Raw genomic sequence first — 49306 nt, forward strand, 5'->3', positions numbered from 1 at the left:
AGCCAAAGAAATTTATTTCTGGGCGGGCGTGGAAGTCAACAAGCGATTTCTAGCTGAAGTTGACACCAATGAGCTTTTTCTGTGGCTCTACCGCGTGGTCTATTTACCTGAAAATAGCTTTTGTCTGGTAATAATACCTCTTTTTGACAAGCCTGATTATCTCTATATATTTATTTAGTTACACTAATAATTAGGTATACATATTCTCAGAAAGACTGTATAATTTTTAAAATACGGTAAACTAACCGATAAACAGTAATATGTCATGTAAGTGACGTAGATACCTACCAGTCAATTATTTAACTGGAGTAATCAACACATCTGTCTTATTGCTTGAGTTGGAGTTGTGCAATCTCAAATAGTCTGCATTCACGATAATTACAAGGAAAAGATTTCATGAGCAACATACAACTGTACTTCGCCAAAGCCTCTACCTTCTCTCAACGGACTCGTGTAGTCTTACTGGAAAAAGGCATTGACTTCACCCCGATAGAAATTGACTTACAAAATAAACCAGATGGGTACACGCAGATTTCGCGCTATGGCAAAGTTCCAGCTATCAAACATGGAGATGTTGAAATTTATGAGTCCGCCATTATCAATGAATATCTAGATGAGGTTTTTCCAGAACCACCATTGTTACCCCGCGATCCCGCAGCTAAAGCGATCGCTCGTATCTGGATAGACTACGCCAATACTCGGTTTGTCCCAGCTTTTAACAAATTTCTGCGCGGTAAAGATAGCCAAGAACAAGAACAAGGACGAAAAGAGTTCACAGAAGCACTTCTATATATTGAACAAGAAGGATTAGGCAAAGGTGATTACTTATTAGGAGATCAGTTTAGCCTAGTTGATATCAGCTTCTATCCTTGGTTTGAACGTTTACCAGTCTTAGAACACTTCCGCAAATTCACACTACCAGCAGAAACACCTCGTTTGCAGACATGGTGGAATCTGGTACGCGATCGCTCCTCAATTCAAGCAGTAGAAAATCCTGTAGACTTCTATTTGCAAAGATTCGCCAAAGTTCTCGGTGAACCGATTCCCGTTGGTGCAGCAGAAAAATAGGACACAGGGCTGTGGTGATGGGAGTGAATCATTAACTGTTGAGTATTGACCAAAAATTAACCAAAATCCAAAATGGGATAACTTATGAGCTTAAATAACCAAGTTCTAGATAGACCGATTTCCCAAGAACTGCCATACGTAGAGGCTAACCTCAGTTACCTGATTCCAATGGCAGAAAAACCCGTTAACTATACCTACGAACCGCCAGCCGGGATTCCTCGCACTAATGCAACTTATCAGACGTACAAACTACCCATCTACAACGCTCGTTCGATCTCAGAGAACATCTCGTTAGATAAAGAAGGTTTTGCGTTTACTGGACATCGTACTAATGTGCGCGACTTTTATAACGAAGACGAAGTTCGCCGCCTCTACTACCCAGAAGCCGAGCAATTATTAAAAGAGGTGACAGGTGCAACTAAGGTAGTAATATTCGATCACACCCTGCGTAACGCTGGTAAGTCCAGTCCAGGTGAGAATAATATTAAAGAACCTGCCAAGCGTGTACATAACGACTTCACTGCCAAATCTGGCTATACTCGCGCCCGTTTGGAACTAGCAGCGCAAGGCATAGATAATGATGAAATTGATACACTATTGCAACAGCGATTTGCCATCATTAATGTTTGGCGATCGATCGCAACACCAATTCAAGAGTCACCATTAGCAGTGTGTGACGCGCAAAGTATCGCACCCACAGACATTGTAGCTGGCGATCTTGTGTACCGCGATCGCATCGGTGAAACTTATGGAGTCACGTATAACTCCAAACATAAATGGTTCTACTTCCCACAAATGCACAGAGATGAGGCACTATTTATCAAGTGTTTCGACTCCGCAGAAGACGGACACGCACGTTTTGCAGCCCATACAGCCTTTGAAGACCCGACCAGCCCAGCCAACGCTCCCCCACGAGAAAGCATCGAACTACGAACATTCGTCTTTTACCCCGCATAGATAGCAAAAGCTTCCTCTTACTCTCTGCGTGAGACAAATCCACAATCTTATTTAACTTGGAGTAACTACCATGACTTCCCAACACTTTGACATCAAATCAATTGCCGGATGTATCGGTGCAAAAATCATCGGTGTTGACTTGAGCAGTAACCTCAGCAACGAAATCATCAGCGATATCCGTAAAGCTTTAGTTAAACACAAAGTTATCTTCTTCCGAGAGCAGAACCTTGATGCTCAAGGACAAGTAGCCTTTGCCCGTCGCTTTGGGGAAGTCACTACAGCCCATCCCACTGTTCCCTCATTGCCAGAAAACCCCGAAGTTCTTGACCTGAATTATGGCAAGACTGTGAGTCGCGCCAATAACTGGCACACTGATGTCACATTTGTAGACCGTCCCCCCCTTGGTTCCGTTTTACGGGCGTTGGTCATCCCACCATCAGGAGGTGATACTATTTGGGCAAACTCCGTGACTGCTTACGAAGATTTACCAACTCACCTACGTAATCTTGCTGACCAACTTTGGGCAGTACACAGCAACGCTTACGATTATGCAGCAGCTACAATTGACTTACCAAAAGAAGTTTTAGAGCATCGGGCTGTTTTTACCTCCACTGTATACGAAACCCTGCATCCAGTTGTCCGCGTCCATCCTGAATCCGGTGAACGTGGGTTATTTATTGGTGGGTTCGTGCGCCGCCTGCGTGGTTTATCCCAGAATGAATCCGATGAAATCGTGAAATTGTTCCAAGCTTACATTACACGTCCTGAGAACACAGTCCGGTGGCGCTGGAAAGTTGGCGATGTTGCTTTCTGGGATAATCGTGCTACTCAACATTATGCGATCGCAGACTACGGCAATCAACCTCGCCACGTTCAACGAGTAACTATTGTTGGTGATATTCCCGTTGGTATTGATGGTAAACAAAGTGAAGCCATCAAGGGAGACTCCTCTGCATATAACCGACGTGAGGCAGTAACTGCGTAATAGGGACTCGCGTAAAAATAAAATACCAGGTAGACAATCTCTATGAAGTAGAAGATTCCAAACTTTCATTGGTAGTAAACTGCAAGTTCCATACTTGGTCATGGGAGCGATACATGGGTGATACACGTGCTACTGTTTTGGAAACAATAGCGGATACTTTAATGGAGCGTGCTGAGGCTCTGCCTTCTCGTGTTCTGCAAGTAGCGGTGACAGGCATTACTGCAAGTGGGAAATCTACTTTGGCACAGGAGCTAGCGCAGATATTAACCAGACGTGGAAGAAGTTCTGTTCACATTGCAGTGGATGATTTCCATAACCCAAGTCACCTGCGCCATCGCCGAGGTCGTGAGTCGGCTAAAGGCTACTATTTTGATGCCTACAACTATCCGCTCCTTAAAAAGCTTGTGCTTGAACCACTCGCGCCTGGGGGTAATTTAATCTATCAGGCACGTGGGTTCGACTTGGAAACAGATGCTCCAGTGGAAGAGACACCTAATAAAGCCAATCCTGGAGATATTTTTCTTTTTGCTGCCAGTTTTCTGCTACGACCAGAGATTGTCTCTTACTTTGACTATCGTATCTATATAGATACAGATTTTGAGGTGGCCGAACAGCGTGGGGTAGAGAGGGATGCAGCACGGCTTGGGTCTTACGAAAACGCAGTTCGTCTATATCGTCAGCGATACCATGCTGCACAACGAATCTACTTTGCAGAATCTAATCCTGTGCAGTATGCCAATGCTTTATTGAAAAACAATAATTTGGCAGAACCGATTCTCTTCTTTAGAGCAAATCATCCTAATTCGTAATGGGCTACGCTCCGCTTCTCTACGAGAGGCTGCATGCGCCAACTGGACGCTACACGAACAAACGAACGTAATTAAGACACACTGTAAATAGGAGAATGAGTAGCAGAAAGGCAGATGAGGGACTAGGCGGTATAGATTTCCTGTACGAACCGTATGACACCGAGGCGGATTGGGCGATTAGTAAGGACTTTAATCCTTACTAAGAACTTATTTATCCATCCATTTGAACTTGACAAACTAGTAGATGCTACTAAAATATCTTTCAAATATTTTCTAATTGATTTACCAGATTTTTTCAAATGTTAAAACGATAAACATTTGAACCCAATATCTAATGACGATCGCACTTTTTTATGAAACTCTTCTATACACCTAACTCACCGTATGCACGCATAGCAAGAATAGCTTCACTAGAACTGAATCTCAGTGAGCAGATCGAAATGCAAAAAGTCACTGTACGAGATCCGAATAGTGAGCTACTGAATTACAACCCCACAGGTAAAGTCCCAACACTAGCAACTGATGACGGATTTATTTTGAGTGAAACACGCATAATATGCGTTTATTTAAATCAATTCAATCCCAAAATCAAATTAGTTGCTGATGTTTCTGATGGCTTTTTACAGCAACTTGAAGGTATAGCTAGTGGGTTCATAGATGGTATTGCTGTCTGGGTACGGGAGTTACGGCGTTCTTCAACTGAGCAATCATCAGGAATAATCGAATTAGAGCGATCGCGTGCTTTAAGAATCTTGGACTACTTTGAGAAGATTTCTGAGAAATTCGACCAAACTCCTAAACTTGCTCATATCACCCTCGCATCAGCGCTGGGGCTAGAGAGCCGTCTGCCTGAACTGCAATGGCGATTAAGCTACCCCAAACTTGCACAATGGTATGATGAGTTTTCTGGGCAACCTTCCCTGCAAGCGACGAAACCAGACTCCTAAAGATAATTAGTAATTCGTAGTTAAGATTTAAATTACGAGTTATTTGTTCTTTGGATAATAATTAAAAATTAACAATTATTTTCAAAACGTTACTGTGCGAGTTTTGTTTTCAGATGCACAATATTTATTTTTTATCTCACGCAGAAACGCAGAGGTGCAGAGAGTAATTAAGAGTGTTATTAATTACGAATTACGAATTACGAATTATGTCCGCCTCAACTATTCTGTTTGATTTAGATGGGACTTTGACAGATCCCAAGCCTGGCATTACTCGCTGCATTCAGTTTGCTTTATCTGAACTCGGTCATAGACCACCCGATGCTGATGAATTACATTGGTGTATTGGCCCTCCAATCAAAGACCGTTTTTCGCTGATCGGATACATTACTGTTCATTGGCTACCTTGCCCATTTCGTCCCAAACTTCAAGGTTATATTTCGGAGTTATTCATCCAAAAAACTGCTCGTGGTCAAGGTATCGGCAAAACTCTGCTAGCAACCGTCATATCAGAGGCAAAAATCCGAGAATGTTCAGGACTCATGTTGCTAAACCACAAAGAGCGAGAATCTTATCAACGGGAATTTTACCGTAAGCAAGGCTGGCTCGAACGTGAAACAGTTGCCAATTTTATCTATCCATTGATTTAAATTTGGATAATACAGAACAAATCGATGTGTTGCTGTTGCCTTTACAAAAAATTATAGAATTAATTGAAAGCGGTACTTTATTGCAAGCATTACATATTAACTCATTATTTTTAACCTTAAAAAAGCTTGGCAAATTACAATTTAATTAATAGCTGCTAATTATATTTACTAATCCAACTATCCAAAAAAGAGAAAAATATGACTGTGGCAGCTTTAGGAAGTTGTGTATTGAGGAGGTAGAGTTACAAAATGCCAGATAAATGGAATCCAGAATTATATGAACGGTTTCAATCCCAAAGAAGTCGCCCATTTTACGATTTGGTAGACATGGTGCATCGGCAAGAAAACTTACGAGTTCTGGATTTAGGATCTGGAACGGGAAAGTTAACGAAATATCTGCACGATACACTAGCAGCACAAGAAACTCTGGGAATAGATGCTTCTGAAAATATGCTGCAAAAAGCACGTCAATATGAAGGTAACGGTCTACGATTTGAGCAAGGAAAAATAGAGGATAACCCAGGAGAAGGAGAGTTTGATTTAGTTTTTTCTAATGCCGCTTTGCAATGGTTAACAGGACACGAAGCTTTATTTGAAAAATTACGCCGCAAGTTACGTCCGGGTGGACAACTGGCTATACAAATCCCAACGATGGACGATGAACCAGTACATCAGTTAGCACTTGAAACAGCCAAGGATTTTAGTCAAGAATTGGGGGAATATGTGCGGCGATTGGAGGTACTTACCCCAGTAAATTATGCAAAACTGCTGTATAAACTGGGGTTTATGAAGCAGGAAGTAAAACTTCAGATTTATGGTCATGTTCTACCGTCACGAGAATCTGTAGTTGAGTGGTATCGTGGCACGCTATTAACGGCATACGAGTCGCGGTTAGATATCCAGACTTATGAACGATTTGTAGAACGGTATAGGAAAAAGTTATTTGAGAAGTTGGAAGATGAGCAACCTTTCTTTTTCCCTTACAAACGCATTTTAATGTGGGGACGCGTTTAATTAATTCGTAATTTGTAATTGGGATAATGATGAACCGCGATTTCTAAGAGACTGGTATATTTGCAAAGGTAAGATGCTCCTCAGAAGGATAACTCAGCAGATGGGGACTTGACGCAGGAATGTTAATATACTAAAAGTCGATAGATTTATCATTGTTTGTCAAAATATCTTTGCTAGCAATAATTCTCTATGTCTGAAAAATATCGCTTTGAAACATTGCAAGTCCATGCAGGACAAGAACCAGCTGTAGGAACTAATGCCCGCGCTGTACCGATTTATCAAACAACGTCATACGTTTTTGACGATGCGGATCATGGGGCGCGGTTGTTTGCCCTGCAAGAGTTTGGCAATATCTACACGCGGATCATGAATCCGACAACGGATGTATTTGAAAAGCGAATTGCTGCTTTAGAGGGGGGTGTAGCAGCCTTAGCTACCTCTAGTGGTCAGGCGGCGCAGTTCTTGGCTTTAACTACGATCGCTCAAGCTGGGGATAATATTGTTTCCACCAGTTTTTTATATGGGGGAACCTATAACCAATTTAAAGTTGCTCTACCACGTTTAGGTATAAATGTCAAATTTGTCGAAGGAGACGAGGTAGAAAATTTTCGTCAGGCGATCGACGATCGCACAAAAGCATTGTATGTGGAAACTATTGGCAATCCCCAATACAATATTCCCGACTTTGTTGCCTTAGCCCAAATTGCTCATGAAAATGGAATTCCCCTGATTGTTGATAATACCTTTGGGGCTGGCGGATATCTGGCTCGACCAATTGAACACGGTGCAGATATTGTAGTCGAATCTGCAACTAAGTGGATTGGTGGTCACGGCACTTCTATCGGTGGCGTAATTGTCGATTCTGGGAAATTTGACTGGGGTAATGGCAAATTTCCCGTCTTTACTGAACCATCCCCCGGTTATCATGGGCTGAATTTTCAAGAAGTATTTGGTGTAGGTAGTCAATTTGGTAATATTGCCTTCATTATCCGTGCCAGAGTAGAAGGGTTAAGGGATTTTGGCCCCTCATTGAGTCCATTTAATGCCTTTCTGTTATTACAGGGATTAGAGACTCTTTCTCTGCGTGTAGACCGCCATGTGAGCAACGCTTTAGAATTAGCCCAGTGGTTAGAAAAGCAACCACAAGTAGCATGGGTAAATTATCCAGGACTTCCCCATCACCCTGCTCATGAGCGAGCCAAAAAATATCTCAGACACGGATTTGGCGGAGTCTTAAATTTTGGGATCAAGGGCGGACTAGAAGCGGGTAAAACCTTTATTAATCATGTCAAATTGGCAAGTCATTTAGCAAACGTTGGGGATGCTAAAACCCTGGTTATTCATCCTGCTTCCACAACCCATCAACAACTAAGTGATACAGAACAACTTTCCGCCGGTGTGACACCTGATTTAGTGCGTGTATCAGTGGGAATTGAACACATTGACGATATCAAAGAAGATTTTGAGCAAGCATTTCAATAGGTTAGTCATTAGTCATTAGTCATTGGTCATTAGTCATTGGTCATTGGTCATTGGTCACTTGTACTGAGCAAACGCGAACAGCGTCTTGTAGAGAAGTCGTTGGCGCAGCCTAAGAAGAGAAGTATTGGTCATTGGTCTCTCCCTCATGTTCCCCAAATCTAAAATTTTGAATTTTGAATTTATTGTCTCCTCAGTTAGTATTAGATGAATTATCAGCACTTCATTTCACCACAAACTCAGTATTATCATTTGCCGATACCATTTGAGTTAGAAGGAGAGGAAGTTTTAACTGGGGTTCAGGTCGCTTATCGAACTTGGGGAAAGTTAAACTTGGAAGGCGATAATGGAGTGCTAATTTGTCATGCTTTAACTGGTTCGGCTGATGCAGATGACTGGTGGGAAGGTTTGTTAGGTTCAAAAAAAGCACTGGATAGTGATCGCAATTTTATTGTATGCAGCAATATTTTGGGCAGTTGTTACGGCACTACGGGAGCAACTAGCATCAATCCCCAAACAGGAATCCGTTATGGCGGATCATTTCCAGCGATTACGATTCGGGATATGGTTCACTTACAAGCTGCACTGATTAAATATCTGGGAATTAAATCTTTACAGCTAGTAATTGGTGGGTCACTTGGTGGGATGCAGGTATTAGAGTGGGCGTTATTATATCCAGAAATCGTGCAAACGATCGCACCCATTGCCACTTCCGGTAGACATTCAGCTTGGTGTATTGGGTTGAGTGAAGCCCAAAGACAGGCTATCTATGCCGATCCCAATTGGCTTGGGGGTGACTACACACCAGAACAGCCACCAAACCAAGGATTAGCTGTAGCGCGGATGATGGCGATGAGTGCTTACCGTTCTTGGCAGACCTTTACAGAACGTTTTGGACGACAATATGATGCTTCTGCTGACCAATTTGCGATCGCTAGCTACTTACAACATCATGGTCAAAAGCTAGTACAGAAATTTGATGCCAATACTTACATCACTCTCACCCAAGCAATGGATAGTCATGATATTGCTCAAGGTCAAGACTATAAATCTGTTTTGCAAAGCATTAAACAACCGGCTTTAGTTGTTGCTATTGATTCTGATATTCTTTATCCGCCGATAGAACAACAAGAACTAGCAGATTTAATTCCTCATGCTCAACTAGGTTTGCTGAAATCAATTTACGGTCACGATGGCTTTTTGATTGATACAGAAGCTTTAAATGAGTTAGTAATTAACTTTCAACAATCTTCAGGTATTATGTAGAACTACATTGAGCTTTTGTAATTTTGTGTTAACCGAACCCCATATTCTTAAATGATTAAGTCGAGCCTATATCCGAGCAGTCGCAGGTAAAGCAGGCTTAAATCTTTCTATCCGCGAATATGATTATGGAGTAGATGGTAACTTTGATGAAATTACTATCCGTAACAATCGACGGGTAGAATCAGGTTTTTCGCTCAGTTTTCAACTAAAAGCTTCAACCCAATGGCAGCGAGATAATAACACTATTACCTACGATTTGGAAGCCAAAACTTACAATGATTTAGTCATTCGCCGCAATTTTCGGATGGCTGTACCTTGTATCCTCATCCTATTTGCCTTAGCTCCAGATTCATCCCAATGGTTAACATACGATGAGGATGAAATGCGTCTGCGTGGAAGTTGTTATTGGGAATACATAAGCGGCAAACCAACCACCAATCGCCAAAGTGTTAGAATCAAAATCCCTCGACAACAACGCTTAACTCCAGAATAGTTGCTAGATTTAATAGAGAAGGTCAAAACAGGAGAGTGGTGATGGTACAAAAAATTTCAACAGAGGAATCACAAACCCATCCTCTCCACATAACTGATGTCGTCAGCTACCTCCAGCAACAAGGATGGCAAGCAGTAAATCATCCTAATCCACGTTTGTTGGTATTTCAAGGTGACAAAGATGACGCAGGTGATCCCATCCAGCTTGTGTTACCGAGTCAAAACACCTTTGAAGATAGCGATCGCCTACTCAAAAAAGCTATAAATTTATTAGCGACGATTGAAGACAAATCCCCGCAAGAAATTATCGACATAATTACTCAAACACCTGCCAAATCAAATTAATTGAGTATTTAGTAGTGACATTCTGGGTTAATTTATCAAAATTACTAATGATATGAGTCACATTTGCGGAATGTGGGTTGTAAAATTTGGATGGCAGTTTGCAGGCATGATGAAAGGAAAAACACTTTCATAAGCTTTAGCTGCTTGCAAGACTAGTAAATCTTGATATTTTGCAGCAACAATTTGTATACCAACAGGCAAACCTTTTTTGGTGAAGCCACAAGGTAAAGATGCAGCAGGTTGTTGTGTAAGGTTGAAAGGATATGTAAAAGGTGTCCAATCTCGGTGCTGATGATCAATAAATGATTGAGGTCGATTTTGTCCAACGGGAAAAGCAGCTATCGGTAAGGTGGGAGTAAGTAATAAATCATAGTTTTGATGAAATCTTTGCATTTGCCGTCCCAATGCTTCACGGGCATCTTGGGCGTTGAGATATTCTACTAAGCTGAGGCGATCGCCTTCTTTGGCTGTAGCTTGCAAACCTTCTTCAATTACAGCTTGTTGTTCTGGACTAAAGCCACGCAATAACTTAGCTGCGCCAGCTTGCCAAAAGGTTTGAAAAATGGGGCGAGGATTTACAAAACCTGGATCAAATTCTTCGACAATCGCACCGAGTTTAGCAAAAACATCAACTGCGGCTTTAACTAAAGCAGCTACTTCTGAATCAACCTCAGCGTAGCCAAAGTTGGGACTGTAAGCAATTTTCAATCCGGCTACACCCCTGTCTAAATCAGATGTATAGTCTTGTTTGTCATCTGGTAAAGCATACCAATCACGCACATCAGAATGGGCGATGACATTTAATGTGAGTGCGGCATCAGTGACGGTGCGAACCAAAACGCCAATATGAAACAATGAGCCAGTATGGGCTGATGGATAGCCAGAAACACGTCCAAAAGTCGGTTTGAAACCAAACACACCTGTTAACGCCGCCGGTGTTCTTGATGATCCACCACCATCTGTACCAAGATGCAGTGTTCCCATGCCCAATGCAGCAGCGACAGCAGCACCTCCGCTACTTCCTCCAGGAGTCAAATCTGTATTCCAAGGATTGCGGGTGATACCAGTAAGTGGACTGTCGGTGACACCCTTCCAACCAAATTCAGAGGTTGTGGTTTTTCCTAATAAAACTGCTCCCTGTTCTCGCAGACGAGACACCGCAGGTGCATTTTCTTCCCAAGGTTGATGGGAGATTATCGCTTTACTCCCTCGGCGCGTTGGTAAACCCTTGGTTAATAGTAAATCCTTGACGGTAAAAGGTATACCATCCACTAAGCCACAGGGATTTCCATTTAGCCAACGGACTTCTGAGGCTTGGGCTTCAGCCAGAGCAGTCTTTTCATCTACGATCGCAAAGGCGTTAACTGAGCTATTGTAAGTATTGATCCGTTCTAGGGCAGCTTTAGTTGCTGCAACTGGTGATAACTGGCGATCGCTATATAGCGATAACAGTTGAGAAGCAGAAAAATCAGCAATGTTTGACATATTTCGGTTTGAATAGATTTACTGAAACTATGGCTTAGTTAATCAGTTTGGAATACGGGCGTTGCATATTTGCGGGATGATTTTGCTAGTTTTGTGGGATGGGCATCTTGCCCGTCCCTTGTATTTTGGGGCGGGCAAGATGCCCACCCCACAAGAATCATCCCTTGATTCAGCAACACCGGAATACGTTGCTAATTGTCAGACGTAACAAGTGCGATCGCAAAACCGTCATACCCTTTGTTGCCTACAGTCTGGATTGCAGTTGCACTCACACGCGGTTCATGTGCGAGTAACTCATTAAAACGACGTACTCCTTGAACACTAGGATCATCGCTGTTCGCCTCAATTACAGATCCATTGCGTACAACGTTATCAGCGATAATCAGGCTACCCCGCCGGGAAAGCTTTAACGCCCACGCAAAATATTCTGGGTTGCTTGGCTTGTCTGCGTCAATAAAAATTAGGTCAAATGGATTGTATCCCTCCTTAGCCAGTTGCGGCAGTGTCTCTATTGCCCGCCCAACACGCACCTCGACAAGATGAGCCAGACCAGCGCGGTTTATATTCTCGCGGGCAACTTGGGCGTGCTTGGGATTTGACTCTAGGGTGATCAAATGACCGTCAGATGGCAATGCTCTGGCTAACCAAATTGTGCTGTAGCCGCCTAAGGTACCAATTTCCAGAATAGTCCGCGTCTTATGGATTAAAGCTAATAGCATGAGCAGTTTACCTTGGTTCGGCGAAACATTATGTGGTGGTAAACCAGCTGCATCACTAGCCTGAAGAGCAGCATCTAACACAGGGTCAGAAGGTATTAGCAAATCAGTGATGTAACGATCAACTTCTGTCCATAGTTCTTGAGTCATAATTCTTCTTTCAGTAACAGTAACAGCACTTTTTACATGACCTAAATATTAATTAGGAAAATCACTCCGCTTGAGCAGAGAAAACAGTGTGATCCCTTCAGCTAAAAGTTTATCAACAGCACTTTCTTCTCTATCAATTACACAAATAGCGTAATCAATTTGAGCGCCAAGTTGACGCAGTTGATTGGCTGAGATAATAATTTGACCACCAGAAGTTACTACATCTTCTACAATTAGCACCTTCCGATGATTAATCTCTACACCTTCAGCTAATCGGGAAGTTCCATATTTTTTCGCTTCTTTTCTCACGAACGCAGTAGGTAAACCAGAGTACTGTGATAAGAGTGTCACTATCGAAATGCCACCAAGTTCGAGACCTGCAAGTACTTCAATATCACTTGGAATGAGAGTAATCATTTGCCTAACAACAGCATTAAGTAAAATTGGATCTGCCTCAAACTGATACTTATCAAAGTATTCGTTTGATATTCGTCCAGAGCGAAGTTGAAACGACCCAACTAGATGTGAAACTGCATAAATTTGCTTTGCTATTTCGCTTTTCACTATTTCGGTTTCAGAGCATTTTATAAAACCTTCCATCAATTTAACCTTGCTTAAAAAAATTTGCTTTGTCCAATTCAATAACGTGATATTTAACGTTTGAAAATTTGTATTAATTAAACTCGAAGTAGCAACAATCCACTCATTAAAGCTTCATTCCAAAGAGGTGATTTTTGTATTTCTGCTAGAGAAACAGGTGGATTTACAGATTGTGTGGTAATGTCGCCATCAGTCAAGAAAGATGACTCTGGTTGTAAAGATAATTGCCACAAACCTATATCATGCCACTGACCAAATTTATAGCCAACTCGACGCAAGACACCCATAGGTGAAAAACCAACAGCCTCATGTACAGCTACACTGGGTTGATTGGGTAAAGCGATCGCAGCAACAACGTTATAAAATCCTTGGAGGCGCAGCAATTTCAACAGAGAAGTATACAAAGCTTTAGCAATTCCTTTTCTGCGATAATTAGCACTGACGTACACAGAGGATTCCACAGACCATTGGTAAGCAGCACGGGTATGGTAGGGTCTAGCATAGGCGTAGCCTACAACCTCTTGATTAATTTCGCAAACTAGCCAAGGCATCTGCTGTTGATAGCTCTTGATACGCTGTTGAAACTCTGTTTCACTGGGTGGTTCTACTTCAAAAGAAATTGCAGTTTCCCAGACAATTGGCGCATAAATTGCCAGCATTTGTAGAGCATCATTTTGATTACCTAGTCTGATTACTGCCTTCACTGCAATACTTGCCTCCTCCCAAACCAACTAAATAATAAAGCTGTTCCCACTCCCCAAGCACCATTGACTATTAAATAGCTTGCTTTCTGGGAATGATGTATGGTAAGTTGCTAGTTAGAGCAGTTACGGCAACTCTATCAATTTACCGTAGTTTATCTCATAACTCAATCACCAAAATCAGCGTATTAGTCAAAAGCTGAATACAGGTAACAATCAAGCTTTCCATGCAAATCCAAACTGTTGGTATTTTAAGTCCGGGTGACATGGGACAGGCGATCGCAGCCGTTCTCAATCAAAATGGATTGAAAACCATTGCCGCCCTAGACGATCGCAGTCCTAGAACTCGGCAATTAGCCGCCGCAGGTAACATCCAAGATGTAGGTTCTCTCACACAACTGGTAATTGAATCTGATGTAGTGCTATCAGTTCTAGTCCCCGCCGCCGCAACAGAAGCAGCAAAGCAAGTAGCTGAGGTTATAGCCAATGTGAGGAAACAAATTCTCTACGTTGATTGCAATGCAGTTGCACCCCAAAAAGTAAAACGTATTGCCCAACTGATTGAATCATCTGGGGCAACTTTTGTAGATGCTTCAATTATTGGCCCACCGCCGAGAGTTCCCGGCCGCACACGCATTTATGCTTCAGGAAAACAGACCGATGAATTCCAACAACTGCGGGATTATGGGTTAGATATACGAGTGATTGGCGATGAAATTGGTCAAGCTTCTGGGTTAAAAATGTCTTACGCTGCCCTCACCAAAGGACTAACGGCGATTAGTACAGAATTACTGATTGCTGCCCATCGTTTAGGTTTGGATGAGCCACTATGGGAGGAAGTATCTAGTAGCCAACCAGAACTTGCTGCGATTCTCACCCGTTCCATTCCATCCATGACACCAAAAGCACATCGTTGGATAGGAGAAATGGAAGAAATTGCTGAAACCTTTCAAGAGTTAGGTCTGACTGAGCGGATTTTTTACGGAGCCGCCGACGTTTACCGCTTGGTGAAAGATACATCTTTGGGTAAGGAAACACCAGAAGAGTGCGATCGCGATCGCCCCCTGAGAGAAATTATTAATGCTCTTTCCGACGAAACTGCATCAAACTAAAGCAACTGGTGTGGAAACCCCTAAAACCGCGCTGGCTCACTTTTTACTTTTGCCTTATTTGGTCAAAACATGGCAATTGATTGAAGTTCCTGAAGCTACTAAGCTTGGTCAAGCTGCGTAGTTTGATTGTGTAACGTAAAAGTAGTATTTAAAGAAGTAGCTATTTGTGTAAAAATCTCTTTTGCTGGTGAAGTATACTCGCTTATCGCAATCGGATTTCCAGTATCACTAGCGCTACAAATGCCGGGATCAATGGGAATTTGTCCCAACAGAGGCGCTTGTAATTCTGCGGCCAGTTGTTCGCCGCCACCACTACCAAAAATCGGTGTGCGTGAACCACAATCACCGCAAATTAAATAACTCATATTTTCAATGATGCCAAGGACAGGAACACTGACTTGGCGAAACATATATATATTACGTCGTACATCTGCAACAGCCACTTGTTGAGGAGTTGTCACTAAAATGACTCCACAAATTGGGCTTTCTTGGATAATTGTAATTTGAGCATCACCTGTACCGGGAGGTAAATCTATCAATAAATAATCTAATTCACCCCATTCCACATCTTGCAAAAATTGCGTAATAATTTTATGCAATACAGGCCCTCGCCATGCCAAAGGACGATTTGCTTCTGCAAGTAAACCCACCGACATTAGTTTTATTCCCTGAGCTTCTAGGGGCAAAAACTTATCACCTGTGGGAGTATTAATCACTTGAATCTCAGCTTGTCCCAAACCTAACATTTGGGGAACATTGGGGCCATAGACATCAGCATCTAATAGTCCTACTTTTGCACCTTGTAATTTTAAAGCTGCGGCTATATTGACGGCTGTTGTGGATTTGCCCACACCACCTTTACCACTAGAAACTCCAAGAGTTGTTTTAACACCGGGAATTGTACAAATTTGAATATAAGTTTTTTTACACCAAGATAGAGATGATAATTTAGATTGAATTTCTGGCTGTAATTGGTGCTGATGAGAACCAATATATAACCGTAAGTAAATATAGTCATCAACTATGCGTAAGTTTCGGATCATTCCCAAACTAACGATGTCATTTTTTAAGGTAGGTTCAATGATTTGTTTGAGTAGTTGGATGACTTCTTGCTGATGGTCTGTAGTCATATCTTTTGGATATTAAAAGGGAAATTATTGGTTAGATATTAGTCATCAGCGATCGCTACAATCAAACGATTGTGAACTTGATGCCAAAGTTCAGGCTGTTCCAAATACGGATTCATTCCAGGAAATGGATTGTCCATTACGCTTTCCCTTATTTATTTACTGCTCCCTTGATACTATTCTATCTGTTTGAATCTTCTGAATTGCCCGTTGCGCTTGGATGGACACTTCTTTGTCAGGATCATCTAAGGCTTGTTGTAGGGGGTTAATAACGTCGGGGTGAGCTAAATTTCCAAGTGCGATCGCGGCTTCTTTGCGGACATCTGCATATTCATCTGTTAATGCTTGAATTAATCTTGGCATAACTTGAATATCTGGAATTTTTTGCAAAGCTTGTGCTGCTGATTTCCGCACTTGCCAATGTTGATCATTTAAAGCTATTTCTAACGCTGAAATTGCTTGATTATTTGCATGAATAGCCAGAGATTTAGCTGCATTCCGGCGAACTTGCCAGTCACTATCATTTGTGAGTGCTTGACAAAGTATTGTAATCACCTCTGCATCTTGTAAATGTTCTAAAGTTAAAGCAGTAGCACGACGTACACTTGCCTCTTGATCAAAGATTAAATTTAAAGCTTGTGGACATTTTTCGAGTTGATTGATATATCGCAGTGTCGTAACGGCTGCTTCTCTTAACTCAGGATTTTTTGATTCTAAAAATGGTAAAATGTCGGGTAAAAATTGAATGTCATGTATTTTCCGCAAAAGCACTAAAATATTTAATTGAAGATTTACATCATTACTTTGTAGTTTATCTAGTAAAAGTAATAATTCCTCTTGTGTGATTAACTCGTTTAATGCTGATGCGGCTTCAGTGCGAATATCTGCATCTGTTGAACTGAGGCATTCAATTAAAGCCGGGATTGCAACAGGATTGGCAATTTCCCAAATGGCAGCGATCGCTATTTTTTGAACCGTAGTATTTTCATCTTTTAAAGCGATGATTAAAGCATCGATTGTTTCTTCATCGCCTAGATGCTGTAAGGTTTTCACAGCTACTATCCGGTCATCTATATCATGCGATCGCAACATTTCTAGCCAATGCTTGAGGTCATCATTCATTAATTTTTATCACAGATAGTTAACGTAACAAAAAGGGAATTTGTACTGTAATTGCATTGGTTGGACATTCTTTTTCACAAGGCAGACAAAACCAACACTCATCATATTTCATGTAAGCTTTGCCTGTTTCTGGATTTTTTGCCAATACATCCAAGGGACAAACTTCAATACAAGCTGTGCATTTTTCTAGACATTTCGATTCATCAACGATGACAGGAACATCTATTCTCTGATTGATTAAAGCCATAAAATAACTCCATGATTTTGTACTGAAACTGCTAAACGGTAAAATAAATGGGGTAAGCTTGCATGAATTATCTCACGATTGTAGGTTGTTTATAGGCATTATGGAATATCGCAGAGCCAAGATAGAAGGAGGTACATTTTTCTTTACCGTTGTTACTCATAACCGCCGGGAATTTCTTTGTAATACAGAGAATATTCAGCTATTAAGACAAGCATTCAGAGAAGTAATGAGCAAATCTCCATTTATTGTAGATGCCATTGTCATATTACCAAACCACATACACTGTATTTGGACGTTAGCACTAGGGGATAGTGATTTTTCGGATCGTTGGCGATTAATAAAAAATTATTTTACCCATCATTGTGATATTCAATATCAAGGAAAAATCTCTGTATCACGTCGAAAGAAAGGTGAAAAAGCTATTTGGCAACGCAGATTTTGGGAACATCAAATTAAAGACGAAATTGATTTCATTCATCATGTTGATTATATTCATTATAATCCGGTCAAGCATGGATATGTTAAAGCACCTAAAGATTGGAATTATTCAAGTTTCATTTTGTATGTAAACAAAGGAATTTACGATATAGATTGGGGTTCAGGAATAGAGATAGAATTTCCCGAAGATGTAGGAAATGAATAATCTATTCGTAGTTATTGTAGGTTGGGTGGAGGCGCAAGTTACTATCTTGGCGACAAAATGAACAATTTATATTGCGCCGTAACCCAACATCAAGCGATATTAATCTTAGCGAGTCATTAAATATATAAAATAGGTTTATCATTAATTTTATCAAAAACTTTAGAGATTATTATAATATAAATATTTTTTGTTTTACCGATATCATGTGTTGGGTTCCACTACGTTCCACCCAACCTACAGGAGATAGCGATCGCACTATCGCAACTATTCGTAGTTATTGTAGGTTGGGTGGAGGCGCAAGTTACTATCTTGGCGACAAAATGAACAATTTATATTGCGCCGTAACCCAACATCAAGCGATATTAATCTTAGCGAGTCATTAAATATATAAAATAGGTTTAGCATTAATTTTATCAAAAACTTTAGAGATTATTATAATATAAATATTTTCTGTTTTCCCGATATCATGTGTTGGGTTCCACTACGTTCCACCCAACCTACAGGAGAGAGCGATCGCAGCAACAAAAAGGGAATTTAGTACAACGATCACAGGAACATCTATTCTTTGATTTATTAAAGCCATAAAACGATTATTTTGTACTTAAACTTTTAAGCGGTAAAATAAATGGGGTAAACTTGCGTGGATAATCTCACGCTCATATTGAAACCCCAACTTTTCCATAACTCTTTGTGACGCTTTGTTAGTCGTTAAAGTAAAGCAAACTATCTCTGGAAACTTCAGTAGTTCAAAACCAATTTTCAATATTTCCTCACCCATCTCTGTCGCTAACCCTTTAGCCCAGAATTTAGCTATTAGAGCGTAAGCTAATTCTACTTCATCGTTACCTTCTACATCAGTATTCCGAAGACCAGCACGGCCAACAAACTGATTGTTAATTTTGTCTCGAAATACCCATAATCCGAATCCATAACGCTGCCAATGATTCAAATTATTTAGAATAAAAAGCCGTGTTTCTTCATCAGAACGAATACCGCCCAAAGTTGCCATAACTTGCGGGTCTTGATGCATACGATGAAGTTCATTCAAATGTTTAAATTGCAGACGATCAGCAAGCAAACGGTGAGTGGTAAATGTATTAATTAACTGCATATTTTTCACTAAAGCAATTTTTTATGAAAAGTAAATGATTCTTTGATATTGGTATAGCCAATTTTCTCATAAAACAAGTGAGCTTCTTTGCGTTTAATATTAGAACGTAATAAAACACTATCACATTCAGCCAGAGAAGCCCAGTGTTCAATTTGCTGCATCAAAAAACGTCCAATTCCACTATGACGATAATCTTTATCTACAACTAATCCCAAAATAATCGCTGGAGTCGGAATAACTATTGAGTCACAAATATGAGCGTGCGCCCAACCAATTACATATTCATCTTCTCCAGTGGCAACATACACAATATGAGCATCGTTATTTTTAATTTTAGTAAGGCGCTGCTCTATTTGTTGATTTGTCACAGAATATTCAAGTTGTTCGCAAAGACTAGCAATTCTCTCTACATCTTTAATCTCAGCTTGTCTAATTTTAATTTTCTCACCTACACTAACTTTATTTGTCATAATTTAATTTAATTTTAAATTACAATTATTTAGTTATCCAGCGTTGCACGGATAAAACAATAGCCTATATCAATCTCTGTCAAATTATGAATATCACCATATTTTTTGCTCCATTCTCCACTACTTAAATCTGCTGCAAGTAACTTTACTCCTTGCTCAATTAAATCTTGATTTGCTAATGCAAAAGATGATATTCCTGCACGCACTTCTGGTTGAAGATATAACCCTGGTCGTCTCCAGCCTGCTGCTGCGAATAAATCAGATAAATCGTATGGTAACAAAAGGGGTATGGCTTCAACACGCCTTTTAGTATTACTCTGAATTAAATTAACCTGTTGGTTAAGTGGTAAAAATCGTAACGCATCTTCCCACAAAAACGGAAAATAATCATAAAGCCATATCTTCTGAGATAATCTAATATCAAAAGTTAACAAAATTATTGCCCCATCTCTAATTATTCTGTGCATTTCCTGAAAAGCTTTTTCGAGATGATAAAAGTGATGAATTGCCAAGATACTTACAACAGCATCAACAGACTTATCTGGTAGAGGTAAATTTTCTGCATAGCCAGTAAACCACTTAATTTGCTGATGTTCTACTGCTTGTTTTTGCATAACTACAGAAGGTTCAACAGCATTAACAAGAAATCCTTTATTAGCTAGCGCTAGACTGTAACCACCAGTACCAGCGCCAATATCAGCCATAATGCTACCTTTGGGTAAATTGAGTAAATCAATTAATTTATTGACAATACGGATATCAGGAACGCGAGTTTTTGAATATTGTTGACCAATTGAATTATAAATAGACATATTTATTATAAAATTCCTAAAAATAAGATTAAAAAAATATTTAAGTTCTAAATCAATAAATCAAAAATCTGTTAACTAAGCAATTCTAGCAATTTTAAGAGTTCGTTTATTAGAAATTTTGGTTGCACTTCTTGTGGTAAAACTTGGTTTTTTCGGTTGTAATAGCAAAAATCAATATTGACTTGCATTGCTCCTGCATAGTCATGAGTGAGAGAATCTCCTACGTAAAGTACTTGTGCTGGCGTTAAATCTAATCTAGATAACGTATGATGAAATATTTCAGGAGATGGTTTAGCAAAACCAATTGCTTCAGAAACGACAACTTCCTCAAAAAAATGCTCGATTCCCGCAGCTTGCATTCTCGGTATTTGTGCTGATACAAAACCGTTAGTGATGACAGCCAAACGATAACTACCTGCGAGAGCAGCTAGTACTTTATTTACATCAGGTTCTATTACAGCAGAATGATTAAAAATATCCCAGAAATTTTTACTAAGATTGCTGATTTGATCTGTTTGTATATCTAATTGAGCAAGTGTACTTCGGTAAGACATCTCTATCAACTCACCAGGAGAAAAAGTTTCTCGCTGTCTCCAATGCTTGGAATTATAAGTTTCATATACTTGAAGAAAACTAGTTTCATTTATTCCATGTAAGTCTAAAGAAATTCCACAAGCTTCCAGCGCTCCAAGAATAGCTTGGCGTTCACATAGCTCAAAATTCAACAGTGTATTATCGAGGTCAAAAATTATCGCGCCATAACTCATTTTTTACGTTATCCTCAAGTTATGATTTTACACATCAATCCAATAACGAGAAATAATTTTGTCTGAATTTACCAAGAATCCCTCACTTGATAATTGACTTTGATTTTCTGAATTACGCGCGCGGAAGCAATCTGCCAGAAGAAATACCGTTATAGCGAGCGCCAGATATATCAGTAGCACCATCTAAGACAGCTACAAAATTTTGATTGACAACAAGAAAATCATCTCCTTGTTGTGGATCTCCGTATTTTGAACGGTTAAATGACTCAATTACTGTAAAGGCTTGTTTAGAATTCATCTTGAGTATCTTAACTCACAGCTACATTGTATAATTCTTTGACTGTATCTACTTCCACAATGTAAGGATCTACAGGACGCTTAAACAATACCATTTGCTCTAATTCATCTTTCTTTAAATTGACATGACAAAACCATTCATCATCATTCTTTTCTGGATAATCTAAGCGGTAATGATAAAGACCCCAGCGAGTTTCTTGACGATACAATGATGCTCTGGCTGCCATTTCTGCACAGTCACGAATAAAATGAACTTCTAGACTACGCATCAATTCATGAGGGTCACGAGCGCCCATTATATCTAATGTTTGTTGATATTGAAGAAAATGTTTTAAACCAATCTCGATTTTGTTGCCTGATTTTGGTGGTTGCAGATAATCATTAACTAAGCGTCTTAATTTGTATTCTACCTGGGTGTGAGGTACACCATTGGGACGTGTTAGCGGAGCATATATTCTAGCTTTTTCAGCTTCTAAAAAATCCGTATCTGGTTCGATAAAATCTAAATCTTGGATATATTCAATGGCATGAGTTCCGGCTATGCGACCAAAAACAAATGCCCCAATCATGTAATTATGGGGAACGCTGGCCATGTCTCCAGCCGCATATAAACCTGGAATGGTTGTTTGAGCATTTTCATTCACCCACACACCAGAAGCACTATGACCGCTACATAAGCCAATTTCGGAAATGTGCATCTCTACGCCGTGAGTGCGGTAATCTTCATTTCTACCTTGATGAAAACGTTCTCTACTCGGTCGTTCATTCGCCCACAATATGGATTCGATTTCAGCGATTGTATCTTCATCAAGATGGGTCATTTTAAGTTGGACTGGCCCCTTACCAGAATTTAATTCTTTCCAGATTTCCAACATCATTTGACCACTCCAATAGTCACAACTAATGAAGCGATTTCCTTCGGCGTTAGCAGTATGAGCGCCAAAAGGCCCGGCGACATAAGCACAGGCGGGACCATTATAATCTTTGATTAAAGGATTAACTTGAAAGCATTCAATATTACTGAGTTCTGCTCCGGCATGATAAGCCATTGAATAGCCATCTCCAGCATTGGTAGGATTTTCATAAGTGCCGTAGAGATAGCCAGAAGCAGGTAATCCTAATCTGCCACAAGCACCTGTACATAAGATAACGGCTTTCGCTTGAATGACAATATAATCACCGTTTCTGACATCAAATCCTACTGCACCAATTGCACGTCCTGCTTTGACTAACACCCGCGTTGCCATGACGCGATTTGTCACTTTGACTTTGTGGCGTTTAACTTGGCGGGTAAGAATTGTTTTGAGGTCTTTACCTTCTGGCATGGGTAAGACATATTTACCCACACGATGCACTTGTTTTAAGTCATAGTTGCCTTGGGCATCTTTTTGAAATTTCACACCCCAGCTTTCTAATTCTTGGATTACCTCATAACCTAATTTGCCTGTTTGATAAACGGCTTTTTGGTTAACAATGCCATCATTAGCAAGGGTGATTTCGCGCACGTATTGTTCTGGTGTAGAATGGCCGGGAATGACTGCGGTATTCACTCCATCCATACCCATTGCGATCGCACCACTCCGTCGGATGTTAGCCTTTTCTAAAATCAGCACCTCTGCATCGGGATTCGCTTGTTTGGCTTTAATTCCAGCCATTGTTCCGGCTGTACCGCCACCAATGACAAGTACATCAGTTTTTATTTGTTGGGTGTTGATGTCCATAAGCTTTTGGGAGTAGGGAGTAGGCTTACCGTGAGCGTACCCAGTAGGCTTGCCGTGAGCGTAGCCGAACGGGAGTGAGGAGGAACTTCTAAGATTTATTACCGTTCCAAACGATATCTTTGACTTGGATTTGCTTAGGAACTAGCTTGATTTTGTGAAAAGTATCGGCAATGTTTTGTTGTTGGGCGATTACTTCATCTGTTAGCGGTAAAACGCCATACTTTCGTCGTTTTTCAGCAATTTCTAATGCGGCTGCGGGAATACCTAATTCTGGTTCTAAAAACTTGGCAACTTCTTCTGGATTGTTTGTTGCCCATTCGTTTACTTTACTGACTTCATCTAACAGGGTTTTCAACAAATCTGGGTGAGAATTAACAAACTCTTGACGCGCAAGATAGTAACCCCGATTCGGTGCTAAATTTGTCGCATCTGTTAAAATCCTTACATCTTTGTCGTGTTCAACTGCTGCTAGGTAGGGGTCCCAAATTGCCCAAGCATCAACCTTGCCACCAGTAAATGCTGCACGGGCATCTGCTGGTGTTAGATGTGCTGGTTTAATGTCACTATAGTTTAATCCAGCAGCTTCTACAGCTTTGACAACAAGATAGTTAGCGTTCGAGCCTTTAGCAAAGGCTAATTTTTTCCCTTTCAGGTCAGCAACCGTTTTAATTGGTGAATCTTTCGATACAATAATTGCTTCAGCTTTGGGACTCCAAGGATCATAAGCAACATAAAGCAAGGGAGTACCTCCGGCTTGGGCAAATATTGGTGGTGATTCACCTGTATAGCCAAAGTCGATACTACCTGCGTTCATTGCTTCTAGCATAGGTGGACCTGCGGGAAATTCTGCCCATTTCACCGAAGCACCAGCAGTCGTTAAAGTTTGCGCTAAATTACCTCGGTTTTTGAGAGCACTGAGAATAGTCGCCGCTTTTTGATAGCCAATACGAACTACCACACCTTGAGTTGCTGTCTGTGTTGCTACAGAGTTACCTGTATTGTTGGCAGAACACGCAGATATTACAAGAGTCAAACTTAACCCACAGGTAAAGAATAAGGCAAATATGCCAATTCTGGATATTTCATAATTCTGAAGAAAGCTGCTGACAATCTTCATCAGTCGGTGTGGTAAATACTTATTGAACATACGTACATTTAAATACAAGCAATATCAATACTACGAGAAATTGGGCAATTTACCGTATTTTGCTGATAGAATATTCACATAGATAAGCCGCAAATGCAAGATCCGAAAAAGTATGTCTACAGTCATGGCACAAAAAACCTAAGTGAATATCTGTCTTTTTGACTAGATGAGATATCCACTTAAAGCTAGAGTATTAATGACTCATTTGCAATAATTGATGTGCGTGAGTGCCTTGATTATTCATAACTTGTTCTAGTACTGCTTCTCTGATATTTACAAATACTTCACTAGCTCTGTCTCGTGGACGCGACAATTTTACAGGTAAATCTAACGCAACCCGTCCCTCTTCAATTACTATCACTCTGTCTGCCAGGGCCACAGCTTCTTCTACATCATGGGTGACTAAAAACGCCGTAAAGCCTCTCTGTTGCCACAAATCTTCGATTAAATGTTGCATTTCTAAGCGAGTTAACGCATCCAATGCTCCTAAAGGCTCATCAAGTAGTAATAGATGTGGTTGACTAGCCAAGGCTCTGGCCAATGCTACCCGTTGTCGTTGTCCTCCAGATAGTACATACGGCCATTCATCAGCTCTATCTTTGAGTCCGACTTGTTCTAATACCCGCGCAGCTTTTGCATACCAATTTTCTTGCAAACCCAGACCCACATTATCTATCACACTTTTCCAAGGTAGTAACCGGGGGTCTTGAAACATCACTCTTACAGAATGACTAAGCTTACGTAGTGGTTCTCCATCTAATAATATGCCGCCTGTAGTGGGTTTATCTAATCCAGACACTAGGCGCAATAAGGTACTTTTACCGCAACCACTACGCCCCACAAGAGCAATAAATTCTCCTGCTGCTACTTCTAGATTTAATGAGCTTAAGACAGTTTTATTTCCAAAAACTTTGCTTAAACCTAAAATATTTAGTTGTGAACCTTGTATATTTGAAACCATCTGGATCTTTCCTTTTTTTAGATATTTTCGAGTTATTAAGGTATTGACAACTTGGAGTTTTTACAATGAATTAATCAACCTAAAAAGTTAAACAATTGTTTAACTTTTTACCTGAGCTTTTACCCAGCCGATGTGTAATTGGGATTCCATGATAAAAATTTGTTTTCTAGAGCATTGGCGATGGAATTTGCTAGTTTACCTAACAGTGCATAAATGACAATACTTAACACTACAACGTCTGTTTGCATAAACTCACGGGCGTTCATTGCCATATAGCCAATGCCGGAATCTGCGGCAATTTGTTCGGCTACAATTAAGGATAGCCACATAATACCCAAGGAAAAGCGGACACCAATCAAAATTGAAGACAAAGCTCCTGGGAAAACAATTTGCCACAAAAGCTGCGATGTTTTTAAGCCATAAACTCTGCCCATTTCAATAAGTTGAGGATCTACACTCCGAATTCCATGATAGGTATTAAGGTAAATTGGGAAAAAGACACCTATAGAAACTAGAAATAATCTCGCTTGATCACCAATTCCAAACCATAAAATTACTAGGGGAATTAATGCCAAGTTAGGAATAGTACGCAGCATTTGCAAGGAACTATCTAACAATTGTTCTGCAATGCGAGAAAGCCCAGTGAGTATTCCCAAAATAAAGCCAATTCCGCCGCCAACGATAAAACCAGATATAGCGCGTGCGGCACTGATTCCCATGTGTCGGAAAAGCTCTCCAGTTGAGGCTAACCTAAATGCCGTAAAAACTACACTACTTGGTGCTGGAAGAATTCTGGTGGAAAGCAAACCAGTTCTGGAAGCAATTTCCCAAATTAGTAGCACTATAAAAGGTACTATCCAAGGGATGATGTTATCAGCGTATTTGTTGTTGTATAATACTTCTAAGGCTTTTTTGCCGCTTTTGGTCTTTTTGAGAGTAATAGTCATAAGCTACCAATTAGTTGTTTTATGAAGTTCTCATTAACGGCTATTTCGTCAATAGGACTGAATAGGTTTGGTGTTATGTATGTTTGACCGAGACAGGGGCAGAAAGTAATGGAAATGGAGGATAAACCCAAAAAATTAGCTTGTCGTTCGGGTATTTATTCTTCAAACTACTATAGATCGAGTGAATTACCGTAGATTAAAAACATCTTACACGAAATTAAGTAAAAAGCAACTCCCCAGAATAGGGAGTGGGGAATATTCCTTTTTCAGCTTTGGCTATGGGATTTTGTTGTGAGTTGCTGACTAGAAAGTAAAGGTAGTGCGGTGAGAACCCACCCAAATCGGATCGTTGGCATCATTATGTTCAACAACTTGGGATGCACCGAATATTGTCATTCACTCGGAAGGTATAGAAAGCCTCTAAATGTACAGAAGTATCTGGATCTTCTCAAAAGGCGGCTCCGGGTGTGGGGCGATAATTATTACTAGTAACTTTAGGTTGGTACACCAACGATGATCCCACCGATATTGCCTTCTTTAAACAAGTCTGGAAAACCAAAGGTAAGCGCACCATTAATGATAGTTGCGTCATTATCAGCATCAGCTAACTGATTAACAAAGGTATAAGTACACTATAATTTTTGCACTTATTCACGAAGATAGTTGTAGTGGGCAACACAAGTTACTACTGAAGATAGTATAGTAATTTGCTTTGCTTTTTGAACTTACTTGCGTAGTCCGAAAGTGGGGAGGCAAATTAAACCAACGAAATAATCACATTTCATCAACCTCTATATTTCTTATACTTCCATACCTGTATACCAAATTCGGAAATTAACTTGCATTTTCCGCGTAAATGTGTAAAGCTTTGTTACATGATTAAACTACGATAAATCAATCAAGTTATTGTAGTTTACAAGAAATAAACTACAGCGTTTCATTTACCGACTCACTACTTAGCCAGAGCTACAGAAAAATATTGATCAGGCAAAGATTAATCGTGTACCTGATGCAAGTAGTAGTGAAACGCCGTATCAATGTTCTAAGTGGTTCAAACAAACTTGGTAAGAACATCGGCATCCTTGTACTACAATTCCTGATTTCTAAATTTGTCCTACCGGTAGAGACTAGGGAAATATTCAGAATAATTTTCCCAATGCCTAATCCCTAGTACTCAAGTAGAGATTGATTCACCAAAAAACCAACTTATGACCCAACTGAAAACACTTTCTACCTACGACCCAACATTATTTGAGGGTGCAGCTGAAGTCTACGCTCAATACAGAACTAAATACTCGGCTGCTGTATTTGAAAAACTAACTGAAATATTTAATCTCAATGGTCAAGGAAGACTTCTTGATTTGGGTACTGGTCCAGGTTTAATTGCCATTCCCCTTAGCACCAAATTTCAAGAAGTAGTTGCTATTGATCCCGATCCAGATATGCTCAAGGAAGCGCAACGTCAAGCAGCAGCCGTAAGAGCAAATAATATCACTTGGCTAGAACAAGGAGCAGAACTGATTAACCCTAGTTTGGGAACATTTAAACTAGCTACCATTGGCAGAGCCTTTCACTGGATGGAACGCGAACTCGTACTTGAACGCCTTTATGAATTGCTGGCAGATGATGGAGCTGTAGCATTGCTCAATACAGGTGATAATCCTTGGATAAGTTCTTTACCCTGGAAACAAGCTGCCATAAAAGTAGTGAAAAAATGGTTAGGTGAGGAGCGACGAACTGGACAACGAGGACAAGGCATTCGTAAACCAGTTGATCCGCCCCACGAAGTCGTAATTGCCAATTCAAAATTTGCTCGCCAAGAATTATATGAAGTGCCATTTGAAAAATCTTGGACAGTCTCTAGCTATCTTGGCTACTTATACACTACAGCCTTTTCTCTGAAAATTTTCTATGGCGACAAAGCCGAAGAATTTGAAGCAGATATCAAAGAAGCATTACTAGCAGTTGAGCCTTCTGGTCACTTTACAGAAGAACTCACAGCAACAATCCAAGTAGTTTGGAAGCATTAACTTGTATTCATTTTGATTTTTGCGAAAAGTTGCGTGGGGGGGTTCCCCCCGTTGAGCAAACTTTTCAAGACGACTTCCGCCTTACGGTACTAGCTATCCAAAAAAGAGAAAAGTAGATGAGCAAAACACGTAAGTTTCGTTTAGGAGCATTTATTCAAGCCACTGGACATCATGTTTCTGCTTGGCGACATCCAGATGCACAAATAGATGCGGGTTTTAATTTCGAGCATTACAAAGAAATTACCCAAACCGCCGAACGTGGCTTGTTCGATGCAGTTTTTTTGGCGGACAGCCCAGGAGTTTGGGGTGGCGATGCCGAAACCCAGAGACGCAACGGTAAACTTGTCCATTTCGAGCCAGTGACACTTTTTTCCGCCTTGTCCTCTGTAACTCAAAACATTGGCTTCATTTCCACCGCCTCGACTACCTATGAAGAACCTTACACCCTGGCACGTAAGTTTGCCTCATTGGATCACTTGAGTAAAGGCCGGGCGGGGTGGAATGTAGTCACCACGGGTAACGAAAATGCCGCACTTAATTTCGGTCTTGAGCATCACCCGGAACATAGCCAACGTTATGAACGTGCGGAAGAGTTTGTAGAAGTCGTCAAAGGACTCTGGGATAGCTGGGAAGACGATGCTTTCATCCGTGACAGAGAATCTGGTATCTATTTTGACTCGAATAAACTACATATACTCAACCACAAGGGTAAACATTTTTCTGTCAAAGGCCCCTTGAACGTTGGTCGTCCACCTCAAGGTTATCCGGTGATTGTGCAGGCTGGAGCATCGGAAGCTGGACGGGATTTAGCTGCGCGTACTGCTGAGGTGATTTTCACTGCCAATCAAACTCTAGCCGATGCTCAGGAATTTTACGCTGATGTCAAAGGTAGGTTGGCGAAATATGGACGCTCTTCAGACGATCTAAAAATCATGCCTGGGGCTTTCCCAATCATTGGCCGGACTGAAGAAGAAGCCCAAGAGAAATACGAATTTCTGCAATCGCTGATTCATCCTGATGTAGCTTGGGGTATTTTAAAGAACTATTACAAAGGTGTGGATCTGTCGAAATATTCTTTAGATGATGTAACTCCCGAACTACCCAGTGATACCAATAATAATAAAAGTCGTCTGAAATTAGTCAAGGATTTAGCTACTCGTGGCACTCTGACGCTGCGTCAGTTATATCTGGCTCTTGCTACCGCCAGAGGTCATCGTACTATCCTTGGTACTCCCGAAAGCATTGCCGACCAGTTAGAGGAATGGTTCAACAATGGTGCAGCAGATGGTTTTAATATCATGCCACCAATCCTGCCTACAGGGTTAGATGACTTCGTTAACCTAGTTGTTCCCATCCTCCAGAAACGCGGACTGTTCCGTACTGAATACGAAGGTACTACCTTGAGGGAAAACCTGGGGCTGCGTCGTCCGGGTAATCAATTTGCCGCTAAACAAGTGGATGAGAGATTGGTGTTGGCGTAAATAAATAGGGCTTACGCAACGCCGCATATTCTTTTGAGTTCGTAGTGTTCGCGTAGCGTCTCGAAGAGAGGACTAAAGTCTTCTCTTGCAGACGCTACTTGAACAAAATCAGGACTAAAGTCCTTACTACAAACAACAAGCGTAAGTCCTGATCAAAAGAGTAGTGAGTTGGGAGTGCTGTAGACACTCCTTTGGTGAGCCAGTGCGTTATGGGTTCTTTCCGTTGTAGTAATTGTCTTTGCTGAGTTATCTAGATGCGAGAAGTCGCCTAGAAATTTCCGGGTTTTATTGGGCTTTCAATCCAATAAATTACCAAGTAGCACTTCAAATGCGTCGTTGTACTCAGCACGGGCTAAACGCCCCGCTATCGCTAACATAACTCATTTATCAGCACTAGTTCTGTCATTTATTCAAGGAAAAAAACATGACTGAATATAGCAGATTAAAAACTTCCCGTTCCGCCGCCATCAAAGCAAACCTCAATTATCCGATAATTGACACTGATGTTCATACCAATGATTTCACTCCGGCGCTTGAGGATTACATTGCTAAATACGGTGGCTCGAAACTCGTAGATGAATTACGCAAGGCGGAAGATTCTCGTCTCAATTCCAAGAGTAATGGTAAAGACTGGTATCAACAAACTCCAGAAGAACGCCAATACAACCGCACAATTCGATCGCCTTGGTGGGCTAGAGTAACCCGGAATACTTTGGATCTCGCTACTTACACTCTTCCTGAACTGTTCTATGAGCGTCAAGGGGAGCAGGGGTCAGATTATTCGGTACTATTTCCGAATAATGTTTTGGCACCAGCTGGAGCAAGTAAAGAGAACCGTCAAGCACTGCAACGGGCGGTCAATCACTATCATGCTGACTTGTACCGGAAATATAGCGATCGCCTCACACCTGTAGCTGGTATCCCGATGGGTAATCCTCAAGAAGCGGTTGAGGAGCTAGAGTTTGCAGTGAAAACACTGGGACTGAAAGTGGCAAATATTCCTGGTGGTGTGAAACGGCCAATTAAGGCGATCGCTGATAAATATCCAGCAGATCAATACCCTGAAATCGCCAAGTATGCCTCTTACATTGACTTTTACGGATTAGATAGTGAATACGACTACGATCCATTCTGGGCGAAGGCTGTTGAATTAGGTGTACCCGTTACGACCCATTACGGCAGTCAGGGTTGGACTGGACGCTCCTCGATCAGTAACTACATGAACAACCATATCGGTCACTTCGGCGATGGCTCGCAAGCATTTGCCAAAGCACTGTTTTTTGGTGGTGTTACCAAACGTTTCCCACAGTTGCGCGTAGGTATGCTTGAAGGTGGTGCAGATTGGGGCGCTCACGTCTACATTCATTTAGTAGATCGTTTCTCTAAGCGCAATCTTAAAGGACTGCAAAACTACAACCCAGAACTGACAAATTCTGATGAGTTGTTCGAGTTATTTGAGCGCTTCGGCGGCGAAATTACTCAAGGACATTCCCTGAGCAAAGAAGAACTGACAAAAAGTGTCTTGGGTTCTTCCTTCAACCGTCATAGCCGCTCACCCGTTGGTAGCGAACTAGAAGATTTTGCCGCCGCCGGCATTGAAACAATTGAAGATATCCGCGATCGCTGGGTAAACAGTTTCTTCTTTGGTTCCGAGTCCGACGATCGCACCATAGCAGCTGCATTCAACGACAAAGCCAATCCCTTGGGTGTGAAAATCAACGCCATTTATTCCTCAGATGTTGGTCACTGGGATGTGCCAGATTTGACCGACCCACTAGCGGAAAGCTGGGATTTGGTGCAAGAAGGTGTAATTTCGGAAGCGGACTTTAAGGCTTATGTATTCAATAATCCTTACAAGTTTTATACTCAAGCTAATCCCGACTTCTTCAAGGGTACGGCGGTTGAATCTAAGGTAGCTAACATCGAATCTCCACAAGCCGATAAGAGTTTGGTAACGGCGTAAAAGATTAAGAGGAGATCAGGGAATAACTTCCTTGCTCCTCTCCATCTCATTCCTCAGCAACAAAGGATATACGCATAGCCTTTTACCCGAGAAGATTGACATGACAACAACAACTGACCCTAATTTTGGTGCGCGTGAGGCGTTACGCCTACTTGGCCCCTATCCTGATGACTGGGTACCCGACCATGCTGATGTTGACCATAATGTGACGATAGTTGGTGGTAGTGGTACAGGTATTACCTTTGCCTTTGCACTGCGACGAGCTGGTATCGGCCGGGTGACAATTATCGATGAGGCCGAAGATGAAGCCCATGCTGGTGTATGGCTAAATCGGGCGCGGATGAACAAGCTACGCACGCCCAAGAATCTGCCAGGACCGGAACTGGGTATTCAGGGGTTGTCATTTCAGGCTTGGTATGAGGCGCGATATGGTGCTGAGGCTTACGCGGCGATTGACCGCATTCCTCGCTTGCTGTGGGTTGAATACCTCAATTGGTATCGGCAGTTTCTAGAAATTCCAGTGCGTTACCAAACGAAGCTGGTACGGATTGAACCTGCTGAAGGTTTCTTTCGCCTGCATCTAGAAGTGAACGGTATCCCCCAGGTGGAAACTACCCGCAAAATTATTCTGGGCAATGGTTTTGTCGGTGCTGGTGGTCCATACGTGCCATCAGTGTTAACTGCTTTACCACGCATTTTATCCGCACATACCGCCGATGCCATCGACTTCAATGCACTGCGAGGCAAAACTGTAGCGGTGCTGGGGGCTGCGGCGTCGGCCTTCGATGCTGCTGGGGTAGCCCTGGAATCGGGAGCCAAAGCAGTACACTTGTTCTCACGACGGTCAGAGATCGCATCACTGCCGGTAATTCGCGTGCGTGGTTATCCTGGTGCTTACAACAGCTATTACCAAATACCTGATGCCGATCGCTGGTTCCAGGCTTGGCGTTATCGTCAGTTCGGCTCCACACCACCAACCGACGCAATTGAACGGGCGATCGCATTCCCGAACTTCCACCTGCACCTATCCGCAACCTGGAGATCAGCCCAGGAACAAGACGGCCGCATCGTCGCGCAGGTGAACGACGATGTTTTCGAGTTCGATTTTGCGATCGCTGGTACTGGCTACTTCGTTGATCCGGCGGCGCGGCCTGAACTTGCCGACTTTGCCGATCATATTGCCCAGTGGAGCGATCGCTACGAACCACCAGCCAATCAGCGCGACGAAGAATTAAGTGTTTATCCTTACCTTGGTAGCGCCCATGAATACCAAGAGAAAGTCCCCGGTAGCGCACCTTACTTGAAGGATATCCATGTTTTCAACCCATCTGGCTTCGTCAGTTTTGGACTGCCAATTGGTGACATACCCAGCATTCGACGCGACGTACCAGCAGTGGTAGGACGTATTAGCGATGACTTGTTCTTTGCTGATTGGGCGCTGCATGAAGCCCGTATTACCAGCGACAACGTTGCACCAGATTTTGATACCTCGCTCTATGCAAATGCAGTATGGGAACAGAAAGTGCCAGTTAGTTGAATCTAGTACTGTGTCAAGCGGGAGCAATGCCAATACGTTTCGGATAAGACTCGATCCCGCTAACTTTCCCAAAGTTTAGGAGTCACAACTATGTCTGTCGAATACCGCTCTTTTAACACCAGCAATGGTTCCTTGCCTTATCTCCTCTCGACTATCTCAGACACTATTAAGCAACCCGCGCCCCTGGTATTGTTTCTACACGGCGCACGCGATCGCGGTACAGATATAAATGTGCTGCTGAAATGGGGTTTACCTCGTTTCGTGGATTCTTCCAGTTCCTTACCTTATATCTTTGCCGCCCCCCAGTTGCCTGAAGGACAAACCTGGGTAGACCGAGAGTTGGATGTGATTGCTTTGCTCGATGATCTCATCGCCTCCCAACCCATCGATCCGTCCCGGATAATTTTATCTGGGTTCAGCTTAGGTACAGCTGGAGCATGGCATATCGCCGCTTCTCACCCTGATCGCTTCGCTGGTCTGGTAGCAGTATCAGGGCGTGTACCCAAGACATTAGAAGCAAGCCAACTAGCTGCACTAAAGGAAATTCCCATCCAAATATTCCAAGGTGGCAAGGACGAAAAACTACCGATTGAAGATACACAGCAGATTGTCGATAGCTTGCGCGGACTGGGGGGAACAGTAGATTTTACTGTACTACCTGAAGGCGATCATTTTATTGCCGATGAAGTGTATAGTGACCCGAAACTGCAACAGTGGTTGGTTTCATTGAGCCGTCGCAAAACCCCCCTAGTTGTCTAATAGACCTGTTATCTGACTGGAAAGATGTAGAGCTAAAACATTATGAAATATTGAATAGACCTCTTGCATAAATCAAAACCTCACCCTGGTTCTGCTACGCAAAACCTGTCCCTCTCCTTAGTAAGGAGAGGGAAAGATTTACCTTTAGGTAAAGTGAGGGTGAGGTTTTTCAAGATTTTTGGGTAATTCAATGACTTATGTATACACCGTAACTTTAGCAATGCTCTTTGGTGAATGAAACAGCCCTGCCCTTGTGGGGTGGGGTGTTAGGGACTTTTGCAAGAGGTCTAATAAACAAACGGGCAAGCCATTTAAACGAGTTTAGTGGGGTAAGGCAATACAGCCTGACTAATCTGCGATCGCAATCTGTACCGAAGAAGCCTAGTTTCGGAATTCTGCTTTTTTAATCAACAACGAAAACCCCCATGACATTACCAACAACTAAACTCGGTCAAACCGGTTTAACCGTTTCCCGCCTCTGTCTTGGCACTATGACCTTCGGCTTGCAGACAGACGAAAAAACTTCCAGACATATCCTCGACACCGCCGCCGATGCTGGCATCAACTTTCTTGATACAGCTGACGTTTATCCTCTTGGGGGTGGACTGCCTACTGCTGGAAGCACTGAAGAAATTATTGGGCGCTGGCTCAAAGGCAAACGCGAACATTTTATCATCGCTACTAAGTGTGTGGGACGAGTCGGGACTGCGCCTTGGGATCAGGGTGCTTCGCGCAAACATATTCTTGATGCGATCGATGCTTCCCTTAGACGACTGGGAACTGATTATGTTGACCTGTACCAATTGCACTCTGACGATGCCTCAACCCCTCTCGATGAAACCTTAGAAGCTCTGGACACGGTAGTACGTGCTGGTAAGGTACGCTACATCGGGGTTTCTAACTTTTTAGCTTACCGACTCGCTCGCGCCTTGGGTCGTGCGGATGTGCAAAATTTAACTCGTTTCGTCTCGATTCAACCCCGCTACAATTTGTTGTTCCGTGAAATTGAGCGAGAACTATTACCCCTAGCCAAAGAAGAAGGATTGGGTGTAATTTCTTACAATCCCTTGGCGGGTGGTCTACTCACTGGCAAACATAGCCTCACTCAAGGCCCCACCGCAGGCACTCGTTTTACTCTGGGGATTGCCGCAGAACGTTATCAAGAACGCTACTGGCGCGATCGCGAGTTCAATACTGTCGAGGAATTAAGTACAGTAGCGGATTTGGCTGGATTGTCACTCACGACCTTAGCTGTGGCTTGGGTGCTGGCTAATCCGATAATTACTGCCCCCATTATTGGTGCTAGTCGTCCAGAACAACTTGTTGACACCCTTAAGGCTGTAGAACTAAAACTCGACGACAGTTTGAAACAAAAGCTAGACGACATCACCGCCGAATATCGCCGGGGAGATTCTCTGCGTTAGTTTTGCAAATTTTAACCTTTCCAATCCAAACTATTTTATCTATCAAACAACTATGATTAAACGCCGTCGTTTTCTAAATGTCGCTACATCTAGTCTGGGCGGTTTTTCTATGGCATATTTGTTGGGAAGTTGTAACCAACAAAGCCAACAGAATGTAGCGAGTATTACTGGCAATTCGATTTCCCTTGGTATAAAAACTAAAATTCTCCGCATGGGTTATCAGAGTGCTGGGGATCTCTTCAGAAATCGGCAAGTTTTAGAGAAACGCTTGGAACCACTGGGGATCAAGGTGGAATGGGCGCAATTTGTCCAAGGGCCTCAACTCATGGAAGGCATGGCTGCGAAAAGAGTTGATGTCGGATCAGTAGGAGAAACGCCACCAATTTTTGCCCAAGTCGCTGGTTCAGACCTTGTTTATGTCGTCGGGACACAAAAAACCGAAAAAACAGGAACAAGTAGTGTGATTGCTGTACCTCCAGAGTCTCCCCTTCAGAAATTTGAGGATATTAAGGGGCAAGAAGTTTATTTTCAAAAAGGCTCGGCATCGCACTATTTTATTCTTAGAGCTTTGCAGTCTATCGGTTTGACCATCAAAGATATTAAAATCAAAAGTATGGCAACTGTTGAGGCATCGGCTGCTTTTCTCCAAGGTAAAATTCCCGTTTGGATGACATCAGATCCATACTATGCGATCGCTCAAAAGATGGGTCGAATTCGCGTCCTTAGAGATTCTGTTGGGTTAGATTCTCCTGGTGCCTATTATATTGCTGGGAGGAAGTTTGCCGAAGAAAACCCTGGCTTACTCAAAATTATCATTGAAGAACTTAACGCTCTAGATAAGTGGGCAGATGCGAATCGAAATGAAGTGAAAAAATTGATGATCGCCACACAAAAGCTCGATGAAGATGTGGCCGCCAGGATAATGTCTCGTCGCACTTTCGCAGGACGCAGAGGCTTAAGTCCGGCACTGATAGCCGAACAACAGCGTGTAGCAGATTTATTCTTTCAAGAAGGTGTCATACCGAAGAAAATCAACATTCACGATGCCTTACTTGCGCCTGATGTATATGCTGCAATCACACCGCCAGAAATTATGGTCTAGTAGTTCATTAAGCTAATGAAAACTTCTTAATTACGAATTACGAATTGGTATAACATGATGCTTACAAAGCGACTTTCATGACGAAAAAATCCAGAAAATCCCAATACTTTCAACGTGCTGCTGATGCACCCAACTTGCCTGATACGACCTTCAGGTTCATTTATCATTTTGTCAGTGATTTCCGGTGGTGGTACGTGATAGCGGTGATTCTGGAGGTAATACACGCAACCTGTGGCATCATGTTGCCTTATGCCATTGGTGAGATCATTCGGAGCGTGACGCGATCGACGGGGGGCAGCAAGTCCATTTTTGATACCGTAAGCCAACCCCTGATGTTGTTCACCGCGTTGAGTGTGGGTGAAGTGATATTCGGGCGAGCGGCTGGACTCTTGCAGACAATCCTTCATCCGATCCACCGACAGCACATCGTCCGATCCCTATATGCCTACTTGCAGCATCATTCCCACCGCTACTTGAGCAGCAGTTTTGCTGGGTCATTGGCACATCGCATCGGCGAAACTTCTTTGGGTGTTACCCAAACAATGCAAATGCTGATTAGTGAATTTATGCCAGTAATTATCGTGTATACCGTTGCCACGATGTTACTGTATCGCGCCTATCCTCCGCTTGCTGCATTCGTGGGTGTGTGGGCAGTTCTTTTCGTGAGTATTTCCTTCTGGCTGGCAACTCGCTGCCGAATTTATTCCCGCAAAGCCGCAGCCGCCAGAAGTGAGACAACTGGTATCATTGTAGACGCAGTAACAAATCTCAATAGTAGCCGACTGTTTGCTCAGTTGGGTTTTGAACGAGGCTATTTGAAGGAACAATTAAGGCGCGAACTCAAAGACGTAAGAAAGTCCAACTGGTACTCGGAGCGAATTCGCTGGTTTCAGTTTATCTCAGCAGCAATCCTGAAAATTGGCACTTTATATTACTCACTCTCACTTTGGAGCCAGGGGACGATCGCTACTGCTGACTTCGTGGTTGCTACCAGTTTGTCACTGTTGATCATCAGTGAAGCCCGGAATTTAAGTAGACGCTTTCTGGAATTTTTTGAACATATCGGCAATATTGCCAATGGTGTCTTCACTATCATTCAACCTCATGAGATCATCGATCGGGATAATGCGATCGCCCATTCCATCACTCAGGGACAAATTGAGTTTCGCCAAGTGAATTTTAGCTACTCGCTTGGGAAAAAAGTATTCGACAACCTTTCGATCACTATCCAACCAGGCCAGCGTGTCGGACTGGTTGGCTTCTCTGGTTCTGGAAAATCCAGCTTCGTCAATTTAATTTTGCGTCTATTCGATCCACAATCGGGAGAGATTCTGATTGATGGGGTGGATATTCAAGATATGACTCAAGATGCCCTACACTCCCAAATTAGCTTGATTCCGCAAGATCCGTCTCTGTTCCATCGGACATTGATGGAAAATATTCGTTATGGACGACTGGATGCCACCGATGAAGAAGTGATGGAGGCGGCACGCAAAGCTTATGCTCACGATTTCATCGCTCAGATTAAAGAAGGTTATGATTCTCTGGTAGGTGAACGCGGTATCAAATTGTCTGGAGGGCAAAGACAACGGATTGCGATCGCACGGGTGATCCTCAAAGATGCACCAATCCTGATTTTGGATGAAGCCACCTCTAGCCTCGATTCCATCACCGAAAAAGCGATCCAAGATACCTTAGACTCGGTGATGAATGGAAAAACGGTCATCGTAGTGGCTCATCGATTATCTACGATCGCAGATCTAGACCGCATTTTGGTATTTGAGCAAGGTCGCATTGTCGAAGATGGTACTCATGCCAAACTGTTGGCACGCCGTGGTGCTTACTACAGGTTATGGAAAATGCAGGCAGGTGGATTCTTACCTGTAGAAGCAGAACCAGGAGATGAAAAGAAATTGATCAAGCAAGGTGATTCTAACTCGTATTTCTGAACTGAATGTCACCAAGAAAAGGTAAAATTCTTAGCAGCGATCGATTAGTTGCTTTTCTTGCTCCCAACTCAAATAGCAATTACGTCTGCCCCCTTTGGCTGCTGTGGAACAGCTTATAAGGGGTTAGCACGAAAAAATGTGAAACACTACTGCCTTGGTTAATACCAAATTTTCGCCTATTCACCTACTTGGCTAGGTTTGATCATCTGATGTTTCTTCAATCTCCATTTCCCAAGCTTCTCCTTTATGATCTGGTGAAAAAAGCTGAATTTTGGCTTTGTTGGAAAACTGCTTCAACTTTTTGATGAACTGGGGAATAGCATCGACAATATGCAGATAACTTTCTATGTCATAGCAGATAATGACTAACATCAGAGGACTAGTATTTATCTTGAAATACCAGTGACAATTTGATAGTAAGACTCGCATAATTGGGCCGCAGGCTTGATAAAATCGCCTGCAAGTAGCTTCTTCTAATTGCCTGTAGAATAACTCGTTAAGTATAGGTGCTCCAGTTGGAGGCAAATCATCTGCGGGAAGGGGGGACTTATTCATCATCAATAATTAGGAATTGGGAATTATTTAGTCAAAAAATACAAGCTTTCTCCGTGTTTTAATTACGCTATCTTTGAGCAGATGGCGCGACAACTATTTTCGTAGTTGCAGAAAAGAAGTCGGGTTTTCATAGCAAGTATTCTTGTTCTTGGGTTGCAAGCCATTGCAGTTCTAACCACAAACGAGGATCTGTCTGCTTTACCTTCGACATCGGATCTCGCAGCAGATGCGTAGCATTTAGGCAGACCACTTCAACTAATCCCGCATATTCTGCTACTTCCCTAAGTATAGATATCTGGGCTTTGACAGCAGCAATCAAATTGTCAGGGCAATAAATAGTGAAGTATGGCAGAAAGTGAACACGAGGTCTTCCCCAATAAGACTCGATAAGTTTAACATGACAGTGTTTTAGCAATTCCTCCACTTGTGGGAAAGAATGAGCAATAACCGTTTTGAATTCTTTGACTAGCTCTTGTTCATACCAACTTGTGTTCATAGTTAATAACTTTCATACTGAAAGTAGCAATTGGGAATTTTTAATTGTGATTTAGGTTTCTACTAATTACTGATAACTCAGCATTTACTAGCCTTAGCACGAAGATTTTTTCGGGTACTGTATAGTACAAAAAGGTCGGCGAAGCAATTTTTTACTAATGCTGGTTTCGTTCTCCTCAAACACTATCAAGTGCAATACTTGCTCTAGGAAACGCCGTTTGTCAAAAATGCCTTGAATCATCACCTCTAGTTCAGTTACGCCCTTGGCAGGAAAATCTTCTCCATCAATCGTGCGCCAGGGTAAAAACTCCTGCCAGTCTGAGGTTAATGTACCAACTCGTGCCCGACTTCCATAAGTAATAACTAGGAATGTATTGTAGTCAAACAGCTTTGGTATTTGTTCAATGTAGGTCTGAATTCGCTCTTTACCTTCTTTGAAAGTCGCCTGTTTATCACTTGGCTGAATCGAGACAATAACTGCCAAGGGTAAACCATTGATAAAGACAACTACATCAGGACAGTGAGCATAACTCCCTTCAACTACAGTCAAAGGATGAATAGCTAACCAATCATTGTTCAATAGATTAGACGTATCAATGAGCGACACAAAGTCATGAACTATTTCTTCGTTATATAGGTATTCAACTTCCACACCATTGGTCAATAATTTGTGAAAACGACGGTTATTTTCCAGCAAGTTGGAACTCGGAATGCAAGTAACCTGCTCGATAGCTGCGGCGATCGCCTCATCAGGCTTTTTCGGGTTAATTTTCTGCAAAGCACTATAAAGGCGCTGATACAAAACCACATCACTATAACTACTCCGCCCGATCTGATGCTTACCCAAAGCAATATCTGGCTCTAATAAAACTGTGTAGCCAATCACCTCAAACCAAGTGAGCGCATATGGTGTAATGACAGATTCTCTAAGGTCAAAACGGCAGCGAAGTTTTCTTGTAACACGACTCGCTTTGGCAGTTGTTTTTTTTAGCTGTGTTGGATTCATGAAAAAGACTTAAGTTGAGTCAATGTAGAAGCTCGCGCCTAGCTTGCTGACATTGGTTGGTATATTCACTAATGGACGTATACGGCTTTTCAGTAACTATCAAAGCTGAACTTAATCGGCAAGATTGTATCTAGTGATACATTTTACCAATAATATTGGTAAAATTGTCATAAACAGTTAGAATTTCGTCTGTATTAATGCTTAACCTTCGTTTCCTCTTCTAAAAACAGGTTGCCAATATCAAATAAAAGCTGCATAGTACCTCGATAGCCAACCTTGGTGAACTGACCATGATCTAAGCGGTCAAAAATGGGAATCCCTTGACGATAGAGAGGAATTTTTAAGCGTTGAGCGATCGCAACTCCATGAGAGTTGGTAATTAGCAAATCAGATCCAACCGCCAGGTGTTCAAAGTCTTCCAAATCGCCGATAGTAACGCTAGGAATCGGAAGTTTTTCTAACAGAGGAAAGCGTGTTGTTGTCACTGCTGAGTGAATCTCAACTCCTAGCGATCGCAAAAAAGCAACTGTTGACCAAAGTAAATCTGGTTCCAACGCCAAAGAAACTCGTTTGCAACCAAAGTAAAAGTGATTCTCCAACATCACAAATTGCAACTGACGGCGTTGACGGCGGTATTTCTCCGGGACACTGACACCACTGATATCCGTCAATACTTGCAGGAATTTATCTACTGCTGCTAGTCCCGTCAGTTCACCAAATACCTCATAAGGTATATTGAATCTCTGCTCCAAAATTTGCGCTGCACGCCGCATACTATCACCTAGCGCCAAAGTGAATACAGAACTGCCAATTGAGCGCAACTGTGCTGCATTTGTGCCATTAGCTGTAATCGCACTAGAGGAATTTTCTATAGAACCATCTAGTACGCCAGAAAGGTCAGGTACAACAATAGGTACAAGTCCAAAGGAAGTTACAATCTCTTTAATTTCCTGTACATCCCCTGGTGTGAAGGCAGAACTCGCCAAAATAGTGATTTGTGTGGGAGAAGCGTCTTGCTTAGAACTTTTTTGGGGGATTTCCCTGACTATGCTTTCAACTGCACCAGCAAAGCCATCTTGTAATGTACCTTTGAAATCTGGTGTCGAGACAAGCACAATTGGTAGATAATCTAGTTCTGGGTGACGGTGGCGAATCTCCTTAACAAAGCGCCCCATGTCATCACCTCTGGTTTCCACGAGTCCAGTGCTACAAAGACCGATAATTTCTGGTTTGGATCTCTGCACTAAAGTCAAGATTGCTTGTTCAACTCTTTCCTCGCCACCCAAAATGGTTGCAACTTCTGTCATCGCCGTACTAGAAAGGGGAATCGTCTGACGGAAATGTTGTACTAATACTGCCTTAGTCAAAGCAGTACAGCCTTGAGAACCGTGTAATAAAGGCATGATTCCCTTCAATCCCAAAAAGGCTAAAACTGCACCTACAGTTTGGCTTTGCTTCAGGGGATTAACTGCAACTGATGTACTCGTAACGCTAATAATCGCCATTAGATTTCCTCCTCTTGAGAAGATGAGGGGGATGAGGAAGTAATTTCTCCCCCATCTCCCCCATCTCCCCTATCTCCCTCATCTCCCCCATCTCCCTCCCACGGGGCTGGCTGGTATACTTGCTCCCACACAGGGTTGTAAAAAGCGGCATATAGTTCTCGTGCTACCTCTAAGATTCCTATATAGCCTGCATAAGGATGGTTGCGTTCTTGATTAATATCTAGGAATGGAATCCTAGGCATAAGAGAGGTGTCTTGATGGCGTTTATCAGCAATTAACATATCAGCTTGATTTTCGTTAATTATCTGGAGGATTTCTTCAGGACTATTTTGTTCTAGAATTATGCCATCCTGACCCAGCAAACTTTTGACTCTAATTTTATCTTCCTCACTATTATTCTTAGTAAGAATAGCAATAACTTCCATCCCCAATTTCTGAGCCGCAAAGATAATCAACCAACTCTTGAAACTTCCAATAGAAAGGATAATGCGCTTACATTGTAATCGAGTGATATACAGAGAGAGTTTTTCATCTATTGCAGCAGTTTCTTCTACAATTAGCTTTTCTGTACGTGACTGCAAATCAGGATTACCTAACTTTACGGCAATATTCCTTAAACACTGATTGATTTGCTCTATGCCATAAACAGACTCTTCAATATAGGGAATGCCATATTTTTTCTCCATGCTTTTTGCCATGTTAATTAGTGCTTTGGAGGAGAGTAGCACGTTCAGCTTGGCACAATGGGCATAACAAACTTCTTTATAGATAGCATCGCCTGTAATTTTTGCCAAAACTCTAATACCTAATTTCTCCAATAAGGGTAGAACGTTCCATATTGCACCTGCGATGTTATGTTCACCAATTAGGTTGATGTCATAGGATGTACTAGTGTCTGGCTCAGCTGTTCCAATAACGTGTTCTAGCAACGCTTCACCAGCAACACGGTTGCCTAAATTTTGGTTCCCAATAAAGCCAGGACAATGTACAGGGATAGTGGGTATTCCTGTTTTCTCGGTGGCATTTTTGCAAACTCCTTCGATATCATCCCCAATCAAGGCGGTAATGCAAGTGGAGTAAACAAATACCGCCGCAGGTTTGTAGCGTCTTTCTAATTCTAAAATGCCTTTGTACAGCTTTTTGGCTCCACCGAAGATGATATCGTTCTCATCGATGTCGCTGGTAAAACGTATCTTGTACAGCATCGAATTAGAAGAAAGACTGCTGTAACTTCCCCAAATACTGGCAGCACAGCCACTTGACCCGTGGACTACATGAGCAGCGTCAGTGATTGGTACTAGAGTAATCATTGCACTATCAAAAGCGCAACTCCCTTGAGTAGTTCCAGGTTGTGGTAATTGTGTGGAGGACTTTTTTTTATGCAGTTTCTGCTGCTGAGGAGCATTTTCAGAATTGAAGTCACTGAGCGAATCGTTAATTTTTTCTGGGGTGGGATTCATTTGTTTGGTGACAATAGGTAGAAGTTATTAGGTGTTAAGTGAATTTCAAAAGGCTTTGATATGATTTTCATTTATTAACCGTGTATCTAAAGGATGGAATAAAAGGGAATAAGAAAAATAGTTTTCCATTCCCTAAAACATAAACACCAACTAGGTTAGAGAAGGAGAAAACAAAAACACGAACTAGACTATTAAAGTATTAATGTTGCTGTCTAGACCTTAATAGATTAGTGTTAGCACGGTGAATTGGAAACAAACAAAAGTTAAGATCGGCTATTGGATTACCTCCATTTTAAAGGATTGATGAAAGGGTGGGCTATTTTTGCCCACCTGATATTTACTCTGTATTTAGCACCGAAGTCTAAATAAGAACCTGACTTCTTCTAGCTACCGGAAACTATTTCTACGTTTCCTTTTTTCACTGCTTCTAGTGCTTCGCCTTGAGCGTCTTCTAGCTTTTTAGCAGCATCTGCTTGGCTAATCATTTTTGCAGCATTTTCTTCACTTTCAAGGATGCCGAACTCAATCAACAAATCTTCTAGCTCATCCATCTCGATGGGTGTGGGAACGGTAAGATTTGTATTGCCGATAATCTTGTCCGCTAATGTGCGGTATTCATTAGCTTGTTTACTGTCAGGTGCATACTCATTCACGGTCATCCGGCGCAGTTCGGCGTGTTGCACGATATTGTCACGCGGGACGAAGTGAATCATGTGGGTATTCAATCTGGCTGCTAGAGTGCTAATCAGTTCGTCTTCCCGATCAGTTTGACGGCTGTTACAAATCAGACCACCCAAACGCACGCCACCAGTGTGAGCATATTTGAGAACGCCACGAGCGATATTGTTAGCTGCAAACATCGCCATCATTTCACCGGAGGTAACGATGTAGATTTCTTGGGCTTTACCTTCACGAATTGGCATAGCGAAACCACCGCACACCACGTCGCCCAATACGTCGTAGGATACGAAATCTACATCTGAGTAAGCGCCGTTTTCTTCGAGGAAGTTGATGGCGGTGATGATACCCCGACCGGCGCAACCTACACCAGGTTCTGGCCCCCCTGATTCTACGCATCTGATATCCCGGAAGCCAGTGATTACGACTTCTTCGAGTTCGATATCTTCTACAGCGCCCCGTTCAGCAGCTAAGTGTAACACGGTGGTTTGGGCTTTACAGTGCAGAATCAATCGGGTAGAGTCAGCCTTGGGGTCGCAACCCACAATTAAGATGCGTTGACCCTTTTCCGCCATCGAGGCGAGGGTATTTTGGGAGGTAGTAGATTTACCGATACCACCTTTACCGTAGAAAGCAATTTGTCTAATTTTTCCGTCGGACATGATGATTAATCCTGTAATTGTTTGTTTGCTGGGTCTGTCGGTTTATGAGGCGATCGCGCTGTAAAATTACAGCAGTGACCTTATGTAGAACGTCGTTGGAGGTGCTCGTTCTACAGCAAAAAGAGTCCGAAGAAAGAACATATTCAAGTTGTGGTCAGTTTTCGTTGGTCATTAGTCATTGTTTTTTCTGACTAATGGCTAGAGCAATAAGACATCACTCAAAAAATATTGCAAGTATTACCATCCGCTCACTCAAATGATTTCTCTGGCGGTAGTAATACCAATTGGAAAAAAGAAAGCTACAGATTCCAAGCCGGAAACTCAAATTGAAATCCGAATTACGAATTGAGCATTATCAGTTGTTGTAATCCTCTGAAGGTTGCTCATACCTAAAGAGTGGTTGCAGCAGGATTTAAATTTACGCCAAGTTTCCCTAAATCACACAACCAACCATTGCAATCCACTCTAAACAGTCGCTACAACTTCCCCAATTTTGCTGATATCGTAACCGCCAAGAATTTCAAATTGGGAGTGAACCATCCGATGTCCCAAAGTACTGAGTAACTGCTGTACTGATGCTTCTTCTAAATATTCCTTGAGAATCACCAAATCATATCGTGACTGATGTAAAGGGATAAATCCCAGCCCAAAAGCGGTAGCTATAGATGCCGTACTCATCCCAGCATCGGCAACTCCTCCGACTACAGCTTGGGCAACATCTTGGTGACTTTTGAGTATATTGTCAAAGCCCTGAACAGCATCGAACGGTATCTGTTCGTTTTTGAGTGTTTGTTCCAAAAGCATCCGACTACCAGAACCTATTTCGCGGTTAACAATAGTCGCTCCCCCAGCAACTAAGTCACTAACTGTTCTAATTCCCATTGGGTTCCCTGACTTTAATAAAAGTCCCTCCTCCCAGACACCAAGGGTAATCAGAACTGCTTCCCTCCCAGCCAAAACATCTCGAACAAAGGGAGTATTATACTCACCAGTTTCAGGATCATACAGATGCATCCCAGCAATGTGCGCCTCACCTCTGCATAAACTGTGCAATGCAGCCATGCTATTGGCGAAGTTATATTGGACTCGCAGTTGGGGATGCCAGCGTTCGGTGGCTCTTGCCCATAGTGAAATCACAGGGGCACAACCAGCAATCACAACGGTGTTGTGAAGTGTGTCGAGATTATCGTCTAGTAGCCTGACTCGAACTTTATTTGTACCTTTTTGGCTAGTACCTTCACCCTTCGGGTTCAGCAGTTTGCTTATGCCGGGGAACCCGTCCACCCTTACGGGTTCGCCACTCCCTACAACGGGGGGAACCCCCGCAACGGGGTGGCTCACCGCAACTGCTTCACCGTCAGCCGGAATCATGTCTTGGCGAAAAGCATCCTTACCAATCAAGGGATAAGCTATCCATTGTCCTCCTACACGAGCCATGCTAACTCGCAGTTGCTGACCATTAGGGACAGGCTTGGCAAGAACTGCTTCAACTTCAGGTAAATCTCGCTCTAACCAGAATAGATCCTCTACTTGACAGCCAAGCGCTTTAGCCAAGCGAAGTGTTATGGCAACTGAGGGAGCATATTGTCCCGACTCTACACCACTAATTGTCTGACGAGTCACACTAGCGATGTTAGCCAAATCTTGTTGGCTCATGCCTAAGCGAGTTCTAATGGACTTCAAGTTATTACGGAGGTCACTATCCTGCTTCATTGGCTTTGTCTGTTGGTTTCAAAAAGCCGTAGCGGATTTAAACATTGCATCTGCCAAGGCGAAAGTCTGGTCTTTGACGGCATGACTCTGCTTTCGCTGTCTTGATTCCCCATATAAAAAGACTATCACATCAATTGCAAATTTGCTTGCCAAGCGCAAATTATTTTTGCGACTGGTTGCTTTTTACCTTTAGAATTGCTGTTGATAACTAATATATGGCGATCGCTAGTTGCAGTACACTAGGGGATTTTTATAGTACCAGTGTACTGCTTTGTCACAAGCGATGCCGAAGGCGGCAAGCTACGCACTTCCTACCCGTCCCCTAATCCCCGACAGCAAATTTCGGGATAAATCCAGCCAGCACTCTACAGCCGCCTAGAATCGCAAAATCAATCCCACCTATAAGCTAAATGGGGTATTGGGGAAGTGCGATCGCTCATCTCGTGGGGTCATTCCCCAAAATCGGATTGCTGCCTTTATAAAGTTATATAACTTTTTGCATTATTTATAACTAATAAGTTGACTGCTACTATACGAACTGTTTGTGGCTGATTACAACGTAGCCATAAAAAATCAATTATTTCGGACTATCTACTTACACGGAATTATGAAACATCCATTTGATCTAAAAATTTCTGAACTCGAATCTGTTGATTTAAAGATTACAGCTTTAAGCGATGACGAAGCTAATCAAGTTTGTGGTGGTTTCGCAACTGTTACCAAAGCTGTAGGTGAAGAAGGTGGTAGGCTTACTACCCAAGCTCTGGGCGAGGAAAGTGGTAGGTTTACTACCCTAGCTCTGGGCGAGGAAGGTGGTCTCTCTTAACCCAAAAATTTTTGAGTTAAAACCTTGAATAACTGCCTTAAATCTAGCTGGCTGATGACAGCATAATATCTGGAATGCTGCGTTCCATATATTATGCTGCACTTTTATTGCAATACTTTGCCACCAAATTGGCAAAGTATTGTTATTGAGGAATTATTTTTCTAAAAAATTACTATTTTGAGATGAACATTTTAATTTTAGGTAATTCTCAAGATGCTCATGCATTAGCCATGCAGCAAGCTCTTACTAAGGCAGGAGCGACAGCAGATTATTTCGATACTTATTCTTTCCCAACTCAATTAAAAATATCTTGGAAGCCAAAAACACAAATAGGAAGTTTAATATTACCTCAAGGAGGTAAGTTAGAAATTGGAGAAATACATAGTGTTTTCTGGCGAAGTTTTTCTGGTGTTTATGTGCCGGTTTTAAACAATTCTCAGCAGCAGGACATTGCGATCAATGATTCAATGAGTACTCTGCGCTCTTTCATGCAGGCTTGTCAGGGACGTTGGGTAAATTCCTGGCAAGCGTACCAGCTTCATAAAGAAAAACCGATACAACTAAGTATGGTGAACAATATAGGGGTTTCAATTCCACAGACTCTTGTCAGTAATGATCCAGAACAAATTATTCACTTTACTGACTCTTTAGATAAAGCTATCTTTAAGCCTGTCTATGGAGGCACATATACTAAATTAGTAACAGCAGAGCATCTAGACCCAAAAAGATTGAGTTTAGCACTACGAATTTCTCCGGTAAAGATACAAGAATATATTCCTGGTACTAATATTCGTAGCTATGTAATTGGTGAGTCAATTTATGCTGCTGAGATTCGCACTAGTCAGTTAGATTTTCGCCTAGACGAAAAAAGTGAATTGATTCCATTAAAACTACCTTCTTCGATTCAAAAGCAATGTTTAGACATTGCAAAAGTATTGATGTTGGAGTGGACAGCCATTGACTGGCGTCTAAAACCTAGCGGCGAATATGTTTTCCTCGAAGCAAACCCCAGTCCAATGTTTTTGCATTTTGAGGAAAAAACAGGTTTTCCCATTACTCAACAGTTAGTTAGGCTATTAATGCAGTAGCTCTGGTAAAATTCTTAATCAGCCAAGCCTGTTACTGGGCATGGGTGAGAAGTTAAGGCTTTATAACAGTTGTCAAGGGTATCTGATAAGATGCTTGAAAGAAAAACTGGTCAGAGCGGTGCTGTTTCTAAGAAAAGGGTGCGACAATTAATTTAACATTCGGTTCTCGTTGCTGTTTAACAATTCCAAATCTTGATTTTCAGGAGATGCAAAACACTTAACCCTTTTCCATATATACAGCGCTTCCCGCTATTATGCAATACAGTTTTTCTCCTTGCCCTTCTCCTAGCGTAGCTTTCAGCTTTGAGGATAGACCTCATAGCTGCCGTAAGTGGTGTAACTTATGATTGAAATCAAACCTTTATCAAAACCAACTCTGACAGCAGCTATTGATTTGGCAGATAAAGTATTTCAATATCAGATATGGTCGGAAAAGGCAAGCTGGGTTTTTCAATTGAGTTTGATGCATGGTTATTTCCCAAAGTTATTATTGGCATTGCTAGGCATCAGTTGGTGTCGTTATTGGGTAGCAGTTAATTCACAAGCAGATGTTTTAGGTATTACAGGACTATATACTAGAAGTGGAAATTCAGAAACTTACTGGCTAGGTTGGACTTGCGTAAATCCTGAAGCTAGAGGACAGGGAATTGGCGCTAAATTAGTCGATTTTGCTATTAGTCAAGCCAAGAATTCACCCGCTAATTATCTCAAACTTTATACTTCAGACCTTCCAGATTATGTAATCGCGCGTCAGTTATACGAACGACGAGGATTTGAACTAGTTCAGGAGGTTCTAGAAAAGCATAAACAAACGACTTTTAATATTTTGTCAAAAGTGTTGAATGTTAAGAGAAATCCGATAAAAACAGCCCAAAATATGTTAAATTTTGGGCGGAAGATTAAAGTATATCTATTTGATAGTGATGAT

General features: G+C 42.0%; 48 protein-coding genes and 3 pseudogenes. 25 read left to right on the forward strand and 26 right to left on the reverse strand.

Annotation, left to right across the window (positions count from 1 at the left end):
- Positions 1-396: 396 nt before the first annotated feature.
- The 12 genes and pseudogenes from HWQ38_RS02125 (at position 397) to HWQ38_RS02180 (ending at position 10009) form a co-directional block, all read left to right on the forward strand.
- Entirely contained in the window at positions 397-1068 is a 672-nt protein-coding gene (locus HWQ38_RS02125; protein ID WP_292789641.1) for a glutathione S-transferase family protein, read from the forward strand.
- An 84-nt stretch (positions 1069-1152) separates the two neighbouring features.
- On the forward strand, positions 1153-2025 hold the full coding sequence (locus tag HWQ38_RS02130; protein WP_292789642.1) for a CmcJ/NvfI family oxidoreductase: 873 nt from the start codon (positions 1153-1155) through the stop codon (positions 2023-2025).
- Positions 2026-2095: 70 nt separating this feature from the next.
- Positions 2096-3010 (forward strand): TauD/TfdA family dioxygenase, encoded by a 915-nt coding sequence (locus HWQ38_RS02135; RefSeq protein WP_292789643.1) that lies wholly within the window; start codon positions 2096-2098, stop codon positions 3008-3010.
- 113 nt (positions 3011-3123) lie between these two features.
- Positions 3124-3819, forward strand: coding sequence for a hypothetical protein (locus HWQ38_RS02140; protein WP_292789644.1), 696 nt, complete (start codon positions 3124-3126; stop codon positions 3817-3819).
- Positions 3820-4172: 353 nt separating this feature from the next.
- Positions 4173-4766, forward strand: coding sequence for a glutathione S-transferase family protein (locus tag HWQ38_RS02145; RefSeq protein ID WP_292789645.1), 594 nt, complete (start codon positions 4173-4175; stop codon positions 4764-4766).
- A gap of 173 nt (positions 4767-4939) precedes the next feature.
- Positions 4940-5413, forward strand: a complete 474-nt coding sequence (locus tag HWQ38_RS02150; protein WP_292789646.1) for a GNAT family N-acetyltransferase — start codon at positions 4940-4942, stop codon at positions 5411-5413.
- Positions 5414-5415: 2 nt separating this feature from the next.
- Positions 5416-5562, forward strand: a complete 147-nt coding sequence (locus tag HWQ38_RS02155; RefSeq protein WP_292789647.1) for a hypothetical protein — start codon at positions 5416-5418, stop codon at positions 5560-5562.
- Positions 5563-5662: 100 nt separating this feature from the next.
- Positions 5663-6427 carry a methyltransferase domain-containing protein gene (locus HWQ38_RS02160; RefSeq protein ID WP_292789649.1) on the forward strand — a complete coding sequence of 255 codons (765 nt, stop codon included), beginning with the start codon at positions 5663-5665 and terminating at the stop codon, positions 6425-6427.
- A gap of 189 nt (positions 6428-6616) precedes the next feature.
- Positions 6617-7909 carry an O-acetylhomoserine aminocarboxypropyltransferase/cysteine synthase family protein gene (locus HWQ38_RS02165; RefSeq protein WP_292789651.1) on the forward strand — a complete coding sequence of 431 codons (1293 nt, stop codon included), beginning with the start codon at positions 6617-6619 and terminating at the stop codon, positions 7907-7909.
- Positions 7910-8113: 204 nt separating this feature from the next.
- A complete protein-coding gene (gene metX, locus HWQ38_RS02170; protein WP_292789653.1) occupies positions 8114-9172 on the forward strand; it encodes a homoserine O-acetyltransferase in 1059 nt (352 codons plus the stop codon).
- A 67-nt stretch (positions 9173-9239) separates the two neighbouring features.
- A pseudogene (locus HWQ38_RS02175) lies at positions 9240-9665 on the forward strand (DUF4365 domain-containing protein); the annotation flags it as partial.
- 41 nt (positions 9666-9706) lie between these two features.
- On the forward strand, positions 9707-10009 hold the full coding sequence (locus tag HWQ38_RS02180) for a hypothetical protein (protein WP_292789655.1): 303 nt from the start codon (positions 9707-9709) through the stop codon (positions 10007-10009).
- 57 nt (positions 10010-10066) lie between these two features.
- On the opposite strand, the gene HWQ38_RS02185 is transcribed toward HWQ38_RS02180, so the two are convergent.
- From HWQ38_RS02185 to HWQ38_RS02200, 4 genes are all read right to left on the reverse strand, one after another.
- Positions 10067-11494: an amidase gene (locus HWQ38_RS02185; protein WP_292789657.1), complete on the reverse strand. Its 1428-nt coding sequence runs from the start codon at positions 11492-11494 to the stop codon at positions 10067-10069.
- 191 nt (positions 11495-11685) lie between these two features.
- Complete coding sequence (locus tag HWQ38_RS02190) at positions 11686-12360, reverse strand: O-methyltransferase (protein ID WP_292789659.1); 675 nt, start codon at positions 12358-12360, stop codon at positions 11686-11688.
- A 48-nt stretch (positions 12361-12408) separates the two neighbouring features.
- A complete protein-coding gene (gene pyrE / locus HWQ38_RS02195; protein ID WP_292789661.1) occupies positions 12409-12960 on the reverse strand; it encodes an orotate phosphoribosyltransferase in 552 nt (183 codons plus the stop codon).
- Positions 12961-13037: 77 nt separating this feature from the next.
- Positions 13038-13664 (reverse strand): GNAT family N-acetyltransferase, encoded by a 627-nt coding sequence (locus HWQ38_RS02200; RefSeq protein WP_292789663.1) that lies wholly within the window; start codon positions 13662-13664, stop codon positions 13038-13040.
- A gap of 224 nt (positions 13665-13888) precedes the next feature.
- Here HWQ38_RS02200 and HWQ38_RS02205 point away from each other — a divergent pair, with 224 nt between their 5' ends.
- A complete protein-coding gene (locus tag HWQ38_RS02205; RefSeq protein ID WP_292789665.1) occupies positions 13889-14773 on the forward strand; it encodes an NAD(P)-dependent oxidoreductase in 885 nt (294 codons plus the stop codon).
- Between the two features lie 98 nt (positions 14774-14871).
- Here the strand turns inward: HWQ38_RS02205 and HWQ38_RS02210 are convergent, their stop codons facing one another.
- From HWQ38_RS02210 to HWQ38_RS02225, 4 genes and pseudogenes are all read right to left on the reverse strand, one after another.
- Entirely contained in the window at positions 14872-15903 is a 1032-nt protein-coding gene (locus tag HWQ38_RS02210) for an Mrp/NBP35 family ATP-binding protein (RefSeq protein ID WP_292789666.1), read from the reverse strand.
- Positions 15904-15947: 44 nt separating this feature from the next.
- Positions 15948-16040 (reverse strand): annotated as a pseudogene (locus HWQ38_RS02215) (DUF4058 family protein); the annotation flags it as partial.
- 19 nt (positions 16041-16059) lie between these two features.
- A complete protein-coding gene (locus HWQ38_RS02220) occupies positions 16060-17022 on the reverse strand; it encodes a HEAT repeat domain-containing protein (RefSeq protein WP_292789667.1) in 963 nt (320 codons plus the stop codon).
- Positions 17023-17041: 19 nt separating this feature from the next.
- Positions 17042-17269: a ferredoxin family protein gene (locus HWQ38_RS02225; protein WP_012408944.1), complete on the reverse strand. Its 228-nt coding sequence runs from the start codon at positions 17267-17269 to the stop codon at positions 17042-17044.
- A 100-nt stretch (positions 17270-17369) separates the two neighbouring features.
- On the opposite strand from HWQ38_RS02225, the gene HWQ38_RS02230 reads away from it, so the two are divergent.
- Complete coding sequence (locus HWQ38_RS02230) at positions 17370-17912, forward strand: transposase (RefSeq protein ID WP_292789668.1); 543 nt, start codon at positions 17370-17372, stop codon at positions 17910-17912.
- Positions 17913-18513: 601 nt separating this feature from the next.
- Here the strand turns inward: HWQ38_RS02230 and HWQ38_RS02235 are convergent.
- The 10 genes from HWQ38_RS02235 to HWQ38_RS02280 all read right to left on the reverse strand — a co-directional run bounded on the left by HWQ38_RS02235 (position 18514) and on the right by HWQ38_RS02280 (position 26737).
- Complete coding sequence (locus HWQ38_RS02235) at positions 18514-19023, reverse strand: GNAT family N-acetyltransferase (RefSeq protein WP_292789669.1); 510 nt, start codon at positions 19021-19023, stop codon at positions 18514-18516.
- An 8-nt stretch (positions 19024-19031) separates the two neighbouring features.
- Complete coding sequence (locus HWQ38_RS02240) at positions 19032-19493, reverse strand: GNAT family N-acetyltransferase (RefSeq protein ID WP_292789671.1); 462 nt, start codon at positions 19491-19493, stop codon at positions 19032-19034.
- 29 nt (positions 19494-19522) lie between these two features.
- Positions 19523-20305: a class I SAM-dependent methyltransferase gene (locus tag HWQ38_RS02245; RefSeq protein ID WP_292789672.1), complete on the reverse strand. Its 783-nt coding sequence runs from the start codon at positions 20303-20305 to the stop codon at positions 19523-19525.
- Between the two features lie 71 nt (positions 20306-20376).
- Positions 20377-21072, reverse strand: a complete 696-nt coding sequence (locus HWQ38_RS02250; protein WP_292789674.1) for an HAD-IA family hydrolase — start codon at positions 21070-21072, stop codon at positions 20377-20379.
- 112 nt (positions 21073-21184) lie between these two features.
- Positions 21185-21370: a hypothetical protein gene (locus HWQ38_RS02255; RefSeq protein ID WP_292789676.1), complete on the reverse strand. Its 186-nt coding sequence runs from the start codon at positions 21368-21370 to the stop codon at positions 21185-21187.
- Between the two features lie 10 nt (positions 21371-21380).
- On the reverse strand, positions 21381-23090 hold the full coding sequence (locus HWQ38_RS02260; RefSeq protein ID WP_292789678.1) for a fumarate reductase/succinate dehydrogenase flavoprotein subunit: 1710 nt from the start codon (positions 23088-23090) through the stop codon (positions 21381-21383).
- Between the two features lie 88 nt (positions 23091-23178).
- Positions 23179-24207 carry a sulfonate ABC transporter substrate-binding protein gene (locus HWQ38_RS02265; RefSeq protein ID WP_292789679.1) on the reverse strand — a complete coding sequence of 343 codons (1029 nt, stop codon included), beginning with the start codon at positions 24205-24207 and terminating at the stop codon, positions 23179-23181.
- A 223-nt stretch (positions 24208-24430) separates the two neighbouring features.
- On the reverse strand, positions 24431-25198 hold the full coding sequence (locus HWQ38_RS02270; protein ID WP_292789681.1) for an ATP-binding cassette domain-containing protein: 768 nt from the start codon (positions 25196-25198) through the stop codon (positions 24431-24433).
- 119 nt (positions 25199-25317) lie between these two features.
- The gene (locus HWQ38_RS02275) at positions 25318-26145 is read right to left on the reverse strand and encodes an ABC transporter permease subunit (RefSeq protein ID WP_292789683.1); all 828 of its coding nucleotides are present in this window, start codon (positions 26143-26145) and stop codon (positions 25318-25320) included.
- A 448-nt stretch (positions 26146-26593) separates the two neighbouring features.
- Positions 26594-26737, reverse strand: a complete 144-nt coding sequence (locus HWQ38_RS02280; protein ID WP_292789685.1) for a hypothetical protein — start codon at positions 26735-26737, stop codon at positions 26594-26596.
- Positions 26738-27353: 616 nt separating this feature from the next.
- Between HWQ38_RS02280 and HWQ38_RS02285 the strand changes: the two genes are divergently transcribed.
- The 8 genes from HWQ38_RS02285 (at position 27354) to HWQ38_RS02320 (ending at position 38390) form a co-directional block, all read left to right on the forward strand.
- A complete protein-coding gene (locus tag HWQ38_RS02285) occupies positions 27354-28175 on the forward strand; it encodes a class I SAM-dependent methyltransferase (RefSeq protein ID WP_292789687.1) in 822 nt (273 codons plus the stop codon).
- Between the two features lie 116 nt (positions 28176-28291).
- Positions 28292-29656 carry an LLM class flavin-dependent oxidoreductase gene (locus tag HWQ38_RS02290; protein WP_292789688.1) on the forward strand — a complete coding sequence of 455 codons (1365 nt, stop codon included), beginning with the start codon at positions 28292-28294 and terminating at the stop codon, positions 29654-29656.
- A gap of 424 nt (positions 29657-30080) precedes the next feature.
- Positions 30081-31619 carry an amidohydrolase family protein gene (locus HWQ38_RS02295; protein WP_292789689.1) on the forward strand — a complete coding sequence of 513 codons (1539 nt, stop codon included), beginning with the start codon at positions 30081-30083 and terminating at the stop codon, positions 31617-31619.
- 100 nt (positions 31620-31719) lie between these two features.
- Complete coding sequence (locus tag HWQ38_RS02300; RefSeq protein WP_292789691.1) at positions 31720-33156, forward strand: NAD(P)-binding domain-containing protein; 1437 nt, start codon at positions 31720-31722, stop codon at positions 33154-33156.
- Between the two features lie 90 nt (positions 33157-33246).
- Positions 33247-33915, forward strand: a complete 669-nt coding sequence (locus tag HWQ38_RS02305; RefSeq protein WP_292789693.1) for an alpha/beta fold hydrolase — start codon at positions 33247-33249, stop codon at positions 33913-33915.
- 425 nt (positions 33916-34340) lie between these two features.
- Positions 34341-35339, forward strand: coding sequence for an aldo/keto reductase (locus HWQ38_RS02310; protein ID WP_292789695.1), 999 nt, complete (start codon positions 34341-34343; stop codon positions 35337-35339).
- A gap of 52 nt (positions 35340-35391) precedes the next feature.
- Positions 35392-36441, forward strand: coding sequence for an aliphatic sulfonate ABC transporter substrate-binding protein (locus HWQ38_RS02315; RefSeq protein ID WP_292789696.1), 1050 nt, complete (start codon positions 35392-35394; stop codon positions 36439-36441).
- Positions 36442-36518: 77 nt separating this feature from the next.
- Positions 36519-38390, forward strand: a complete 1872-nt coding sequence (locus tag HWQ38_RS02320; protein ID WP_292789697.1) for an ABC transporter ATP-binding protein — start codon at positions 36519-36521, stop codon at positions 38388-38390.
- Between the two features lie 192 nt (positions 38391-38582).
- On the opposite strand, the gene HWQ38_RS02325 is transcribed toward HWQ38_RS02320, so the two are convergent.
- The 7 genes from HWQ38_RS02325 to HWQ38_RS02355 form a co-directional block, all read right to left on the reverse strand.
- Positions 38583-38948, reverse strand: a complete 366-nt coding sequence (locus tag HWQ38_RS02325; protein ID WP_292789698.1) for a hypothetical protein — start codon at positions 38946-38948, stop codon at positions 38583-38585.
- Positions 38949-39072: 124 nt separating this feature from the next.
- Entirely contained in the window at positions 39073-39441 is a 369-nt protein-coding gene (locus HWQ38_RS02330; protein ID WP_292789699.1) for a hypothetical protein, read from the reverse strand.
- Between the two features lie 93 nt (positions 39442-39534).
- Complete coding sequence (locus tag HWQ38_RS02335; protein ID WP_292789700.1) at positions 39535-40446, reverse strand: type I restriction endonuclease; 912 nt, start codon at positions 40444-40446, stop codon at positions 39535-39537.
- A gap of 194 nt (positions 40447-40640) precedes the next feature.
- Positions 40641-41951 (reverse strand): nitrogenase iron-molybdenum cofactor biosynthesis protein NifN, encoded by a 1311-nt coding sequence (nifN, locus tag HWQ38_RS02340; protein ID WP_292789701.1) that lies wholly within the window; start codon positions 41949-41951, stop codon positions 40641-40643.
- Positions 41951-43411, reverse strand: a complete 1461-nt coding sequence (gene nifE / locus HWQ38_RS02345; RefSeq protein ID WP_292789702.1) for a nitrogenase iron-molybdenum cofactor biosynthesis protein NifE — start codon at positions 43409-43411, stop codon at positions 41951-41953. Before nifE ends, nifN begins: the two co-directional genes overlap by 1 nt.
- Before the next feature lie 383 nt (positions 43412-43794).
- Positions 43795-44751, reverse strand: a complete 957-nt coding sequence (nifH, locus tag HWQ38_RS02350) for a nitrogenase iron protein (protein WP_292789703.1) — start codon at positions 44749-44751, stop codon at positions 43795-43797.
- A 465-nt stretch (positions 44752-45216) separates the two neighbouring features.
- Positions 45217-46464 (reverse strand): substrate-binding domain-containing protein, encoded by a 1248-nt coding sequence (locus tag HWQ38_RS02355; RefSeq protein ID WP_292789704.1) that lies wholly within the window; start codon positions 46462-46464, stop codon positions 45217-45219.
- Between the two features lie 607 nt (positions 46465-47071).
- Here HWQ38_RS02355 and HWQ38_RS02360 point away from each other — a divergent pair.
- On the forward strand, positions 47072-47290 hold the full coding sequence (locus HWQ38_RS02360; protein ID WP_292789705.1) for a hypothetical protein: 219 nt from the start codon (positions 47072-47074) through the stop codon (positions 47288-47290).
- Between the two features lie 182 nt (positions 47291-47472).
- The gene (locus tag HWQ38_RS02365; RefSeq protein WP_292789706.1) at positions 47473-48378 is read left to right on the forward strand and encodes an MvdC/MvdD family ATP grasp protein; all 906 of its coding nucleotides are present in this window, start codon (positions 47473-47475) and stop codon (positions 48376-48378) included.
- 52 nt (positions 48379-48430) lie between these two features.
- On the opposite strand, the pseudogene HWQ38_RS02370 reads toward HWQ38_RS02365, so the two are convergent.
- Positions 48431-48600: pseudogene (locus tag HWQ38_RS02370) on the reverse strand (IS4 family transposase); the annotation flags it as partial.
- A gap of 121 nt (positions 48601-48721) precedes the next feature.
- Here HWQ38_RS02370 and HWQ38_RS02375 point away from each other — a divergent pair.
- The coding region (locus HWQ38_RS02375; RefSeq protein WP_292789707.1) for an N-acetyltransferase at positions 48722-49306 on the forward strand (585 nt) is incomplete at its 3' end.

Source organism: Nostoc sp. NMS7 (assembly GCF_017115085.1).
Taxonomy (GTDB): domain Bacteria; phylum Cyanobacteriota; class Cyanobacteriia; order Cyanobacteriales; family Nostocaceae; genus Nostoc.

Coding starts and splice junctions, on each gene's coding strand:
- HWQ38_RS02125 (WP_292789641.1), top strand. CDS start 397: ATGAGCAACATACAACTGTACTTCGCCAAAGCCTCTACCTTCTCTCAA.
- HWQ38_RS02130 (WP_292789642.1), top strand. CDS start 1,153: ATGAGCTTAAATAACCAAGTTCTAGATAGACCGATTTCCCAAGAACTG.
- HWQ38_RS02135 (WP_292789643.1), top strand. CDS start 2,096: ATGACTTCCCAACACTTTGACATCAAATCAATTGCCGGATGTATCGGT.
- HWQ38_RS02140 (WP_292789644.1), top strand. CDS start 3,124: ATGGGTGATACACGTGCTACTGTTTTGGAAACAATAGCGGATACTTTA.
- HWQ38_RS02145 (WP_292789645.1), top strand. CDS start 4,173: ATGAAACTCTTCTATACACCTAACTCACCGTATGCACGCATAGCAAGA.
- HWQ38_RS02160 (WP_292789649.1), top strand. CDS start 5,663: ATGCCAGATAAATGGAATCCAGAATTATATGAACGGTTTCAATCCCAA.
- HWQ38_RS02165 (WP_292789651.1), top strand. CDS start 6,617: ATGTCTGAAAAATATCGCTTTGAAACATTGCAAGTCCATGCAGGACAA.
- metX (WP_292789653.1), top strand. CDS start 8,114: ATGAATTATCAGCACTTCATTTCACCACAAACTCAGTATTATCATTTG.
- HWQ38_RS02180 (WP_292789655.1), top strand. CDS start 9,707: ATGGTACAAAAAATTTCAACAGAGGAATCACAAACCCATCCTCTCCAC.
- HWQ38_RS02185 (WP_292789657.1), bottom strand. CDS start 11,494: ATGTCAAACATTGCTGATTTTTCTGCTTCTCAACTGTTATCGCTATAT.
- HWQ38_RS02190 (WP_292789659.1), bottom strand. CDS start 12,360: ATGACTCAAGAACTATGGACAGAAGTTGATCGTTACATCACTGATTTG.
- pyrE (WP_292789661.1), bottom strand. CDS start 12,960: ATGGAAGGTTTTATAAAATGCTCTGAAACCGAAATAGTGAAAAGCGAA.
- HWQ38_RS02205 (WP_292789665.1), top strand. CDS start 13,889: ATGCAAATCCAAACTGTTGGTATTTTAAGTCCGGGTGACATGGGACAG.
- HWQ38_RS02210 (WP_292789666.1), bottom strand. CDS start 15,903: ATGACTACAGACCATCAGCAAGAAGTCATCCAACTACTCAAACAAATC.
- HWQ38_RS02220 (WP_292789667.1), bottom strand. CDS start 17,022: ATGAATGATGACCTCAAGCATTGGCTAGAAATGTTGCGATCGCATGAT.
- HWQ38_RS02225 (WP_012408944.1), bottom strand. CDS start 17,269: ATGGCTTTAATCAATCAGAGAATAGATGTTCCTGTCATCGTTGATGAA.
- HWQ38_RS02230 (WP_292789668.1), top strand. CDS start 17,370: ATGGAATATCGCAGAGCCAAGATAGAAGGAGGTACATTTTTCTTTACC.
- HWQ38_RS02235 (WP_292789669.1), bottom strand. CDS start 19,023: ATGCAGTTAATTAATACATTTACCACTCACCGTTTGCTTGCTGATCGT.
- HWQ38_RS02240 (WP_292789671.1), bottom strand. CDS start 19,493: ATGACAAATAAAGTTAGTGTAGGTGAGAAAATTAAAATTAGACAAGCT.
- HWQ38_RS02245 (WP_292789672.1), bottom strand. CDS start 20,305: ATGTCTATTTATAATTCAATTGGTCAACAATATTCAAAAACTCGCGTT.
- HWQ38_RS02250 (WP_292789674.1), bottom strand. CDS start 21,072: ATGAGTTATGGCGCGATAATTTTTGACCTCGATAATACACTGTTGAAT.
- HWQ38_RS02255 (WP_292789676.1), bottom strand. CDS start 21,370: ATGAATTCTAAACAAGCCTTTACAGTAATTGAGTCATTTAACCGTTCA.
- HWQ38_RS02260 (WP_292789678.1), bottom strand. CDS start 23,090: ATGGACATCAACACCCAACAAATAAAAACTGATGTACTTGTCATTGGT.
- HWQ38_RS02265 (WP_292789679.1), bottom strand. CDS start 24,207: ATGAAGATTGTCAGCAGCTTTCTTCAGAATTATGAAATATCCAGAATT.
- HWQ38_RS02270 (WP_292789681.1), bottom strand. CDS start 25,198: ATGGTTTCAAATATACAAGGTTCACAACTAAATATTTTAGGTTTAAGC.
- HWQ38_RS02275 (WP_292789683.1), bottom strand. CDS start 26,145: ATGACTATTACTCTCAAAAAGACCAAAAGCGGCAAAAAAGCCTTAGAA.
- HWQ38_RS02280 (WP_292789685.1), bottom strand. CDS start 26,737: ATGACGCAACTATCATTAATGGTGCGCTTACCTTTGGTTTTCCAGACT.
- HWQ38_RS02285 (WP_292789687.1), top strand. CDS start 27,354: ATGACCCAACTGAAAACACTTTCTACCTACGACCCAACATTATTTGAG.
- HWQ38_RS02290 (WP_292789688.1), top strand. CDS start 28,292: ATGAGCAAAACACGTAAGTTTCGTTTAGGAGCATTTATTCAAGCCACT.
- HWQ38_RS02295 (WP_292789689.1), top strand. CDS start 30,081: ATGACTGAATATAGCAGATTAAAAACTTCCCGTTCCGCCGCCATCAAA.
- HWQ38_RS02300 (WP_292789691.1), top strand. CDS start 31,720: ATGACAACAACAACTGACCCTAATTTTGGTGCGCGTGAGGCGTTACGC.
- HWQ38_RS02305 (WP_292789693.1), top strand. CDS start 33,247: ATGTCTGTCGAATACCGCTCTTTTAACACCAGCAATGGTTCCTTGCCT.
- HWQ38_RS02310 (WP_292789695.1), top strand. CDS start 34,341: ATGACATTACCAACAACTAAACTCGGTCAAACCGGTTTAACCGTTTCC.
- HWQ38_RS02315 (WP_292789696.1), top strand. CDS start 35,392: ATGATTAAACGCCGTCGTTTTCTAAATGTCGCTACATCTAGTCTGGGC.
- HWQ38_RS02320 (WP_292789697.1), top strand. CDS start 36,519: ATGACGAAAAAATCCAGAAAATCCCAATACTTTCAACGTGCTGCTGAT.
- HWQ38_RS02325 (WP_292789698.1), bottom strand. CDS start 38,948: ATGATGAATAAGTCCCCCCTTCCCGCAGATGATTTGCCTCCAACTGGA.
- HWQ38_RS02330 (WP_292789699.1), bottom strand. CDS start 39,441: ATGAACACAAGTTGGTATGAACAAGAGCTAGTCAAAGAATTCAAAACG.
- HWQ38_RS02335 (WP_292789700.1), bottom strand. CDS start 40,446: ATGAATCCAACACAGCTAAAAAAAACAACTGCCAAAGCGAGTCGTGTT.
- nifN (WP_292789701.1), bottom strand. CDS start 41,951: ATGGCGATTATTAGCGTTACGAGTACATCAGTTGCAGTTAATCCCCTG.
- nifE (WP_292789702.1), bottom strand. CDS start 43,411: ATGAATCCCACCCCAGAAAAAATTAACGATTCGCTCAGTGACTTCAAT.
- nifH (WP_292789703.1), bottom strand. CDS start 44,751: ATGTCCGACGGAAAAATTAGACAAATTGCTTTCTACGGTAAAGGTGGT.
- HWQ38_RS02355 (WP_292789704.1), bottom strand. CDS start 46,464: ATGAAGCAGGATAGTGACCTCCGTAATAACTTGAAGTCCATTAGAACT.
- HWQ38_RS02360 (WP_292789705.1), top strand. CDS start 47,072: ATGAAACATCCATTTGATCTAAAAATTTCTGAACTCGAATCTGTTGAT.
- HWQ38_RS02365 (WP_292789706.1), top strand. CDS start 47,473: ATGAACATTTTAATTTTAGGTAATTCTCAAGATGCTCATGCATTAGCC.